Annotated in this window: 58 protein-coding genes, 1 rRNA gene, 2 pseudogenes and 2 other annotated features; all 61 genes and pseudogenes read right to left on the bottom strand. The window is 40.8% G+C overall.

The annotated features are described in order from the left end of the window. Positions 1-44: 44 nt before the first annotated feature. Positions 45-767: pseudogene (locus ACQKMH_RS26750) on the bottom strand (DNA-directed RNA polymerase subunit alpha); the annotation flags it as partial. 175 nt (positions 768-942) lie between these two features. After that, entirely contained in the window at positions 943-1,332 is a 390-nt protein-coding gene (gene rpsK, locus ACQKMH_RS26745) for a 30S ribosomal protein S11 (protein WP_028390438.1), read from the bottom strand. Between the two features lie 22 nt (positions 1,333-1,354). Continuing rightward, entirely contained in the window at positions 1,355-1,720 is a 366-nt protein-coding gene (gene rpsM / locus ACQKMH_RS26740; RefSeq protein WP_053349050.1) for a 30S ribosomal protein S13, read from the bottom strand. A 22-nt stretch (positions 1,721-1,742) separates the two neighbouring features. Next, positions 1,743-1,856 carry a 50S ribosomal protein L36 gene (gene rpmJ, locus ACQKMH_RS26735; protein WP_003156543.1) on the bottom strand — a complete coding sequence of 38 codons (114 nt, stop codon included), beginning with the start codon at positions 1,854-1,856 and terminating at the stop codon, positions 1,743-1,745. 40 nt (positions 1,857-1,896) lie between these two features. Beyond that, positions 1,897-2,115 (bottom strand): translation initiation factor IF-1, encoded by a 219-nt coding sequence (gene infA / locus ACQKMH_RS26730; protein ID WP_028390440.1) that lies wholly within the window; start codon positions 2,113-2,115, stop codon positions 1,897-1,899. 42 nt (positions 2,116-2,157) lie between these two features. Continuing rightward, positions 2,158-2,510 (bottom strand): annotated as a pseudogene (locus tag ACQKMH_RS26725) (M24 family metallopeptidase); the annotation flags it as partial. 170 nt (positions 2,511-2,680) lie between these two features. Continuing rightward, complete coding sequence (locus tag ACQKMH_RS26720; protein ID WP_427590315.1) at positions 2,681-3,334, bottom strand: adenylate kinase; 654 nt, start codon at positions 3,332-3,334, stop codon at positions 2,681-2,683. A gap of 58 nt (positions 3,335-3,392) precedes the next feature. Next, on the bottom strand, positions 3,393-4,688 hold the full coding sequence (secY, locus tag ACQKMH_RS26715; RefSeq protein ID WP_230161694.1) for a preprotein translocase subunit SecY: 1,296 nt from the start codon (positions 4,686-4,688) through the stop codon (positions 3,393-3,395). Beyond that, complete coding sequence (gene rplO, locus ACQKMH_RS26710) at positions 4,688-5,128, bottom strand: 50S ribosomal protein L15 (RefSeq protein WP_034304982.1); 441 nt, start codon at positions 5,126-5,128, stop codon at positions 4,688-4,690. The genes secY and rplO overlap by 1 nt, the downstream gene beginning before the upstream one ends. Positions 5,129-5,160: 32 nt before the next feature. Then, the gene (gene rpmD, locus ACQKMH_RS26705; RefSeq protein WP_076372857.1) at positions 5,161-5,343 is read right to left on the bottom strand and encodes a 50S ribosomal protein L30; all 183 of its coding nucleotides are present in this window, start codon (positions 5,341-5,343) and stop codon (positions 5,161-5,163) included. 16 nt (positions 5,344-5,359) lie between these two features. Then, positions 5,360-5,860, bottom strand: a complete 501-nt coding sequence (gene rpsE / locus ACQKMH_RS26700) for a 30S ribosomal protein S5 (protein ID WP_034304987.1) — start codon at positions 5,858-5,860, stop codon at positions 5,360-5,362. Positions 5,861-5,882: 22 nt separating this feature from the next. Further along, a complete protein-coding gene (gene rplR / locus ACQKMH_RS26695; RefSeq protein ID WP_053349055.1) occupies positions 5,883-6,245 on the bottom strand; it encodes a 50S ribosomal protein L18 in 363 nt (120 codons plus the stop codon). Between the two features lie 32 nt (positions 6,246-6,277). Beyond that, positions 6,278-6,814: a 50S ribosomal protein L6 gene (gene rplF / locus ACQKMH_RS26690; protein WP_427590314.1), complete on the bottom strand. Its 537-nt coding sequence runs from the start codon at positions 6,812-6,814 to the stop codon at positions 6,278-6,280. A 30-nt stretch (positions 6,815-6,844) separates the two neighbouring features. Then, a complete protein-coding gene (rpsH, locus tag ACQKMH_RS26685; RefSeq protein WP_061440388.1) occupies positions 6,845-7,243 on the bottom strand; it encodes a 30S ribosomal protein S8 in 399 nt (132 codons plus the stop codon). Between the two features lie 30 nt (positions 7,244-7,273). Beyond that, positions 7,274-7,459, bottom strand: coding sequence for a type Z 30S ribosomal protein S14 (locus ACQKMH_RS26680; protein WP_034304998.1), 186 nt, complete (start codon positions 7,457-7,459; stop codon positions 7,274-7,276). A 25-nt stretch (positions 7,460-7,484) separates the two neighbouring features. After that, complete coding sequence (gene rplE, locus ACQKMH_RS26675) at positions 7,485-8,024, bottom strand: 50S ribosomal protein L5 (protein WP_048677889.1); 540 nt, start codon at positions 8,022-8,024, stop codon at positions 7,485-7,487. A gap of 29 nt (positions 8,025-8,053) precedes the next feature. After that, positions 8,054-8,365 (bottom strand): 50S ribosomal protein L24, encoded by a 312-nt coding sequence (gene rplX / locus ACQKMH_RS26670; RefSeq protein ID WP_230161698.1) that lies wholly within the window; start codon positions 8,363-8,365, stop codon positions 8,054-8,056. A gap of 43 nt (positions 8,366-8,408) precedes the next feature. Beyond that, positions 8,409-8,777, bottom strand: a complete 369-nt coding sequence (gene rplN, locus ACQKMH_RS26665; protein WP_034305005.1) for a 50S ribosomal protein L14 — start codon at positions 8,775-8,777, stop codon at positions 8,409-8,411. A gap of 40 nt (positions 8,778-8,817) precedes the next feature. Next, a complete protein-coding gene (gene rpsQ, locus ACQKMH_RS26660; RefSeq protein ID WP_427590312.1) occupies positions 8,818-9,081 on the bottom strand; it encodes a 30S ribosomal protein S17 in 264 nt (87 codons plus the stop codon). 18 nt (positions 9,082-9,099) lie between these two features. Beyond that, entirely contained in the window at positions 9,100-9,303 is a 204-nt protein-coding gene (rpmC, locus tag ACQKMH_RS26655; RefSeq protein WP_034305010.1) for a 50S ribosomal protein L29, read from the bottom strand. Further along, positions 9,293-9,727 (bottom strand): 50S ribosomal protein L16, encoded by a 435-nt coding sequence (rplP, locus tag ACQKMH_RS26650; protein WP_053349061.1) that lies wholly within the window; start codon positions 9,725-9,727, stop codon positions 9,293-9,295. The genes rpmC and rplP overlap by 11 nt, the downstream gene beginning before the upstream one ends. Position 9,728: 1 nt before the next feature. After that, on the bottom strand, positions 9,729-10,385 hold the full coding sequence (rpsC, locus tag ACQKMH_RS26645) for a 30S ribosomal protein S3 (protein ID WP_034305014.1): 657 nt from the start codon (positions 10,383-10,385) through the stop codon (positions 9,729-9,731). Positions 10,386-10,388: 3 nt separating this feature from the next. Continuing rightward, positions 10,389-10,730: a 50S ribosomal protein L22 gene (gene rplV, locus ACQKMH_RS26640; protein WP_061440384.1), complete on the bottom strand. Its 342-nt coding sequence runs from the start codon at positions 10,728-10,730 to the stop codon at positions 10,389-10,391. A 17-nt stretch (positions 10,731-10,747) separates the two neighbouring features. Next, positions 10,748-11,026 (bottom strand): 30S ribosomal protein S19, encoded by a 279-nt coding sequence (gene rpsS, locus ACQKMH_RS26635; RefSeq protein ID WP_034305018.1) that lies wholly within the window; start codon positions 11,024-11,026, stop codon positions 10,748-10,750. 60 nt (positions 11,027-11,086) lie between these two features. Further along, entirely contained in the window at positions 11,087-11,917 is an 831-nt protein-coding gene (rplB, locus tag ACQKMH_RS26630; RefSeq protein ID WP_427590311.1) for a 50S ribosomal protein L2, read from the bottom strand. A 26-nt stretch (positions 11,918-11,943) separates the two neighbouring features. After that, complete coding sequence (rplW, locus tag ACQKMH_RS26625) at positions 11,944-12,228, bottom strand: 50S ribosomal protein L23 (protein ID WP_034305023.1); 285 nt, start codon at positions 12,226-12,228, stop codon at positions 11,944-11,946. Then, a complete protein-coding gene (gene rplD, locus ACQKMH_RS26620) occupies positions 12,228-12,851 on the bottom strand; it encodes a 50S ribosomal protein L4 (RefSeq protein ID WP_053349064.1) in 624 nt (207 codons plus the stop codon). Before rplD ends, rplW begins: the two co-directional genes overlap by 1 nt. 25 nt (positions 12,852-12,876) lie before the next feature. Continuing rightward, complete coding sequence (gene rplC, locus ACQKMH_RS26615) at positions 12,877-13,506, bottom strand: 50S ribosomal protein L3 (RefSeq protein WP_076372869.1); 630 nt, start codon at positions 13,504-13,506, stop codon at positions 12,877-12,879. Positions 13,507-13,546: 40 nt separating this feature from the next. Then, the gene (rpsJ, locus tag ACQKMH_RS26610) at positions 13,547-13,855 is read right to left on the bottom strand and encodes a 30S ribosomal protein S10 (RefSeq protein WP_019244375.1); all 309 of its coding nucleotides are present in this window, start codon (positions 13,853-13,855) and stop codon (positions 13,547-13,549) included. A gap of 421 nt (positions 13,856-14,276) precedes the next feature. Continuing rightward, the gene (gene tuf, locus ACQKMH_RS26605; RefSeq protein WP_427590310.1) at positions 14,277-15,464 is read right to left on the bottom strand and encodes an elongation factor Tu; all 1,188 of its coding nucleotides are present in this window, start codon (positions 15,462-15,464) and stop codon (positions 14,277-14,279) included. 120 nt (positions 15,465-15,584) lie between these two features. Continuing rightward, on the bottom strand, positions 15,585-17,663 hold the full coding sequence (gene fusA / locus ACQKMH_RS26600) for an elongation factor G (protein WP_427590309.1): 2,079 nt from the start codon (positions 17,661-17,663) through the stop codon (positions 15,585-15,587). Positions 17,664-17,707: 44 nt separating this feature from the next. Beyond that, entirely contained in the window at positions 17,708-18,178 is a 471-nt protein-coding gene (rpsG, locus tag ACQKMH_RS26595) for a 30S ribosomal protein S7 (protein WP_034305035.1), read from the bottom strand. A gap of 41 nt (positions 18,179-18,219) precedes the next feature. Beyond that, positions 18,220-18,642, bottom strand: a complete 423-nt coding sequence (gene rpsL, locus ACQKMH_RS26590; RefSeq protein ID WP_230161718.1) for a 30S ribosomal protein S12 — start codon at positions 18,640-18,642, stop codon at positions 18,220-18,222. A gap of 104 nt (positions 18,643-18,746) precedes the next feature. After that, on the bottom strand, positions 18,747-18,995 hold the full coding sequence (locus ACQKMH_RS26585) for a 50S ribosomal protein L7ae-like protein (protein WP_207439802.1): 249 nt from the start codon (positions 18,993-18,995) through the stop codon (positions 18,747-18,749). Between the two features lie 294 nt (positions 18,996-19,289). Next, positions 19,290-22,889, bottom strand: a complete 3,600-nt coding sequence (gene rpoC, locus ACQKMH_RS26580; RefSeq protein WP_427590308.1) for a DNA-directed RNA polymerase subunit beta' — start codon at positions 22,887-22,889, stop codon at positions 19,290-19,292. Positions 22,890-23,073: 184 nt separating this feature from the next. Further along, entirely contained in the window at positions 23,074-26,643 is a 3,570-nt protein-coding gene (rpoB, locus tag ACQKMH_RS26575) for a DNA-directed RNA polymerase subunit beta (RefSeq protein ID WP_427590307.1), read from the bottom strand. 238 nt (positions 26,644-26,881) lie between these two features. Continuing rightward, positions 26,882-27,487 (bottom strand): class I SAM-dependent methyltransferase, encoded by a 606-nt coding sequence (locus ACQKMH_RS26570; protein ID WP_427590330.1) that lies wholly within the window; start codon positions 27,485-27,487, stop codon positions 26,882-26,884. Positions 27,488-27,676: 189 nt separating this feature from the next. Then, on the bottom strand, positions 27,677-28,036 hold the full coding sequence (gene rplL / locus ACQKMH_RS26565) for a 50S ribosomal protein L7/L12 (protein ID WP_427590306.1): 360 nt from the start codon (positions 28,034-28,036) through the stop codon (positions 27,677-27,679). A 65-nt stretch (positions 28,037-28,101) separates the two neighbouring features. Next, positions 28,102-28,602, bottom strand: a complete 501-nt coding sequence (rplJ, locus tag ACQKMH_RS26560; RefSeq protein WP_427590305.1) for a 50S ribosomal protein L10 — start codon at positions 28,600-28,602, stop codon at positions 28,102-28,104. A gap of 39 nt (positions 28,603-28,641) precedes the next feature. After that, positions 28,642-28,792 (bottom strand) — a sequence feature (ribosomal protein L10 leader region). A 46-nt stretch (positions 28,793-28,838) separates the two neighbouring features. Further along, positions 28,839-29,534 (bottom strand): 50S ribosomal protein L1, encoded by a 696-nt coding sequence (rplA, locus tag ACQKMH_RS26555; RefSeq protein WP_061440375.1) that lies wholly within the window; start codon positions 29,532-29,534, stop codon positions 28,839-28,841. 107 nt (positions 29,535-29,641) lie between these two features. Beyond that, on the bottom strand, positions 29,642-30,067 hold the full coding sequence (gene rplK / locus ACQKMH_RS26550; protein ID WP_063235791.1) for a 50S ribosomal protein L11: 426 nt from the start codon (positions 30,065-30,067) through the stop codon (positions 29,642-29,644). A gap of 174 nt (positions 30,068-30,241) precedes the next feature. Beyond that, entirely contained in the window at positions 30,242-30,775 is a 534-nt protein-coding gene (gene nusG / locus ACQKMH_RS26545) for a transcription termination/antitermination protein NusG (RefSeq protein ID WP_230161730.1), read from the bottom strand. A gap of 258 nt (positions 30,776-31,033) precedes the next feature. Further along, on the bottom strand, positions 31,034-31,216 hold the full coding sequence (secE, locus tag ACQKMH_RS26540) for a preprotein translocase subunit SecE (RefSeq protein WP_214751063.1): 183 nt from the start codon (positions 31,214-31,216) through the stop codon (positions 31,034-31,036). A gap of 52 nt (positions 31,217-31,268) precedes the next feature. Further along, positions 31,269-31,418, bottom strand: a complete 150-nt coding sequence (rpmG, locus tag ACQKMH_RS26535; RefSeq protein WP_427590304.1) for a 50S ribosomal protein L33 — start codon at positions 31,416-31,418, stop codon at positions 31,269-31,271. Positions 31,419-31,625: 207 nt separating this feature from the next. Next, positions 31,626-32,258 (bottom strand): RNA polymerase sporulation sigma factor SigH, encoded by a 633-nt coding sequence (sigH, locus tag ACQKMH_RS26530; RefSeq protein WP_230161765.1) that lies wholly within the window; start codon positions 32,256-32,258, stop codon positions 31,626-31,628. 85 nt (positions 32,259-32,343) lie between these two features. Beyond that, positions 32,344-32,853, bottom strand: a complete 510-nt coding sequence (locus tag ACQKMH_RS26525; RefSeq protein WP_427590303.1) for an NYN domain-containing protein — start codon at positions 32,851-32,853, stop codon at positions 32,344-32,346. A 4-nt stretch (positions 32,854-32,857) separates the two neighbouring features. Continuing rightward, complete coding sequence (gene rlmB, locus ACQKMH_RS26520; protein WP_427590302.1) at positions 32,858-33,601, bottom strand: 23S rRNA (guanosine(2251)-2'-O)-methyltransferase RlmB; 744 nt, start codon at positions 33,599-33,601, stop codon at positions 32,858-32,860. Continuing rightward, positions 33,598-34,020, bottom strand: a complete 423-nt coding sequence (locus ACQKMH_RS26515; protein ID WP_427590301.1) for a Mini-ribonuclease 3 — start codon at positions 34,018-34,020, stop codon at positions 33,598-33,600. Before ACQKMH_RS26515 ends, rlmB begins: the two co-directional genes overlap by 4 nt. Before the next feature lie 3 nt (positions 34,021-34,023). Beyond that, positions 34,024-35,421, bottom strand: coding sequence for a cysteine--tRNA ligase (cysS, locus tag ACQKMH_RS26510; protein WP_427590300.1), 1,398 nt, complete (start codon positions 35,419-35,421; stop codon positions 34,024-34,026). A gap of 1 nt (position 35,422) precedes the next feature. Next, a complete protein-coding gene (cysE, locus tag ACQKMH_RS26505; protein ID WP_427590299.1) occupies positions 35,423-36,073 on the bottom strand; it encodes a serine O-acetyltransferase in 651 nt (216 codons plus the stop codon). 83 nt (positions 36,074-36,156) lie between these two features. Further along, positions 36,157-36,404, bottom strand: a binding site (T-box leader). A 42-nt stretch (positions 36,405-36,446) separates the two neighbouring features. Next, a complete protein-coding gene (gene gltX / locus ACQKMH_RS26500) occupies positions 36,447-37,904 on the bottom strand; it encodes a glutamate--tRNA ligase (RefSeq protein WP_427590298.1) in 1,458 nt (485 codons plus the stop codon). A gap of 90 nt (positions 37,905-37,994) precedes the next feature. Beyond that, the gene (gene ispF, locus ACQKMH_RS26495) at positions 37,995-38,474 is read right to left on the bottom strand and encodes a 2-C-methyl-D-erythritol 2,4-cyclodiphosphate synthase (protein ID WP_230161746.1); all 480 of its coding nucleotides are present in this window, start codon (positions 38,472-38,474) and stop codon (positions 37,995-37,997) included. Between the two features lie 14 nt (positions 38,475-38,488). Then, positions 38,489-39,175 (bottom strand): 2-C-methyl-D-erythritol 4-phosphate cytidylyltransferase, encoded by a 687-nt coding sequence (gene ispD, locus ACQKMH_RS26490; RefSeq protein ID WP_427590297.1) that lies wholly within the window; start codon positions 39,173-39,175, stop codon positions 38,489-38,491. Between the two features lie 36 nt (positions 39,176-39,211). Continuing rightward, positions 39,212-40,309, bottom strand: a complete 1,098-nt coding sequence (locus ACQKMH_RS26485) for a PIN/TRAM domain-containing protein (protein WP_427590296.1) — start codon at positions 40,307-40,309, stop codon at positions 39,212-39,214. 226 nt (positions 40,310-40,535) lie between these two features. Further along, positions 40,536-41,609 (bottom strand): DNA integrity scanning diadenylate cyclase DisA, encoded by a 1,074-nt coding sequence (gene disA / locus ACQKMH_RS26480; RefSeq protein ID WP_427590295.1) that lies wholly within the window; start codon positions 41,607-41,609, stop codon positions 40,536-40,538. A 2-nt stretch (positions 41,610-41,611) separates the two neighbouring features. Then, the gene (radA, locus tag ACQKMH_RS26475; RefSeq protein WP_230161754.1) at positions 41,612-43,000 is read right to left on the bottom strand and encodes a DNA repair protein RadA; all 1,389 of its coding nucleotides are present in this window, start codon (positions 42,998-43,000) and stop codon (positions 41,612-41,614) included. 198 nt (positions 43,001-43,198) lie between these two features. Continuing rightward, on the bottom strand, positions 43,199-45,640 hold the full coding sequence (gene clpC, locus ACQKMH_RS26470; RefSeq protein ID WP_057915190.1) for an ATP-dependent protease ATP-binding subunit ClpC: 2,442 nt from the start codon (positions 45,638-45,640) through the stop codon (positions 43,199-43,201). 121 nt (positions 45,641-45,761) lie between these two features. Beyond that, positions 45,762-46,838, bottom strand: coding sequence for a protein arginine kinase (locus ACQKMH_RS26465; RefSeq protein WP_427590294.1), 1,077 nt, complete (start codon positions 46,836-46,838; stop codon positions 45,762-45,764). Continuing rightward, complete coding sequence (locus ACQKMH_RS26460) at positions 46,835-47,386, bottom strand: UvrB/UvrC motif-containing protein (RefSeq protein ID WP_427590293.1); 552 nt, start codon at positions 47,384-47,386, stop codon at positions 46,835-46,837. The genes ACQKMH_RS26465 and ACQKMH_RS26460 overlap by 4 nt, the downstream gene beginning before the upstream one ends. Positions 47,387-47,407: 21 nt before the next feature. Then, positions 47,408-47,869: a CtsR family transcriptional regulator gene (locus ACQKMH_RS26455; RefSeq protein ID WP_427590292.1), complete on the bottom strand. Its 462-nt coding sequence runs from the start codon at positions 47,867-47,869 to the stop codon at positions 47,408-47,410. 373 nt (positions 47,870-48,242) lie between these two features. Next, positions 48,243-48,314, bottom strand: a 5S ribosomal RNA gene (rrf, locus tag ACQKMH_RS26450); the annotation flags it as partial.

The raw sequence follows: 48,314 nt of genomic DNA, 5'->3' as shown, positions 1-48,314 counted from the left end.
CGGCCCGTTCTAAAATTAGTTGTCTAGTCATTCGAATACTCCTCCTTTTTATGCACCATGATTTCAGCATTTTGAGCTTCATCGGTTAACCCAACAAAGATATTCAAATGCTCCGTCAAAATCTTAGCTCCAAGTGCTACCGCTTCTTGCGGACCCGTACTGCCATCAGTCCAAACATCGAACGTTAACTTGTCAAAGTTAGACAACTGTCCAACACGTGTATTTTCAACCTGGAAAGATACGCGTGAAACTGGAGTGTAAAGAGCATCGATTGGAATTACACCAATTGGCTGATCTTCTCTCTTGTTTTGAACAGCAGGAGTGTAGCCGCGGCCGCGACGTGCAGATAAACGCATACGCATATGACCGTTTTTACCAATTGTAGCAATATATAAATCCGGATTAAGAATTTCTACATCACTATCATGAGTGATATCAGCAGCCGTGATGACTCCGTCACCTTGAACGTCAATTTCCAGCGTCTTCTCTTCATCAGAGTAAATCTTAAGAGCTAGTTTTTTCACATTAAGAATGATAGATGTTACATCTTCCACGACGCCTTCAATTGTTGAGAACTCATGTAGCACTCCATCAATTTGTATAGCTGTGACAGCAGCACCTGGGAGTGAGGATAAAAGAATACGACGTAAGGAGTTACCCAATGTAGTACCATACCCACGCTCTAGTGGCTCTACGACGAATTTACCGAATTTGGTATCGTCGTTGATTTCAACCGTTTCGATTTTTGGTTTTTCTATTTCGATCATCAATAAACCCTCCTTCAAAACGTCAAAACCCCGGAAAGTAAACAAGTCACTTTACCGAAATTCCCCATGTATACGTTCCCGCTGTGCGCAACAACTGAAAATTAATCCTCTGTAAGAACGCAAACTCAGTATTATATCCCATTATTGACAGGAATACAAAATCTATACAGAAAAATTAAACACGGCGACGTTTTGGTGGACGGCATCCGTTATGTGGAACTGGAGTTACATCTTTAATTGCAGTTACTTCTAGGCCGGCAGCTTGAAGTGCACGAATAGCAGCTTCACGTCCAGCACCAGGTCCTTTAACTGTAACTTCAAGAGTTTTCATACCATGTTCAATTGATGTTTTAGCAGCTGTTTCAGCAGCCATTTGTGCAGCAAATGGAGTGGATTTACGAGATCCACGGAATCCTAGTGCTCCAGCACTTGACCATGAAATAGCATTACCATGAGAGTCAGTGATCGTAACGATAGTGTTATTGAATGTTGAACGAATATGTGCAATACCAGTTTCTATATTCTTTTTCACACGACGTTTACGTGTATTAGTTTTACGTGCCATGAAAAGTAACCTCCTTTACTAATTATTTTTTCTTGTTAGCTACAGTACGACGAGGTCCTTTACGCGTACGAGCATTGTTTTTTGTATTTTGACCGCGAACAGGAAGACCACGACGGTGACGTAAACCACGGTAAGAACCGATTTCCATTAAACGTTTGATGTTTAGGGAGATTTCACGACGAAGGTCGCCTTCTACTTTAAGCTTGTCAATGATATCACGAATTTTATTCAATTCGTCTTCCGTTAAGTCACGAACGCGAGTTTCTTCAGAAACACCTGCTTCTGCAAGAACTTTGATCGCTGTTTGTTTTCCAATACCATATATATATGTTAATGAGATAACAATACGTTTGTCACGGGGAATATCTACTCCAGCAATACGTGCCATGCTTGAGTGCACCTCCTTCTATTTAGCCTTGTTTTTGTTTATGTTTAGGGTTTTCGCAAATAACCATAACTTTACCTTTTCTGCGGATAACTTTACACTTTTCGCAGATTGGTTTGACTGATGGTCTGACTTTCATTGCTATCTAACCTCCTTATACAGATCGGAGCGTAACCGGATTATTTGAACCGGTATGTGATTCTGCCGCGAGTTAGATCATACGGGGAAAGCTCAACCGTAACTTTATCTCCAGGCAAAATGCGAATAAAGTGCATACGAATTTTACCGGATACATGAGCTAAAACAGTATGACCATTTTCTAATTCTACCTTAAACATTGCATTTGGCAAAGTCTCTTGTACTGTGCCTTCTACTTCAATTACATCATCTTTCGCCATTAAAGTGATTCTCCCTTCTCTATGCGTGAACCTATTAAAGGTACACATCTTTCCGTCAACATTACTACAGTCCAATTATCCTCATAAGTCTTACAATTCTGCATCAAGTATTCACCATTTTGTAGAACCAGGCTTTAACTGAGGACCTTTATCAGTTGGACCGAAATGAGGAATTTATGGGTCCTCATGTAAGTCTTGACCGATTCCGTGACCGACATACTCTCGAAATAGAGAAGCAATTAGTCTCGACATAGGTTTGAATAGCATGGGAGATGTTTGAAAGGCGCACGCCTGACATAGCTTCTTTCAACCCTCTATATCACGACTCTTTAGGAATCCCTATAGAGTCACTGCATTTCTTCATCAATTTTGCCGACCGGATATGTCCATGAAGATCACTTATAAAGTAATCGCCCAATTCAGGGAATACCAAGTACAAGAACCTGATTAATAAATGTGCGAATGCTCTCGCGAAATCCATTATACCCTTTGTATTAAAGGAATGCACCAAGTTTAACTGGTAAGGTGTAAAAATGGTATGAATTTCATAAATCAATACAGATGATTAATTTTGCAAAGCACCAAGTAACACATCAATATTTTCAAATACCTTGTTAATATCTTGCTGTCCGTTAATGTTGACCAAGTATCCTTTATCTCCGTAGAAATCAAGAAGTGGCTTGGTTTGTTTCAAATTCACATCTAAGCGATTTTGAACCGTTTCTGCATTATCGTCAGCACGTTGATATAATTCTCCGCCGCAGCGGTCGCATACATCATCTTTAGCAGGAGGATTGAATACAAGGTGATATGTCGCACCACATGATTTGCAAATACGACGACCTGTCAATCTTTCCATTAAGATGCTTTTATCAACATCGATATTAATGACAAAATTTATTTTGCGATCTAAATCAGTAAGGATGCTTTCAAGTGCATCTGCTTGTGCCACAGTACGTGGAAATCCATCAAGCAAAAATCCTTTTAGGCAGTCCTCCTTGCTTAAACGCTCACGGACGATGCCGATGGTAACTTCATCAGGTACCAATTCGCCTTTATCCATAAATGATTTAGCCTTTAGACCTAATTCTGTTCCATCTTTTATAGCTGTTCGGAACATATCTCCAGTAGAGATATGAGGGATATTATATTTTTCTACGATTTGTTCAGCTTGAGTGCCCTTACCAGCACCCGGCAGACCCATTAACACTAGATACAATTTTCTTCCCCCTCAAACTCTATAATGGGTAAAGGGAACAAGCCGTTCCCAAAACTCATTACTTTATAAAGCCTTTATAGTGTCTCTTCACAAGTTGTGATTCCAGCTGTTTCATCGTATCAAGGGCAACCCCTACTATGATTAGCAAACTAGTGCCGCCAATCTGTGCAGATTGAGGCAGATCAGCAAGCTTAATGAAAAATACCGGTAAAACGGCAATGATGGCTAAGAATATAGAGCCTACAAACGTTAAGCGGTATAAAACACGTGTTAAATATTCTTGTGTACTCTTACCAGGACGAATCCCGGGCACATAGCCACCTTGCTTTTTCAAATTCTCAGCCATTTGTTCAGGATTAACCTGGATAAATGCATAAAAATACGCAAAAGCAATAATAAGAGCAACATAAATGATCATGCCAATTGGCTTGGTATAATCAAGATTTGTTGAGATCCAACTAGTCACGCTGTTCTTTCCAAAGAAAGATGCGATTGTAGTAGGAGTGATGATAAATGCCATTGCAAAGATTACCGGAATAACCCCCGCAGCATTTACTTTCAATGGTAAATGTGTGGACTGACCACCCATTTGTGTACGACCTACCGCAGCACGTTTGGCATACTGAATAGGAATTTTACGCAATGCCTGCTGAATGAAGATAACAGCAACCACGATTGCTAATACTGCTAATACAATGAGGATAATCGTTATGATTCGTAAGAATAATTGATCTCCGGCATTTTCAAATTGTTGGGCGTAAATCTGGTTTGCCGTATTTGGCAAACTAGCTACGATACCCGCAAAGATGATGATGGAAATCCCATTACCCACACCCTTAGCAGTGATCAGCTCCCCTAACCACAAAAGAAAAGCTGTTCCTGCCGTTAAGACAGTCGCAATAAGCAAGTATGTTGCAATTCCAGGGTTTTCAATCAACTGGCCACCTGACATATTATTGAACCCATAGGACATACCCAAAGCTTGGATGAATCCTAGGATAATAGTGAAGTAACGAGTGAATTGAGCTAATTTACGGCGCCCTGCTTCTCCTTGTTTAGACCATTCAGTGAACTTAGGAACAACATCCATCTGTAATAGTTGAACGATGATAGATGCCGTAATGTATGGCATGATACCCATCGCTAAAATAGAAAAGTTTTGCAGTGCTCCGCCGCCAAAGGTATTTAAAAGACCGATGACGCTCAGCTGGTCCTGTTCAGCGAGAAAATCGGCATTCACATGCGGTACAGGTATAAATGTACCGATGCGATAGACGATTAACATTAGGAGGGTAAAAATAATCTTATTCCTTATTTCACCCACGCGCATAAAATTGGAGATCGTGCGAAACATTAGATCACCTCTGTGTTACCGCCAGCAGCTTCGATAGCTTCTTTAGCAGTAGACGAGAATTTGTGAGCTTTAACAGTAAGCTTTTTCTCAATGCTTCCTTTTGCAAGAATTTTGATTCCTGCTTTTTCTTTACTTACAACCCCAGTCTCAAGTAAAAGAGCTGGTGTTACTTCAGTACCGTCTTCGAAAAGATTTAACGTATCAAGATTCACGATAGCATAGTCTTTACGGTTAATGTTGGTAAATCCACGTTTAGGCAAACGTCTGAATAGAGGAGTTTGACCCCCTTCAAATCCAAGACGCACACCGCCGCCGGAGCGAGCGTTTTGTCCTTTATGTCCTTTACCTGCTGTTTTACCGTTACCAGATCCAATACCGCGACCTTTACGTTTACGTTCTTTACGAGAACCTTCTGCAGCTTTTAACTCATGAAGTTTCATGTTGGCACCTCCTTGTTAAGTTAAAAATTATTTTATTGTTCTTTTACAGTAACAAGATGAGCAACTTTGGTAATCATACCGCGAATTGCAGGGTTATCTTCTTGAATAACCGTTTGATGCATTTTGCGTAAACCCAAAGTGTTAACTGTAACACGTTGATCTTCAGGACGACCAATCAAGCTGCGAGTGAGGGTGATTTCTAATTTATTAGCCATAATTCGATTTCCCTCCTTATCCTAACAGTTCTTGTACTGATTTTCCACGTAACTTAGCTACGTCTTCAGCACGTTTCAATTGCTTCAATCCTTCGATTGTTGCGCGAACCATATTAATAGGTGTATTAGTACCTAGTGATTTAGACAAGATATCGCTAACTCCGCCTAATTCTAGTACCGCACGAACAGGACCACCAGCAATTACTCCTGTACCTTCAGAAGCTGGTTTCAATAGAATGTGACCTGCGCCATAGCGACCGTTCACAAGGTGAGGAATTGTAGTTCCAACCATTGGTACAGTAATTAGATTTTTCTTAGCATCCTCAATAGCTTTACGGATTGCATCCGGAACTTCTTGAGCTTTACCAGTACCAAATCCAACATGACCATTTTTATCACCAACAACAACTAGTGCAGTGAAACGGAAACGACGTCCGCCTTTTACAACTTTAGCTACACGATTTACTGTAACTACGCGTTCTTCAAGTTCTAATTTATTAGGATCAATGCTACGCATCTGTTATGTCCCTCCTTATCCGTTAAAATTCTAAGCCGTTTTCACGAGCAGCGTCAGCCAATGCTTTAACACGACCATGGAAGAGGTAACCACCGCGGTCAAATACCACAGCTTTGAAACCTTTTTCAACAGCACGTTTCGCAATAAGTTCGCCAACTTTTTGAGCTGCTTCAGCATTGCTACTAGCTTCGATACCGATCTCTTTATCAAGAGTTGAAGCACTTGCTAATGTTACGCCTTTTGCATCGTCAATTAATTGTGCGTAAATGTGTTTGTTTGAACGAAACACATTTAAACGAGGACGAGCTTCTGTTCCAGAAAGCTTAGCACGTACACGCGCATGTCTTTTCTGACGAGTAGCATTTTTATCAAGCTTCGTAATCATTTACGTCACTCCTTTCGTTTACTTATGCGGCATTACTTACCAGTTTTACCTTCTTTACGACGAACGAATTCGCCTTCGTAACGAATCCCTTTACCTTTATACGGCTCAGGTGGGCGAACATCACGGATATTAGCTGCTAGAGCTCCTACACGTTCTTTGCTTGCACCTTTGATGATTACTTTTGTATTAGAAGGAACTTCGACTTCAACACCAGTTTCTGGCTCTATTTCTACAGGGTGAGAATATCCTACGTTAAGGATAAGCTTAGTACCTTGCTTTTGTGCACGGTACCCAACCCCAATAAGTTCAAGTGATTTTTCAAATCCTTTTGATACACCTTCAACCATGTTAGAGATAAGTGCGCGAGTAGTACCGTGTAAAGAACGGTGAGTCTTCTCATCAGACGGACGTGTAACAGTTAACACGTTCTCTTCAACAACGATTGTAAGATCAGGACTGAATGATCTAGTTAATTCACCTTTAGGTCCTTTAACAGTTACTTCACTTCCGTTAATAGTAACTGTTACGCCTGCAGGGATTTCAATAGGTTTTTTACCTATACGAGACATATTGTGCACCTCCATTCTTGTGAAAATGTATTACCAAACGTATGCTAAAACTTCTCCGCCAGCTTGTTTAGAGCGAGCTTCCTTGTCTGTTAAAACTCCGTGAGAAGTAGAAACAATTGCAATACCTAAACCGTTTAGAACGCGTGGTACTTCACCAGTTTTTGCATATACACGCAAACCAGGTTTGCTGATACGTTTTAGACCAGTAATAACACGTTCGTTGTTTGCACCGTATTTTAAGAAGATACGGATGATACCTTGTTTGTTGTCTTCGATTAATTCAAAGTCACGTACGAAGCCTTCACGCTTTAAGATCTCAGCAATTTCTTTCTTGATCTTTGAAGCAGGAACTTCTAGTTTTTCGTGACGAACCATATTCGCATTACGGATGCGAGTAAGCATATCTGCAATAGGATCTGTCATGACCATTATATTTTACCTCCTTCCCAAACTCGGGTTTTACCAGCTAGCTTTTTTAACGCCAGGAATTTGTCCTTTATATGCAAGTTCGCGGAAACAAATACGACAAAGTTTAAATTTACGTAGTACTGAATGTGGACGTCCGCAACGTTCGCAACGTGTGTATTCTTGTACTTTAAACTTTTGTTCGCGTTTTTGCTTTACGATCATAGACTTTTTAGCCACGATTTCGCCTCCCTTTATTTAGAGATTACTTTTGGAACGGCATTCCAACTTGAGTAAGTAGTTCACGAGCTTCTTCGTCAGTGTTGGCAGTCGTTACGATAACGATATCCATACCACGAACTTTGCTCACTTTATCGTAATCAATCTCAGGGAAGATAAGTTGTTCTTTAACACCCAATGTATAGTTCCCACGTCCGTCAAAGGATTTCTTTGAAACGCCACGGAAATCACGTACACGTGGTAAAGATACAGATACTAGCTTATCAAGGAATTGATACATACGTTCTCCACGTAATGTAACTTTCGCTCCGATAGGCATACCTTCACGCAAACGGAAGCCTGCGATTGATTTTTTAGCTTTTGTTATAACTGGTTTTTGACCAGTGATCAATGTAAGTTCTTCAACAGCTGTATCTAAAGCTTTCGAGTTAGATACTGCGTCACCCACACCCATGTTAATAACGATTTTCTCAATGTTTGGTACTTGCATTACTGATTGATAGTTGAATTTACCCATCAATGATGGTGTAATTTCACTTTTGAATTTTTCTTTAAGGCGGCTCATTGCTTAGTGTACCTCCCTTCATTTATGACTTATTTATCTAAAGTTTCACCTGATATTTTAGCTACGCGTACTTTTTTACCATTTTCAATCTTATATCCAACACGAGTCGGTTTACCTGATTTAGGATCAAGTGGCATTACATTGGATACGTGAATAGCAGCTTCTCTGCTGATAATTCCACCTTGTGGATTAAGTTGAGATGGCTTGGAATGCTTTTTCACGATGTTAATTCCTTCAACAAGCACACGATTTTGTTTCGGATATGCAGAAAGAATGATTCCTTGTTTGCCTTTGTCCTTACCAGAGATGACTACGACTTTGTCACCTTTTTTAACATGCATTAGCTTGGCACCTCCTTGAAAGGCTTTATACAAATTTTACATATTATAGAACTTCTGGAGCTAGAGAAACGATCTTCATGAAACTGTTGTCACGTAATTCACGAGCAACAGGTCCAAAAATACGAGTTCCACGTGGGCTCTTATCGTCACGGATAATTACACATGCGTTTTCATCAAAACGAATGTAAGAACCGTCAGGACGACGCATACCACGTTTTGTACGGACAACAACAGCCTTAACGACTTCACCTTTTTTAACAACGCCTCCTGGTGTTGCCTGTTTAACTGTACAAACGATGATATCACCGATGTTTGCAGTTTTACGGCCAGAACCACCTAGGACTTTAATTGTTAGCACTTCACGAGCACCTGAATTGTCAGCGACTTTTAAACGAGATTCTTGTTGAATCATGTACGGTACCTCCCTTCGGAATTAGCTAATCCGAACTATATTAAATGATTACTGCTTTTTCTACAACTTCTACAAGACGGAAGCGCTTTGTAGCTGAAAGTGGACGAGTTTCCATGATACGTACTACGTCGCCTGCTTTAGCTTCGTTTAGCTCGTCATGAGCTTTTAACTTTTTAGAGTATTTCACGCGTTTACCGTATAAAGAATGCGTTTTATAGGTTTCTACAACAACTGTTACGGTTTTATCCATTTTGTCGGATACTACGCGGCCAGTGTAGATTTTGCGTTGGTTGCGTTCGCTCATTCTGCAAACCTCCATTCATTATCGATTAGTGACACCGATCTCTCTTTGACGAACAACTGTCTTCATACGAGCAATCGATTTGCGAACTTCACGGATGCGAGCTGTATTTTCAAGTTGTCCAGTAGCTAACTGGAAACGAAGATTAAATAGTTCTTCTTTAAGAGATTTTAGTTTTTGTTCAATTTCAGCAGTGGTTAGATCTTTGATTTCATTAGCTTTCATTTGTTTCACCACCAATTTCCTCTCTTTTTACAAACTTACATTTGATTGGAAGTTTGTGTGCTGCAAGGCGCAATGCTTCTCTTGCCACCTCTTCAGATACACCAGAGATTTCAAACAATACTTTGCCCGGTTTAACTACTGCTACCCAACCTTCAGGAGCACCTTTACCGGAACCCATCCGTACTTCAAGCGGCTTAGCTGTGTAAGGTTTGCTTGGGAAAATTTTGATCCAAACTTTTCCTCCACGTTTCATATAACGAGTCATCGCAATACGAGCAGCTTCGATTTGGCGGTTAGTGATCCAGGAAGCTTCTTGAGCTTGAAGTCCAAATTCTCCAAAATGAACTTCAGTGCCGCCCTTAGCCATCCCTCTCATCTTACCGCGGTGTTCACGACGGTATTTTACGCGTTTTGGCAATAACATATTATTTTCCTCCTTCCTCAGATTTCTTCTTAGTAGGAAGAACTTCTCCACGGTAGATCCAAACTTTCACGCCTAGCTTACCGTAAGTAGTATCTGCTTCAGCATGAGCATAATCTATGTCAGCACGAAGTGTGTGAAGTGGAACTGTTCCTTCGCTGTAATGTTCAGCACGAGCAATATCAGCACCGCCAAGACGACCAGAAACTTGTGTTTTGATTCCTTTTGCTCCAGAACGCATAGTACGTTGGATAGCTTGCTTTTGAGCGCGACGGAATGAAACACGGTTTTCTAATTGACGAGCGATGTTTTCAGCAACCAATTTTGCGTCAAGATCTGCTCTTTTAATTTCAATGATATTGATATGAACTCTTTTGCCAGTCAACTGGTTCAAAGCTTTACGAAGTGCTTCAACTTCAGTACCGCCTTTACCGATAACCATTCCTGGTTTAGCAGTGTGGACAGATACATTGATGCGGTTAGCTGCACGTTCGATTTCAACTTTGGATACAGAAGCATCATTTAAACGTTTCGCGATATATTCACGAACTTTGATGTCTTCATGCAAAAGAACTGCGTAGTCTTTATCAGCGTACCATTTGGATTCCCAGTCACGGATTATCCCGATACGCATACCGATTGGATTTACCTTTTGACCCACAGATTACCCCTCCTTCTTTTCTGATACAACGATTGTAATATGACTAGTACGTTTGTTAATTGCACTCGCACGACCTTGAGCGCGTGGACGGAAACGTTTTAATGTTGGTCCTTCGTTAACGTATGCCTCTGAAACGACTAGGTTATTAATATCCATTTCGTAGTTATGTTCTGCATTTGCGATAGCAGATTTCAGAATTTTTTCTACGACTGGAGAAGCAGATTTTGGTGTTAAGCGAAGAATCGCTACTGCTTCACCTACTTGTTTTCCTCGAATTAAATCTGCGACTAAACGCACTTTACGAGGAGCAATACGAACTGTTCTAGCGACAGCTTTTGCTTGCATGAGATGCCCTCCTCTCATTAACGTCTTGTTTTCTTGTCATCACTTGCGTGACCTTTATAAGTGCGTGTAGGCGCGAATTCGCCTAGTTTGTGACCTACCATATCTTCAGTTACATAAACCGGCACATGCTTACGACCGTCATAAACAGCGATTGTATGTCCGATGAATTGCGGGAAGATTGTTGAGCGACGAGACCAAGTTTTTACTACCTGTTTCTTGTCAGCTTCATTTAATTTTTCAACTTTTACCAATAAATGATCATCAACAAAAGGCCCTTTTTTTAAGCTACGACCCATGCGAGTACCTCCCTTCGTGACTGTTCTACGGTTCTATATATGAACCGTAGGTCAATCCCGTTATTTTTTACGACGACGTACGATAAATTTATCGGATTTATTTTTCTTCTTACGAGTTTTGAATCCAAGAGTTGGTTTACCCCATGGAGACATTGGTGATTTACGTCCGATTGGAGCTTTACCTTCACCACCACCGTGCGGGTGATCATTCGGGTTCATTACTGATCCACGAACTGTTGGGCGTTTACCTAACCAACGGTTACGTCCAGCTTTACCAATGTTGATAAGTTCATGTTGTTCATTACCAACTTGACCGATTGAAGCACGGCAAGTAGCAAGAATCATACGAACCTCACCTGAGTTTAAACGTACAAGTACATAACGTCCTTCTTTACCAAGTACTTGAGCAGAAGTTCCTGCTGAACGGACTAATTGTCCACCTTTTCCTGGTTTAAGTTCGATGTTATGAATTACTGTACCAACTGGGATGTTAATAAGAGGAAGAGCGTTACCCACTTTAATGTCAGCTTCTGGACCTGACATGATCTCCATACCTACTTCTAGGTTTTTTGGAGCTAGGATATAACGTTTTTCTCCATCAACGTAATTAATTAATGCAATGTTTGCAGAACGATTTGGATCGTACTCAATAGTAGCAACGCGTCCTGGTATACCATCTTTATTCCGTTTGAAATCGATGATACGGTATTGACGCTTGTGGCCGCCACCTTGATGACGAACTGTTAACTTACCTTGGTTATTACGGCCGCCTTTGCTGTGTAAAGGAGCAAGTAATGATTTTTCCGGTTTGTCTGTAGTAATCTCAGCAAAATCGGAAGTTGTCATATTACGTCGACCGTTAGAGGTAGGTTTATACTTCTTAATCGCCATTTGTATTTCCCTCCTTCTCTAATGAATTAAGCCTCGAATAGCTCGATTTCTTTGCTGTCAGCAGTTAATTTAACAATAGCTTTACGGCGCTTGTTAGTATAGCCTGCATGTTTGCCCATACGTTTAAATTTACCTTTGTAGTTCATGATGTTTACTTTCTCAACTTTAACGCCGAAAATTTCTTGAACAGCATCTTTAACTTGAGTTTTGTTAGCTCTAACATCAACTTCAAAAGTATATTTTTTTTCAGCCATTATGTCTGAAGAGCGTTCAGTGATTACGGGGCGCTTAATGATATCGCGTGCATCCATTATGCAAGCACCTCCTCTACTTTTTCGACAGCTGATTTAGTCAAGATCAATTTGTTGTGTGAAACAACATCAAGAACGTTAAGACCAACAGCTTCAACTACAGTAACACCAGGGATGTTACGTGCAGAAAGAGCAACTTTCTCATCTAAACCGTCAGTAACAACTAACGTTTTAGTATCAACAGAAAGATTTTTAAGTACTGCTACAAATTCTTTTGTTTTTGGAGCTTCGAAAGACAAGCTTTCAAGTACCAAAATGTTCTCTTCCAATGCCTTTGCAGACAATGCAGATTTAATAGCTAAACGACGTACCTTTTTAGGTAGCTTGTAAGCGTAAGATCTTGGAGTTGGTCCAAAAACAACGCCACCGCCACGCCATTGTGGAGAACGGATAGAACCTTGACGCGCACGTCCAGTTCCTTTTTGTTTCCAAGGTTTACGTCCACCGCCTGCAACTTCAGAACGGTTTTTAACTTTATGAGTTCCTTGACGTAAGGAAGCTCTTTGCATAATGATCGCTTCAAATAATACATGATTATTAGGTTCGATACCAAAGATGGATTCATTTAGTTCGATGTCGCCAACTTGTGAACCTGTTTGGTTGAACAATGTAACTTTTGGCATTCTATTGCTCCTCCTTTCTTAGAAATTACTTCGCTTTAACAGCAGATTTAACTTTGATCAATGCTTTTCTAGCACCAGGTACATTACCTTTGATCAATAGTAGGTTACGTTCAACATCAACTTTAACGATAGCTAAGTTTTGAACAGTGATTTGCTCTCCACCCATACGTCCTGGTAATAGTTTACCTTTGAATACGCGGTTTGGAGCTACAGGACCCATTGAACCTGGGCGACGGTGGTAACGAGAACCATGAGACATCGGTCCGCGGGATTGTCCATGACGCTTGATAGAGCCTTGGAACCCTTTACCTTTTGAAATTCCTGATACATCTACTAAATCGCCTTCAGCGAAAATACTAACATTGACTTCTTGACCGATCTCATATTCAGTAAGATCCGTTCCGCGGAATTCGCGAATGAAGCGCTTAGGAGTAGTATTTGCTTTTTCAACATGGCCCTTTTCAGGTTTGTTAGAAAGCTTTTCACGTTTGTTTTCAAAACCAACTTGAACTGCTTCATAGCCATCAGTTTCAACAGTTTTCTTTTGAAGTACCACGTTGTTAGCAGCTTCGATAACTGTTACCGGGATAAGTTCACCGTTTTCAGCAAAAACTTGAGTCATACCGATTTTTCTTCCTAAGATTCCTTTGGTCATAAGTCACACCTCCTAGAGTAATTGTTCATATTTATATGAATTATAATTTGATTTCAATGTCAACGCCTGATGGTAAATCTAAACGCATCAATGAATCAACTGTTTGTGGAGTTGGATTAACGATATCGATTAGACGTTTATGCGTACGCATTTCGAATTGTTCACGAGAATCTTTGTATTTATGAACCGCACGTAGGATCGTGTATACCGATCTTTCAGTAGGTAATGGAATTGGACCAGATACAGCCGCACCAGAACGTTTTGCAGTTTCAACAATTTTCTCAGCAGATTGATCAAGAATTCTGTGATCATATGCTTTTAAACGGATACGAATTTTTTGTTTTGCCATAATTTTCCCTCCTTTTCGCCTATTTTAGAATAGACCTTCTCAACGGAAATTTCCCACACACTCGCCATGGCAAAGCGGCCGGGTGTGTCAGCAACCTTCCATATCATCGCAGTCAAAGACCAACATTGTCTATTATACATAAAACACAAGTAGAATGCAAGTTAAACTTAAACATTTCTTGTGCAACACACTTTTATTATTATACATACTATCACAAGTATTTACAAGTACATTCTACACGGTCTTTCATATCCATTTTCTTCAATTCGAAAATCCTCATGAAACATAATAAATTCACTAATGTTTTTATCAATATTATAGAAGAAAAGAATGAAAAACCTTTAGAAAATAAAAAGAAGCAGATGGCGTCCCATCTGCTTCTCCCGGAAGGCGTCCCTTCCAATATTGTTTTATGAATCAATTACTCTGTGATTGTAGCAACTACACCAGCGCCTACAGTACGTCCACCCTCACGGATAGAGAATTTAGTACCTTCTTCGATAGCGATAGGAGCGATAAGTTCTACAGTCATTTCGATGTTGTCTCCAGGCATAACCATTTCTACGCCTTCAGGAAGGTTACAAATACCAGTTACGTCAGTTGTACGGAAGTAGAACTGAGGACGGTAGTTTGTAAAGAATGGAGTGTGACGTCCACCTTCTTCTTTAGAAAGAACATAAACTTCAGCTTTGAACTTTGTGTGTGGAGTGATTGTACCTGGTTTAGCAAGTACTTGTCCACGTTGGATATCTTCACGGGATACACCACGAAGTAGTGCACCGATGTTGTCACCAGCTTCAGCATAGTCAAGAAGTTTACGGAACATTTCAACACCAGTTACTGTTGTTGGTTTAGACTCTTCGTTGAAACCGATGATGTCAACAACGTCACCGACTTTAACTTGTCCACGCTCAACACGGCCAGTTGCAACTGTTCCACGACCAGTGATTGAGAATACATCCTCAACTGGCATCATGAATGGTTTATCAGTGTCACGAGTTGGTTCTGGAATATACTCGTCAACAGCTGCCATTAATTCATGAATTTTTTCTTCCCAAGCAGCATCTCCTTGAAGAGCTTTTAGTGCAGATCCTTTGATAACTGGAATGTCATCGCCAGGGAATTCGTATTCAGATAGAAGATCACGGATTTCCATTTCTACTAATTCAAGAAGTTCTTCGTCATCAACCATGTCGCATTTGTTCATGAATACTACAAGGAATGGTACACCTACTTGACGAGAAAGAAGGATGTGCTCACGAGTTTGTGGCATTGGGCCATCAGCAGCAGATACTACTAGGATACCGCCGTCCATTTGTGCAGCACCTGTGATCATGTTTTTAACATAGTCAGCATGTCCTGGGCAGTCAACGTGTGCATAGTGACGAGTAGCTGTTTCATACTCAACGTGTGCAGTAGAGATTGTGATACCACGTTCTCTTTCTTCTGGAGCACCATCGATTTGGTCATAAGCGCGAGCTTCTGCGCCACCAGATTTAGCAAGTACAGTTGTGATTGCAGCTGTTAGAGTTGTTTTACCATGGTCAACGTGACCAATTGTTCCAACGTTAACGTGCGGTTTTGAACGATCAAATTTAGCTTTTCCCATTAGGAATTCCTCCTTAAAATTATAAATAAAAGATTAAGTATATAGCGCTGTGAAAGAAGACTAATTCTTCCATCACAGCTTACATAAGATAGTTATACTTTAATAAGAGATGAAAATCAATTATTCACCTTTATTTTTTTTGATGATTTCTTCAGAAATGCTCTTAGGTACTTCTTCATAATGATCGAAGTGCATAGAGAATGTTCCGCGTCCTTGTGTGTTAGAACGTAAAGAAGTAGCATATCCGAACATTTCAGATAGTGGAACCATGGATTTAACCATTTGCGTGTTACCGCGAGCTTCCATACCTTCTACGCGACCACGACGAGATGTGATATCTCCCATGATGTCGCCTAGGTAATCTTCAGGAATTACAACTTCCACTTTCATGATTGGTTCAAGGATAACTGGTTTACATTTAGAAGCAGCATTTTTAAGTGCCATTGATGCAGCAATTTTAAATGCCATTTCGTTGGAGTCAACGTCATGGTAAGAACCGTCAAATAATTTTGCTTTAATGTCGACTAGCGGGTAACCAGCAAGTACACCACGGTCAAGTGAATCAACTAATCCAGCTTGTACAGCAGGGATATATTCACGTGGTACTACACCACCGACGATAGCATTTTCAAATTCGAATCCTTTACCTTCTTCGTTTGGACCAAATTCAATCCATACGTGTCCGAATTGTCCACGACCACCTGATTGGCGAACGAATTTACCTTCAACTTTAGCTGAACCACGGAAAGTTTCACGGTATGCTACTTGAGGAGCACCAACGTTTGCTTCCACTTTGAATTCACGACGCATACGGTCAACAAGGATGTCCAAGTGAAGCTCACCCATACCAGCGATGATCGTTTGACCAGTTTCTTGGTCAGTATGCGCACGGAATGTTGGATCTTCATCTTGTAGCTTTTGTAAAGCTTGAGACATTTTGTCTTGGTCTGCTTTTGATTTCGGTTCAACAGAAAGTGAGATAACTGGCTCTGGGAATACCATGGATTCAAGAATAACTTGGTTCTTGTCGTCACATAGAGTATCACCGGTAGTAGTATCTTTCAAACCAACAGCAGCAGCGATATCACCTGCATATACAGTTGAGATTTCTTCACGGCTGTTTGCGTGCATTTGAAGGATACGTCCAATACGCTCACGTTTACCTTTTGTTGAGTTGATTACATAAGAACCTGATTCTAATGTACCTGAGTACACGCGGAAGAATGTAAGTTTACCAACGTAAGGGTCAGTCATAACTTTGAACGCTAAAGCCGAGAACGGTTCAGAATCATCTGAGTGGCGTTCTACTTCATCTTCTGTATCCGGTAGAGTACCTTTGATAGCCGGTACATCTAATGGAGATGGAAGGAAGTCGATAACGTTATCAAGCATTAATTGAACACCTTTGTTTTTGAAAGCTGATCCACAGATAACTGGGAAGAATTCAACGTTAACAGTTGCTGTACGAATAGCTGCTTTTAATTCAGCAATGCTGATTTCTTCGCCGCCAAGGTATTTTTCCATTAAGTCTTCATTAACTTCTGCTACTGCTTCGATTAACTTTTCACGGTACTCTTCAGCTAGCTCGCGATGCTCTTCAGGAATTTCACCAACAGTGATATCAGTTCCTAGATCATTGGCATAGAAATGAGCTTTCATTTCAATAAGGTCAATGATTGCAGAGAATTGATCCTCAGCGCCGATTGGCAACTGAACTGGGTGAGCATTAGCTTGCAGGCGGTCATGGATTGTTCCAACTGAGTAAAGGAAATCCGCACCGATTTTGTCCATTTTATTTACGAATACGACACGTGGTACTCCGTAAGTTGTAGCTTGGCGCCAAACTGTTTCAGTTTGAGGCTCAACACCTGATTGGGCATCAAGTACAGCTACAGCTCCATCAAGTACACGCAAAGAACGTTCAACTTCAACTGTGAAGTCTACGTGTCCTGGTGTATCGATGATGTTTACACGGTGACCTTTCCACTGTGCAGTTGTTGCAGCGGATGTGATCGTGATTCCGCGTTCTTGTTCCTGTTCCATCCAGTCCATTTGTGAAGCACCTTCGTGTGTTTCACCAATTTTATGAATTTTACCAGTGTAATATAGAACACGTTCTGTTGTTGTCGTTTTACCAGCATCGATGTGAGCCATGATACCGATATTACGAGTGTTTGCTAAGGAGAACTCTCTTGCCATTTGTCTTTCTCCTTCCTTTTATAAGGATTTTATAGTGATATATTTTACCAGCGATAATGAGCGAATGCTTTATTAGCTTCAGCCATTTTGTGTGTATCTTCACGTTTCTTAACTGCTGCTCCAGTATTGTTAGCAGCGTCCATGATTTCATAAGCTAAACGCTCTTCCATCGTTTTTTCTCCACGAAGACGAGAGTATTTCACTAACCAACGAAGTCCTAGAGTTGATTTGCGGTCTGGACGCACCTCAACTGGTACTTGGTAGTTAGCTCCACCTACACGGCGTGCTTTTACTTCTAATACCGGCATGATGTTTTTAAGTGCTTGATCGAAAACTTCGATTGATTCATTGCCAGTACGTTCTTTGATTAAATCAAATGCAGAGTAAAGAATTTTTTGTGATTTACCTCTTTGTCCATCAACCATTAATTTGTTGATTAAGCGAGTCACAAGTTTAGAATTATAAATCGGATCTGGTAATACGTCTCTTTTCGTTACAGGTCCTTTACGAGGCATTATATTTCCTCCTTTCAAGAAAGTTTAATTTTTGTTTGAAATTATTTTTTTGCTGCTTTCGGACGCTTAGTACCGTATTTAGAACGGCTTTGCATACGATTGTTAACTCCAGCAGTATCAAGAGCACCACGAACGATATGATAACGTACCCCTGGTAAATCCTTTACACGACCGCCACGGATAAGAACCACGCTGTGTTCTTGTAGGTTGTGACCGATACCTGGGATATAAGCTGTTACCTCGATACCGTTTGTTAAACGTACACGCGCATATTTACGTAACGCGGAGTTTGGTTTTTTCGGTGTCATAGTTCCCACACGAGTGCAAACACCACGTTTTTGCGGAGATGATACGTTAGTTTGTGCTTTTTTAAAGCTGTTGTAGCCTTTGTTAAGTGCTGGAGATTTTGATTTAACCTCTTTAGACTCGCGTCCTTTACGCACTAATTGATTAATAGTAGGCATTACATTTTTCCTCCCTTCACGTTTTCATTTCTAGTACCACACATCCAGGTGGTTCATAAATGGGTAAAAACAAAGTCTTTGCAAATAATATTGCAAAAACATTTTTACTTTTTAATGGCAACAGTTGCTGCTCCGACATCAATACCACATGCTTTGCCAAGCATTCTCATCGAATCAACATATGTGATAGGAACATCCAATTCTTTAGCGGTCTCAATGACACGCCCAGTCAAGTATATATCTGCATCATCAGCGATGATAACTTCTTGAATTAAATTGTTTTTAAGAGCTCTAACTGCTTGTTTCGTCCCTATAATCACTGACTTTGCCTGTATTACTTTTTCATAAGACATGGTCCATATCCTCCAAAGTTACAGGGTAACATAGGAGCACCTTTGCTATAGTATCATTATTAGTCTGATACTGTCAACTTCTTTCAAAAAATTAATTTTAGCAAAAGGTTTTCCTTACACAATTCTATTAAGATTTACATCTTGCCTTCAGGAAATAATAACTGTTCCTCAACCTGAATTAGTCATTTGTGAATAATAAGAAGAGAGACCAGCTCAATAAATTCTGATCCATCACTCCAATGGAATATAGGAGTGATGGTTTCAGTTTCAATTATTGAGCTGGTCCTTTTTCCTTTAGTCCACTGTTACTGTATCGGCACTTTCGTCACCAACAACAACAGGGTTTGCTTTTCTGTATCGAAGCATTCCTGTTCCTGCAGGGACAAGTTTACCAATGATGACATTTTCTTTAAGTCCAAGCAGCTCATCACGTTTTCCTTTTATTGCTGCATCAGTCAAGACTCTAGTTGTTTCTTGGAATGACGCGGCAGACAAGAACGAATCCGTTTCTAGAGATGCTTTTGTAATACCAAGTAATACAGGGCGTCCTGTAGCTGGCAATTTGTTAGTCAGCAATGCATCTGTGTTTGCAGTAGTGAACTGGTTAACATCCAATAATGTACCTGGAAGAACTTCCGTTTCACCCGCATCAAGTACACGGACTTTACGCATCATTTGTCTAACCATTACCTCGATGTGTTTATCACCGATTTCAACCCCTTGCATCCGGTATACTTTTTGCACTTCATGCAACAGGTATTCCTGAACAGTAAGTACATCCGTAACTTTCAACAATTCTTTCGGGTCGATGGAACCCTCTGTTAACTCTTCACCACGACGGACAGGAGTGTCAACAGTAACTCTTAGGCGCGCTGTGTACGGTGCAGTATATGTGCGTGACTCAACTGCTCCTTGAACAACGATTTCCTGTTGTTTATCACGAATTTCATTAATCGACACAACCGTACCTTCGATTTCTGATATGACGGCTTGACCTTTAGGGTTCCTTGCTTCAAATATTTCTTGGATACGAGGAAGACCTTGAGTGATATCATCCCCAGCAACCCCACCAGTATGGAATGTACGCATCGTTAACTGTGTACCAGGTTCTCCGATTGATTGAGCGGCAATAATACCGACTGCTTCGCCCACTTCAACTTCTTGACCTGTAGCCAAGTTGCGTCCATAACATTTTTTACATACACCATGGCTGGTGTTACATGTAAAGGCAGAACGGATCCATGCTGTTTCAATTCCAAGTGAATCAATATAATTAGCAAGATCTTCAGTAATAAGATCATTTTCAGCCACAATTACTTCATTTGTTTCCGGATGTCTGATCGCTTTTCTTGCATAACGGCCTACTAGGCGTTCTTCAAGATGCTCGATTATTTCAGTACCCTCTCTCAAGGCTGAAATTTTCAAGCCGCGGTCCGTTCCACAATCGTCATCACGGATGATGACATCTTGGGCAACGTCAACAAGTCGACGAGTAAGGTAACCGGAATCGGCTGTTTTAAGCGCTGTATCGGCAAGACCTTTACGCGCACCATGTGTGGAGATAAAGTACTCCAACACTGTTAAACCTTCACGGAAACTTGATTTGATCGGTAATTCAATGATACGTCCAGCCGGGTTGGCCATCAATCCACGCATACCCGCAAGCTGCGTAAAGTTAGATGCATTACCACGGGCACCGGAATCACTCATCATGAAGATCGGGTTGCGTCTGTCCAGTGAATCCATAAGTTTAGATTGAATGGTATCCTTGGCAGCACTCCAAATGGAGATAACGCGGTCATAACGCTCATCCTCAGTAATTAGACCACGTCTGAATTGTTTCAAGACGTTATCCACTTTAGTTTGAGCCTCAGTAATGATTTCTTGTTTTTCTTTTAAAACGACAATGTCAGCCACACCAACGGTAATACCAGCTTTTGTCGAATATTTGAATCCAAGATCTTTCATCCGGTCAAGCATTTTGGATGTTTCGGTAATTTTAAAGCGTTTAAAGACTTCCGCAATGATATTTCCAAGAATTTTTTTCTTGAAAGGATCAATTGCTGGTTGAGCCTTAATCAATTCAGGAATATTAGCGCCCTTTTCCACAAAATATTTCTCTGGAGTTTTGGTTTCCAAATTATATCGTGTCGGTTCGTTAATATACGGGAATGATTTAGGTAAAATTTCATTGAAGATCAATTTACCAACAGTCGTAATAAGAAGTTGGCCGTTTTGTTCTTCAGTGAATGTTTCATTATTTAGTGACGATGCATGTACGGCACAACGGGAATGTAAGTGTACATATCCGTTTTGGTATGCAAGTAATGCTTCACTTGTATCTTTAAAGATCATACCCTCACCGATAGCGCCTTCTCTTTCCAACGTTAAGTAATAGTTACCTAATACCATATCTTGAGAAGGTGTAACGACAGGTTTACCATCTTTCGGATTCAAAATGTTCTGTGCTGCAAGCATAAGCATGCGTGCTTCGGCTTGAGCTTCAGAAGATAGAGGAACATGGACCGCCATTTGGTCACCATCAAAGTCAGCGTTATAAGCTGTACATACGAGTGGGTGCAAACGGATTGCGCGACCTTCAACCAACGTTGGTTCAAATGCTTGGATACCAAGTCTATGAAGAGTCGGTGCACGGTTCAATAGTACTGGATGTTCTCTAATTACTTCTTCCAGGACATCCCATATTTCAGGAGATAAACGTTCAATTTTACGCTTAGCAGATTTGATGTTATGCGCTAGACCTCTTTGAACGAGTTCCTTCATAACGAATGGTTTGAATAATTCAATCGCCATTTCTTTCGGAAGACCACATTGGTACATCTTTAAGTTTGGTCCAACTACGATAACGGAACGGCCAGAATAATCAACACGTTTACCAAGAAGGTTTTGACGGAAACGACCTTGTTTACCTTTTAGCATATGAGATAAAGATTTTAACGGACGGTTACCTGGTCCAGTTACAGGACGGCCACGACGACCATTATCGATAAGAGCATCGACAGCTTCCTGAAGCATACGTTTCTCATTTTGAACGATAATGCTTGGTGCTCCAAGGTCCAGTAATCTTTTCAACCGATTATTACGGTTAATAACACGGCGATATAAATCATTTAAATCAGATGTGGCAAAACGGCCGCCATCAAGTTGTACCATTGGACGAAGTTCCGGTGGAATGACCGGAAGCACGTCAAGGATCATCCATGAAGGCTCATTACCTGAGTTACGGAATGCTTCAAGAACTTCCAAGCGTTTGATTGCACGGGTTCTGCGTTGTCCTTGAGCTGTTTTAAGCTCCTCTTTCAACGACTCTACTTCTTTTTCCGTATCAATGTCTTGTAAAAGTTTTTTAATAGCTTCCGCACCCATCGCAGCTTGGAACTTCTTACCGTATTTTTCACGGTATGTACGATATTCCTTTTCAGAAAGAAGCTGTTTCTTTTCTAAAGTTGTATCGCCCGTTTCAGTTACTACGTAAGATGCAAAGTAAATAACTTCTTCCAATGCACGTGGAGACATATCAAGAACAAGTCCCATACGGCTAGGGATTCCTTTGAAATACCAAATGTGTGAAACTGGGGCTGCCAGTTCAATATGACCCATACGTTCACGACGTACCTTAGCCCGAGTGACTTCAACGCCACAACGGTCACATACTACGCCTTTATAACGAACACGTTTATATTTTCCACAATGACATTCCCAGTCCTTTTGAGGTCCAAAAATTCTCTCACAGAATAAACCGTCTTTTTCTGGCTTTAGCGTACGATAGTTGATTGTTTCTGGTTTTTTAACTTCTCCATGTGACCAAGAACGAATCTTGTCTGGTGAAGCAAGACCAATTTTCATATACTCAAAATTATTAACGTCTAACAAGGGGCCTACCTCCCTTTTAATCTCCAGGTTTAACCCTTGATTGCCGTCTTAGTATCAGGCAATCTACACCGGATGATGGTTGATTGAATCAATAAGGCTCTAACAAGGCAGCAGGATATTCAAAGAAACATCTTGCTGCCAGTCAGAGCGGATAATTTATAACTCGATATGTTTATATTTAATTTTATTCTTTGACAGGTGCCCCTACTTCGGAAGCAACCATATCTTTTGTTTCTGCATCAAGGTTTAATTTGTCACTTTGGTTGCCTTCTTCTTCATCTTCCAAATCACGCATTTCGATTTCACGATCTTCGGCATTAAGAATTTTAACATCCAACCCTAAACTTTGAAGTTCCTTAATCAATACTTTGAAGGACTCTGGAACACCAGGTTCAGGAACATTTTCACCTTTGACAATCGCTTCGTATGTTTTAACACGACCCACGACATCATCTGATTTAACGGTTAAGATTTCTTGTAATGTATAAGCAGCACCATAAGCTTCAAGTGCCCATACTTCCATCTCACCGAAACGCTGTCCGCCAAATTGCGCTTTACCACCAAGTGGTTGTTGCGTAACAAGGGAGTAAGGTCCAGTTGAACGTGCATGAAGTTTATCATCGACCATATGTGCCAGTTTGATCATATACATGACACCAACGGATACACGGTTATCGAATGCTTCACCTGAACGGCCATCGTAAAGGACAGTTTTTGCATCACGGGACATCCCGGCTTCTTCAATCGTGCCCCAAACGTCTTCCTCAGTAGCACCATCAAATACAGGTGATGCTACATGAATGCCAAGTGCGCGTGCAGCCATACCTAAGTGAAGCTCCAACACCTGACCGATGTTCATACGTGAAGGTACACCCAATGGGTTTAACATGATGTCGACTGGAGTGCCGTCTGGTAAATAAGGCATATCTTCTTCAGGAAGAATCCTGGAGATTACCCCTTTGTTACCATGTCGTCCAGCCATTTTATCGCCTTCATGGATTTTACGTTTTTGAACAATATATACACGTGCAAGTTGGTTTACACCAGGAGGAAGTTCATCGCCATCTTCTCTGTTAAATACTTTAACATCAAGAACGATTCCGCCGCCGCCGTGAGGTACACGAAGTGATGTATCTCTTACTTCACGTGCTTTTTCACCGAAGATTGCATGTAATAAACGTTCCTCAGCAGTCAATTCCGTTACACCTTTAGGCGTGACTTTACCAACTAGAAGGTCTCCGTCTTTTACTTCTGCACCAACACGGATAATTCCGCGCTCATCAAGATTACGAAGCGCATCTTCCCCTACATTAGGGATATCACGAGTGATTTCTTCAGGCCCTAATTTTGTATCGCGTGATTCAGATTCATATTCTTCAATATGAATAGAAGTGTACACATCATCTTTAACCAATCGTTCGCTCATGATGATGGCATCTTCATAGTTATATCCATCCCATGTCATGAAGGCAACTAATACGTTACGTCCAAGTGCTAACTCACCTTTTTCCATTGAAGGACCATCAGCAAGAATCTCACCTTTGACAACGTTGTCGCCAACACTGACGATAGGGCGTTGATTATAGCACGTTCCTTGGTTAGAACGAATGAATTTTAATAGACGGTATTTATCAAGATTTCCTTTTACTTGCTGTCCGTCAACTTCACTTACCCTGCGTACCCATACTTCACGTGATTCCACGTGTTCTACAATACCTGGGTGTTTACAGATGACAGCAGCACCGGAGTCTTTCGCTGAAACATATTCCATGCCCGTTCCGACACGAGGTGCTTCCGGTTGTAGCAAAGGTACTGCTTGACGTTGCATGTTCGCTCCCATAAGTGCACGGTTGGAGTCATCATTTTCCAAGAAAGGAATACATGCTGTCGCAGCAGATACAACTTGTTTAGGGGATACATCCATGTAGTCTACGCGGTCACGCGGAACAACGGTATTTTCACCGCGGAAACGTGCAACAACATCATTGTCAAGGAATGATCCGTCATCTGATAGACGTACATTCGCTTGGGCAACTACATAGTTATCTTCCTCATCAGCTGTTAAGTAATCGATTTGGCTTGTAATACGACCAGTTTCAGGGTCCACACGACGATATGGTGTTTCAATGAAGCCATATGGGTTCACCTTTGCAAAACTGGATAATGAGTTAATCAAACCAATATTTGGTCCCTCTGGCGTTTCAATCGGACACATACGGCCATAGTGGGAATAATGAACGTCACGTACTTCAAATCCAGCACGCTCACGTGTCAAACCACCAGGTCCCAATGCTGATAGACGACGTTTATGCGTCAATTCAGCCAATGGGTTCGTTTGATCCATGAATTGAGAAAGCTGTGAGCTTCCAAAGAACTCTTTAATGGATGCAATAACTGGGCGAATGTTAATTAGTTGCTGCGGAGTGATTGTATTCGTATCCTGAATTGACATTCTTTCACGAACGACACGCTCCATACGAGATAAACCAATTCTAAATTGGTTTTGCAGCAATTCACCAACAGAACGCAGACGACGGTTACCTAAATGGTCAATGTCATCCGTGATTCCCACACCATGCAGTAAATTAAAGAAATAACTAATAGAAGAAATGATATCAGCCGGTGTAATGTTTTTGACCTGGTCGGTCACATAGGCATTACCGATGATATTGATCACTTTTTCACCTTCAGCATCGTTTGGTGCAAACACTTTAATAGGTTGAAGAAGAGTTTCCTCTTCCACTACACCACCGGATGGATGGAATGTCTTGAATCCGATTCCAGCTTCAATATGAGGCAGTATCCTATCAAGAGTACGACGGTCAAGCATTGTACCTTTTTCTACGATGATTTCCCCTGTTTCCGGATCAATCAAAGTCTCTGCAATACGTTGTCCGAATAAACGGTTCTTGATATGCAGTTTTTTGTTTATTTTATAACGTCCTACGTTAGCTAAATCATAACGTTTTGGATCAAAAAAGCGGGATACTAAAAGACTTTTCGCGTTATCGACAGTAGGTGGTTCACCCGGGCGCAGACGCTCATAGATTTCTAGTAAAGCTTTTTCTACACTCTCTGTGTTATCCTTTTCAAGAGTGTTGCGAAGGTATTCGTTGTCACCGATCAAATCAATGATTTCTTGATCCGTTCCGAATCCAAGAGCACGCATCAATACCGTAATTGGTAATTTCCGTGTGCGATCGATTCGAACATACACAACATCCTTGGCGTCAGTTTCATATTCGAGCCATGCACCACGGTTAGGAATAACCGTCGCAGAGAACCCAAGTTTACCGTTTTTATCCATTTTCCCATTGTAGTAAACGCTCGGTGAGCGCACTAATTGGGATACGATTACCCGTTCAGCACCATTGATGACAAATGTACCTGTTTCAGTCATCAGCGGGAAGTCGCCCATAAATACATCCTGGTCTTTAACTTCCCCTGTTTCCTTATTAACAAGGCGCACTTTCACACGGAGTGGTGCAGAATAAGTAACGTCGCGTTCTTTTGTTTCTTCTACAGAATACTTCGGCTCAGCTAAGCTGTAATCGATGAATTCTAACGATAAATTACCTGTAAAATCCTCAATAGGAGAAATATCCTGGAACATTTCCTTTAAACCTACATCTAGAAACCATTGATAAGAAGCTGTTTGAATTTCAATCAGATTTGGAAGATCCAAAACCTCACTGATTCTTGCATAACTTCTACGTTGGCGGTGTCGTCCATACTGAACAAGTTGACCTGTCAACTGATTCACCCCTTAAATCAAGCGTTATAAGGATCCATTTGCCTCGGAAAAAGAAATTATTTCCTAGACAAAAAGAAAATGGTTTTTATTTTAAAAACCACTATTTCTCATAAAACGAACTATTATTTATATATTTTTCCCATATTATCCATTGGTTATACACCAATGGTATAAAAATTGCATAGTTACGGAATTATATATATGCATTTTATAATACTAACATAGCGAAAATTTAGAGTCAAACCTTTTTGGATAATAGTATATAGTAGCCTTTTTTCTTAACAGGCACTTCAACATTTCCAAATAATTGCTCCATTTTATCCATGGCGGAAGGAGCCCCTTGTTTTTTTTGAATGACAACCCATAATTCTCCACCAGCTACCAAACCGTGATAACTTTCTTCTAAAATTTCGTGGACTACACTTTTGCCTGCGCGAATGGGAGGGTTCGTAAGTATTGCAGCGAATTGATTGGAACCAACTTTTTCAAAACGATCACTTTCGAAAATCTTTACATTTGCAATCGCATTAGAAGCGGCATTTTCCTTTGACAATTCAACTGCCCGGCTATTTATATCAATCATTTCTATCGTTCTATCGGGATAAGCTGCCGCAATCGATATTCCAATCGGTCCATAACCGCAACCAACATCGAGAATATCGCCTTCCACAGCTTCATTAAGGTTAAAACTTTCAACCAAAAGACGCGACCCGAAATCAACTTCTTTTTTCGAGAAAACACCATTATCACTTTTAAAGCGAAAGGTACGTCCTTTTAATGTAAAATCCCAAAATTTCGGATTGCTTACGACATCCGGTTTATGTGAGTAGTAATGCTCTGTCAGAGTCATCTCCCCCTATCAGAAAGGAATATTGAAGATTTAATGAGAGAAGAGATTTGAAGAATGGATTCTTGCATGCCGGAAAGTTTGAATAATGACTTAACCAAACTATTATCAGCAAATTTCCGTCATTTCTTAAAAATGAAGAGAAAAAAGCCCGCCAGTGATAGCGAGCTTTTTGTTTATGCAAGATTACTTAACTTCAACGCCAGCTCCAACTTCTTCAAGTTTAGCTTTAACTTCTTCAGCTTCTTCTTTAGAAGCGCCTTCTTTGATTGCTTTTGGAGTGTTGTCAACAAGTTCTTTTGCTTCTTTAAGTCCAAGACCTGTAACTTCACGTACAGCTTTGATAACTTTGATTTTTTGATCTCCAGCAGATGTAAGGATAACATCAAACTCAGTTTTTTCTTCAGCAGCAGCGCCACCAGCAGCAGCTACAGCTACAGGTGCAGCAGCAGTTACGCCAAATTCTTCTTCGATTGCTTTTACAAGGTCGTTTAATTCTAAAACAGTCATGTTTTTAACTGCTTCAATGATTTGATCTTTAGTCATTGTTATTTCCTCCTCGAAATGGTTGGTTTTTTTTTTTGAATCAATAGGCTAAATAAGCGGTTAGCTTACGCGCCTTGTTCTTCTTTTTGTTCTGCCACAGCTTTTGTAGCAAGAGCAAGTCCGCGCATAGGTGCTTGTAGCACGCTGAGTAGCATTGAAAGTAGGCCTTCGCGTGAAGGTAGTTCTGCAAGAGCTTTAATTTCTTCAGCAGTTGCAACATTTCCTTCGATAACTCCAGCTTTGATTTCTAACGCTTCATGTTTTTTCGCAAAATCGTTAAGGATTTTTGCTGGCGCAATAACATCTTCAGTTGAGAATGCAATTGCGTTTGGACCTGTTAATGATTCGTTCAAAGTGCTAAGTTCAGCAATTTCAGCAGCACGACGAGTCATAGAGTTTTTGTAAACTTTAAACTCAACGCCAGCTTCACGAAGTTGCTTACGAAGTTCTGTTAATTCAGCAACAGTCAATCCACGGTAGTCAACAACAACAGTTGATTGGCTTGCAGTTAATTTCTCAGAAATCTCAGCAACGATTTTTTGCTTTTGTTCAATAATTGCGTTCATCCTTACACCTCCTGTAGATTTGCTTGAAAACATTTATACCGTTTCAAAGAAAAAGCCTTCATCTCTGTTGCAGACATGAAGGCAGTAATTTCAAAGGTCATAGTCACTGACTATTATTATCGAATTACCTCGGCAGGGAATTAAGCTCTGATCGAGCACCTACTGTCTACGGTACAAATGATATTCATTTATTCACAACAAAACTTATTATAACAATAATAGTTTTGGAATGTCAATTATTTATTGAAAGTAGAAGGATCAACTTTCACACCAGGGCCCATTGTAGTTGTTACAGAAACGTTTTTCATGTAAGTTCCTTTAGCAGCCGCAGGTTTAACTTTCATTAATGTATCATAGATAGTAGTGAAGTTTTCCACTAGTTTAGCATCTTCGAAAGATACTTTACCGATTGGAGCATGGATGTTTCCAGCTTTATCTACGCGGTATTCAACTTTACCAGCTTTGATTTCATTAACAGCTTTTGTTACGTCGAATGTTACTGTACCAGTTTTAGGGTTAGGCATTAAACCTTTAGGTCCTAATACACGGCCAAGTTTACCAACTTCACCCATCATGTCTGGAGTCGCAACGATTACATCGAATTCGAACCATCCTTGTTGGATTTTGTTGATGAAGTCAGATTCGCCAACGTAGTCAGCACCAGCAGCTTCCGCTTCTTTTGCTTTTTCGCCTTTAGCGAATACTAATACGCGTTGAGTTTTACCAGTACCATTCGGTAGAACAACTGCTCCACGAATTTGTTGGTCAGCTTTCTTAGGGTCTACTCCTAAACGGAAAGCCACTTCAACAGTCGCATCGAATTTTGCGAAGTTTGCTTTTTTAGCAACTTCAATTGCTTCAGTTACAGCATAAGCCTTAGAAACTTCTACAAGCTTAGCCGCTTCAAGATACTTTTTACCTTTTTTAGCCATGATATAAATCCTCCTAAATTGTGGTTTTAACGGAATGACCTCCCACGAATAAAGGTTGCGAGTATCAATCGCAACCCCGTAGAAACAAATAGCAACAATTACATGGATTAGTCTTCGATGACAATACCCATGCTGCGAGCAGTACCTTCAACCATACGCATTGCAGCTTCAACACTTGCAGCGTTTAGGTCAGGCATTTTAGTTTCAGCAATCTCGCGCACTTGATCACGCTTGACTGTAGCAACTTTTTTACGGTTAGGTTCACCAGAACCAGACTCGATACCAGCTACTTTCTTAAGCAATACTGCAGCCGGTGGAGTTTTTGTAATGAATGTAAATGAACGGTCTTCAAATACCGTGATTTCAACAGGAATAATTAGACCAGCTTGATCTGCTGTACGAGCGTTAAACTCCTTACAGAATCCCATGATGTTTACACCAGCTTGACCTAATGCAGGACCGACTGGCGGTGCCGGATTCGCTTTACCAGCAGGAATTTGCAATTTAACCATTTTAATTACTTTTTTAGCCACGAGACACACCTCCTTATAAGTCCGTGATGTGGTAATAGGGATATACCCTCCCACTCATCTTGAATTCTTTATATATTAATAAAGAATGCTTGTATCGTTGAGGCCTAAAAATTGAAACATACTGACCTTTGAAATTTTACCACTTTCAAATGGCAATTTCAAGTTTTTTTCCGTTTATAATTTTTCCACTTGATTAAAATCAAGTTCAACCGGTGTATCACGACCGAACATATTGACTAGAACCCTTACTTTTCCTTTATCTTTATCAAGTTCTTCAATCGGTCCTGCAAAGGTTGCAAACGGCCCTTCTTTAACCTGAACGGTATCTCCGATTTCAAAATCAACTTCGATTTTGCTTTCATCGACGCCCATTCGTTTAAGAACGACTTCAATTTCTTCCGGCAGCAATGCAGTCGGTTTAGACCCAGCCCCAGATGAACCTACGAAACCTGTTACGCCAGGTGTGTTCCGGACAACATACCAAGAATCATCCGTCATGATGATCTCAACCAATACATAACCAGGAAACACTTTCTTTTTTGTTACTTTCTTTTTGCCGTCTTTCATTTCTGTTTCTTCTTCTTCTGGAACTACGACTCGAAAGATCTTGTCTTCCATCCCCATTGTTTCAACACGTTTTTCCAAGTTAGCCTTAACCTTGTTCTCATAACCTGAATAGGTGTGAACTACATACCAATTCTTTTCCATGTGTTAGGACTTTAACGTCCTTCCCTCCCTGCAATCAATCATTTTCTTTATTAATCTTTATCTTTGAACGTTTTAGCCAAAAAACCAATTCCGCGTCATCTCGACTTAACTAGAATATATAGTGATGATTCATATTACAGCAGTGGAACAATTTTGAACTTCTTTACTTCTTAAAAAAGACAAATTAAAAAACCCGTTTCCGGGCTTTTCTGCTGACACATATTATTCTATCACTATTATACCTTATTTTCGAATCTCTTATTCAATAACTAAGCGAATTAATTCGGAAATGCCCAAATCGACCACTGTAAAGAATAAAGCCATAAACAATACAGTCGTTACTACCACGATTGTATATTTGGTAAGCTCCTTGCGTTTCGGCCAGCTTACTTTTTGCATTTCGCGAGCGACTCCGCTGAAAAATTCGGTAAAACGTTTCATGAATGTATCCTCCAAGCATTAGACAGCTTCTGTCAATCTATTTATAAAACGGTTATTTCGTTTCTTTATGAATCGCGTGTGCGTTGCATGTACTGCAAAACTTCTTGATTTCCAGGCGTTCGCCGCTTGTTGATTGTTTGCTTTCGTAACTATAATTTCTTGAACCGCAATCTGTGCAGGCAAGAACGATTTTTTTTCGCATTAGATACACCTATCCTATCTACTATATCCATAAAACCTTATCACGGCTGTCTTTTATTGTCAATATCAAAGCAGGCTTTGCCCCTTTATGGATATTGGAAATAAGAAATTCCGGTTTCTTAACATCCATTTAAAAAATCTTAGTGAATAATAATAAACTTCCAAGTGGAGAAGGGACAGATGAAATTAAGCGGAAAAAGCGGAGGGATTATAAACTGATTTCCCTTACTTCCAGATAGCGCTCGAGCTTTCTTTTCACCCGCTGAAGGGCGTTATCGATTGACTTAACATGCCGGTTCAACTCTTCCGAAATTTCTTGGTAGGTTTGGCCATCCAAGTAAAGAGCTAACACTTTTCTCTCAAGATCACTCAGGAGCTCGGCCATTTTTAATTCGATATCGTCAAACTCTTCTTTGTTGATAATCAGTTCTTCCGGGTCCAAAACTTTCGTACCCGATATAATATCCATAAGAGTTCGGTCCGATTCCTCATCATAAATGGGCTTGTCCAGGGAAACATAGGAATTGAGCGGAATATGCTTTTGACGTGTTGCAGTTTTAATAGCTGTAATGATCTGCCTCGTAATGCATAGTTCTGCAAATGCTTTAAAAGAAGATAACTTATCTCCTTTAAAATCACGGACGGCTTTATATAAACCAATCATACCTTCTTGCACGATGTCTTCTTTATCTGCACCAATTAAGAAATAAGTCCTTGCCTTTGCCCTAACGAAATTACGATACTTTTGGATCAGAAAATCCAGCGCTTCGCTGTCTCCAGTGTGTACCAACCCTATCAATTCATCATCATCAAACTGCAGATACTTTTCGTTCAGTTTCATTCCGAATTTGAGACCCACATTAAATCCCCCTGACCTGACTCAGATAGAAATATTATACAGCAGGTAAAATTTACCCGTCAATGGTTCAAATTTTCCCCCGACGCCATTTTTCGAAAATTTCTGCCACTTCTTCACTTAACGGAATTTTTGCTGCGGGTTTTATCGTCGTTGTTTTTCTTACATCCTTCTTGATTTCCCCTTGAATTTCTACCATTTCTATAAGCAGTTCGCGAGCAGATTTCCTTAGAGCCCCTTGACCAAAGATCACCCACTGTTCCGTGAAGTCAGAGGTTGCCACTTGAATCTGCGTTTTGACGTTATTCAGTTCAATGGCCATCTTTTCTATTCTCTCATCCGCCGTTTCATTTTCTTTTGTAAAAATTACATCAACTTTGTGATTTTTGAATATACGGGCAATTCCCTGAACATATTGAGCGTCAAATACGACAATTACACGGTATCCGGTAAATGCTTGATATTCCGCCATCATTTCAATCAACCGATCTCTTGCAGCAGCAAGGTCCCGTTCTTTTAATTCTCTCAGTTCCGGCCAGGCTCCAATAATGTTATAACCGTCCACCAACAGAATATTCATCCCATCATTGTCCTAAAGGATTTCTTTTTCTATAAACCTCATACATCAATAAACTGGCTGCTACCGATGCATTTAACGAAGTGACTTGTCCTGCCATAGGGAGACGGATGAGAAAATCGCATTTATCCTTCATTAACCGGGCCATTCCTTTTCCTTCACTACCGATAACAAGTCCAATCGGCATCTTACCGTCCATGTTACGGTAATCATCACTGCCTTTCGCATCTGTACCGACTATCCATACACCGCGCTCTTTCAGCTCTTCCACCGCTCTTGCCAAGTTTGTAACACGAGCAACCGGAATATACTCTATTGCACCTGTTGAGGCTTTCGCCACAGTTGCCGTTAAGCCCACCGCTCTTCTTTTCGGAATGATGATCCCATGGGCCCCTACAGCATCCGCCGTTCTCATGATCGAGCCTAAATTATGAGGATCTTCAATTTCATCAAGGATCATGAAAAAAGGTGCTTCATCTCGTTCCGCAGCTTTTGCAAATAAATCATCCAATTCGACATATTCATAAGCAGCTACTTGTGCAACAACGCCTTGATGGATACCTTCTGCCATTTGGTCAATTTTTTTCTTCGGTACGATCTGAACGAATACCTTCTTTTCCTTCGCCAGACCGATTAGTGGTTGCATCGAGCCTTTTTGAGAGCCCTCCGCTATCCAAATTTTGTTAACTTCCCGTTCGGAGCGGAGGGCTTCCAATACGGGGTTTCTGCCAATGATATATTCTTCGCTCATGGGTTACTCCCCTTTTCTTCTTCAATGTATTCAATAGATTTTTTAATGAGTTCTTCCATTCTTTCTATTCGACCGGATAAATACAAAAAGCCCATAAGTGCCTCGAAGGCTGTACTATAGCGATACGTTTGCACATCTGTATTCTTCGGTACCGTACCGGATTTGGCATTTCGGCCCCGCCGAACGACAGCGGTTTCCTCTTCCGATAACCATTCTGATTCCAGAAAAAAATGGATGACTTTATTTTGTGCTTTAGCCGCTACAAATGATGTAGCTTTTTTGTGGAGAAGATTGGGCTTGACCGCTCCTTTTTGAATGAGGTGATGCCGGATATACGTTTCGTATACGGCATCACCTATATAAGCTAAAGCAAGACTGTTCAGCATTTTTGCATCTACCTTACTATCGTAATGAAGCATTAATTACCCTCTTTTCCATCTTGTACCTTGAGGGGTATCCTCTAATATGATATTCATGTTTTTCAAGCGATCACGAATTTCATCAGATAACCCAAAATTGCGGTCTTTCCGCGCTTGAATTCTCTGCTGGATCAAGTCTTCAATTTCTTCATCCAATAGACCCTCTTCTTCCAGGGACAAACCGAGGACAGTAAATAAGGTATTGAATTTCTCAAGGAAAGCTTCGATGACTTCCTTGTCTGTATTTTTCTCCATTAAGTAATAATTTGCTTGCTTGGACAGTTCAAAGAGTATGGATATCGCATTAGCTGTGTTGAAATCATCGTCCATTTCCTGAATGAACTGTTCCTGTAAATCATTAACCTTCGCAAGCCAAACATCATTATTCTCAGTCAAACCGTCGCTTAATTGAAGGCGATGCTTTAAGTTTTGATAAGATGTCTTTAACCGATCAAGTGCCGCTTTTATATTTTCAAGCACTTCTTCACTATAATTGATGGGATGACGGTAATGTACGGATAACATAAAGAAGCGTAACACTTGCGGATCATGCTTCTTTATGATGTCATGCACAAGTACGAAATTCCCTAAAGACTTAGACATTTTTTCATTGTCAATATTTATATACCCATTATGCATCCAATAATTCGCAAAGGTCTTACCTGTCAATGCTTCAGATTGTGCAATTTCATTTTCATGATGCGGGAAAGCTAGATCTTGACCCCCTGCATGAATATCGATAGTATCTCCCAAATACTTTTTGACCATTGCGGAGCATTCAATATGCCAGCCAGGACGTCCCTTACCCCATGGGCTCTCCCATGATATTTCATCATCCTTTGCCGCTTTCCAAAGAGCAAAATCAAGGGCATCTTGTTTCTTCTCCCCAATTTCAATCCTGGCCCCTACTCTTAACTCATCGATGGACTGATGTGACAGTTTGCCATACCCCTCAAACTTACGAGTACGATAGTACACATCCCCTTCAGATTCATAAGCGAATCCTTTTTCAATCAATGTCGAGATGAATTCAATGATAGCATCCATGTTCTCCATTACGGTTGGGTGAGCATCAGCTTTTTTGCAGCCCAAGGCAGACACGTCTTCAAAATAAGCCTTGATGAAACGTTCTGATATTGTTGGGACATCTTCCCCCAATTCTTTTGCCGCACGAATCAGTTTATCATCTACATCTGTAAAATTCGAAACGAATTGAACTTCATATCCACGGTAATCCAGATACCTGCGAACGGTATCAAATACGATTGCCGGTCTGGCATTACCAATATGAATGTAATTATAGACAGTGGGACCACATACGTACATCTTCACCTTTCCCTCTTCCATCGGGACGAAGGTTTCCTTTTTTCTTGTTGCTGTGTTATATATTTTAATTGCCATATTATAAACTCCTTTCTTCCTGCTTCTGCTCAGCCAACTTCGTTCTTAAGGCCCTGATTTCACTATCCATTTCCTTTAAACGATCAGCGATTGGATCAGGAAGATCTGAATGATTTAGGTCTTTTTTGATTTTGATGCCATCTTGAATGACCACTTTTCCTGGAATGCCCACCACTGTGGAATTAGGCGGCACTTCCTTTAAAACGACCGAGCCTGCACCGATTTTTGAGTTCTCACCCACGGTAATGGAACCCAGAACTTTCGCTCCTGTTGCAATCAACACATTATCCTTTATCGTAGGATGACGTTTTCCCTTTTCCTTTCCTGTCCCTCCAAGGGTTACACCTTGAAAGACAGAGACATTGTCACCAATCTCGCACGTTTCGCCAATGACGATCCCCATTCCATGGTCAATGAAGAAACGGCGGCCAATCGTAGCTCCTGGATGTATTTCAATCCCGGTAAAAAAACGACTGACTTGAGATATACTTCTCGCTAAGAAAAAAAACTTCTTCTTAAATAGTGCGTGAGCCATCCTATGACTCCAAATCGCATGCAATCCCGCATACGTCAAAATGACTTCCAAATAACTGCGCGCTGCAGGGTCTTGATCAAAAACCACTTCGATATCCTCTTTAAACATCTTTAACAAGATGATTCCCCCCTATGCTCTGTCTTTTTCTAACACCCCTTTTGAAGCTTTAAAGCATATAAAAAAGCGTCTCTGTCCAAATAGACAGAGACGCTTTAAGCGCGGTTCCACTCTGTTTGGAATGTATGAAGCAGGTAAAGCTTTCCCTGTTTTTCCATCCCCAACTTTAATCCCTGTAACGGAGGACATTCCGCCTGTGCCTACTATCGGTTAGTTCAGCAAAGGACTCAAGGGTGCATTTCAGAAAACGAGAGGCTTGAACCACTTTCAGCAGGTTATGGTTCTCTCTAAAAAGCTTCGTTTACTTACTTCTCCCCATCTACGCGTTCTTTTGTAAGATTATTAAATACTATATTACATTTTCGACAAATTGTTAATATAAAATACTCTGAATACGCTGTTTAATTTTTTCCTTGCCCAGTAATGAGATCGCTTTAGGCAAATCAGGACCATGTGTTTGACCCGTGACGGCTGCCCGAATCGGCATGAATAATTTTTTCCCTTTATGGCCTGTGCTTTTTTGTACCGCTTTAATCGACTTCTTGATTTCATCCGCTTTAAATTCTTCAAGCCCTTCGATTTCCTGTAGGAAAGCTTTCATGACTTCCGGCACTTGTTCCTCAGCCAGGACTTCCTTCGCTTCTGGTTCGAATTCGACCTCATCCTTGAAAAACAGTTCAGACAGCTCAACAATTTCCGCTCCATAGCTCATCTGCTCTTGATAAAGGGAAACAAGGCCATGTACCCACTCTGCTTCTCCAGCAGTTAGTGTCTCAGAAACCTTTCCAGCCTTAATTAAGTGAGGCATTGACAATTCGACTGCGCGATCCACATCCAATTGCTTCATGTATTGGTTATTCATCCATGTAAGCTTTTGCTTATCGAAAAGTGCAGGCGATTTAGACAATCGATCAGCATCGAAAAGATTTATGAACTCTTCTTTTGTGAAAATCTCTTCCTCTCCGACCGGAGACCAACCTAGTAATGTAATGAAATTGAATAAAGCTTCAGGTAAATAACCAAGCTCTTCATATTGCTCAATGAATTGAATGATTGATTCATCACGTTTACTCAGTTTCTTCCTGCTTTCGTTTACGATCAGCGTCATATGACCGAAAACCGGCGGCTCCCAGCCGAATGCTTCATAAATCATCATTTGCTTTGGAGTATTGGAAATATGGTCGTCCCCACGAAGGACATGGGAAATCTTCATCAGATGGTCATCAACAGCAACTGCAAAGTTATAAGTTGGGATGCCATCCTTTTTAACAATAACAAAATCACCAAAGCCATCTGTATCAAACGAAACGTCATCCTTAACCATATCTTTGAAAGTAAGGACTTTTCCAACTGGAACGGCAAAACGAATGCTAGGCTTTCTTCCTTCAGCCACTAGTTTCGCTTGCTCTTCTTCAGTTAAATGCTTGCACTTCCCTGAATATTTTGGTGTTTCATTGCGCTCGACCTGTCCTTCACGTTCAGCTTCAAGCTCTTCTTCCGTACAATAGCATTTATAAGCCAAGCCCTTATTTAAAAGCTCTTGATGCAATCCCTGATATAGGTCGTTTCTTTCAGACTGACGATATGGCCCATATTCACCGCCAACATCAACACCTTCATCCCAATCCATACCAAGCCATTTTAAATATTTCAGCTGACTTTCTTCGCCGCCTTCAATATTTCTCTTTTGGTCGGTATCTTCAATACGGATGATGAATTTACCGCCTTTGTTTCGTGCGTATAAATAATTAAATAAAGCCGTCCGTGCATTTCCTATATGTAAATGTCCAGTCGGACTCGGTGCATAGCGAACTCGAATATCGCTGCTCATGATATATATAGACCTCCCAGTCGTTCTTTTCTATTGTTCATTTTATCATTTATATACATGGGATTAAAGGCATCCACTCTAAAAACGAATTTAGTTTGATTTAACCAATAAGACTACAGCCTGTGCCGCGATTCCTTCGCTTCGGCCTGTAAATCCAAGTTTCTCCGTAGTGGTTGCCTTTACATTGATTCTATCTACCGAGGCATCTAAAAGTTCTGCAATCCTGACTCGCATGTCCTCAATATACGGTGCCATTTTCGGGCTTTGTGCAATGATTGTACAATCTGCATTTCCTAGGGTATATCCTTCTTTTTTTACAATCGCCCAAATATACTGAAGCAGCTTTGCCGAATCGGCATCTTTAAATTCCGGATCCGTATCCGGAAAATGTTTGCCGATATCCCCCGCACCAATTGCCCCCAAGCAAGCATCGGCAACAGTATGTAAAAGCACATCCGCATCCGAATGGCCTAGCAAACCTTTCTCGTACGGAATTGTAATTCCGCCAATGATCAATGGTCTTCCCTCTACAAGCTGATGAACGTCATATCCTTGTCCAATTCGAAACATATCATTCTCCCCAATCATCGTTTTCCATGTTGCTTATGTAAAATCGCTTCTGCAAAATAAAGATCTTCCTGAGTCGTAATTTTAATATTATCATAATTGCCCTCAATAATAACTACCTGTTCATTGATCCGTTCTAGCAAACTTGCATCATCCGTCCCCAAAAATGCTTCTGCCTCAGCCATTTCATACGCCCTTTTTAGTATGGATAGACGAAAAGCTTGTGGAGTTTGTATCGCCCACAAGCTTGATCGTTCCACCGTTTCCACTACCTTTTTGTTGGTCGCTTTTTTAATCGTATCCTTAACTGGCACTGCGATGACGGCTCCTCCATGTATGGAAGCAGCGGCAGTCAATTCACTGATTTGCCCTTGATCGATAAAAGGGCGAGCTCCGTCGTGGACCAAGATGATTTTTTCTCGTGCACATTGCAAGCCATTATAAACGCTTTGTTGACGCTCCTTGCCGCCAACAACGAGTTCCTTGACCTTCTTTAACTCATACATTGCTATCAATTGTTTGAAATAATCCTTTTCTGCCGGGTTAATCGAAAGGATAATCCCCCGACAGTCAGGATCTTCTTCAAAGACACGAAGTGTATAAACAATAATCGGGGTGCCCGAAAGTTCAATAAAAAGTTTATTCTTGCCTGCCTTCATTCTTTTCCCTTGTCCAGCTGCAGGTATCACGACTTCATAAAACATAACGGTTTCTCCTACTCTTTATAATGCTTTTTCTATTTATAATGCTTTTTCTAATAGTTTCGGTTTAGCGAATATCATTCTGCCTGCAGAAGTTTGCAGTACACTTGTGACAAGTACATCGATGCGTTTTCCAATATGGTCACGGCCACCCTCGACAACGATCATTGTACCATCGTCTAAATAAGCGATGCCTTGGTTCTGCTCTTTCCCGTCCTTAATGACTTGAACATTCATCTCTTCCCCAGGAAGTACAACAGGTTTAACGGCATTGGCAAGATCATTGATATTAAGGACCGCCACATTTTGAAACTCGCATACTTTGTTTAAATTGAAATCATTTGTAACGACCATTCCGCCCGATATTTTGGCCAGCTTCACTAGTTTACTGTCCACTTCCTGAATGTCGTCAAAATCTCCCTCGTACATCTCCACTTTAATCGGCAGGTCTTTTTGAATTCGATTCAAGATATCCAAACCGCGTCTTCCACGATTCCTTTTTAAAGCATCTGAAGAATCGGCAATATGCTGCAGTTCATTTAAAACGAATTGAGGGATAACTATGGTGCCTTCTAGAAAGCCTGTCTGACAAATATCCGCGATTCGTCCGTCAATGATGACGCTTGTATCGAGAATCTTCAACCGCTTGCTATAACCTTCTTCATCCTCTTCACTTGCTTCACCATCAGAATTTTTTTTCTTATTATTTTTTGTGAATAAATTCAATAGCTCATCACGTTTTTTAAAGCCAACTTGGAAACCAAGATAACCGAATAAAAGCGTAAGGATGATCGGAACCACTGTATTTAAAATAGGAACCTTGATGGCACTGAATGCGGAGCCAACCAAGAACGCCGCAAGCAATCCCACTAAAAGACCCACGCTTCCAAAGATTATGTCCGTAATTGGTATCTTAACAAGCTGTTCCTCCAGCCACTTCATAAAATAGATCACATGATCTACTGCCCAAAAAGTAATAAGATAAAAGATAATGGCACCCAACAGTACACTTACATAAGGATTGTTTATTAAAGCAATATCATCTGCATGTAAAACAATTAATAATTCTGGAATGAGTAACATACCAAGTGTTCCACCGACTATTAAGAAGCATGCTTGTATAATGCGTTTTAACATCCCTTTCACCTCCCTCTACTCATTATTGACCAATAAAAAAAAATGAAACCTTCGAAAATTCGTTTTCATTATATACGTGTAATTCACTTAAGGAATTAGTGGATTTACAAATATGACTCCTTCTCTTTTTCGTAATATTAGCCTAGCACCCTGAGTTTTGAGTGTCAAAAATAAACACTATTCAATTTCACTCTGAATTAGGATAATTTTGAAGGACCTTTACACATTACATCCTTCTATTTGTGACCAGCTGATTTTTTAAAATGCGGAGTCCTTCTTTAATTTTATTGGCACGAACTTCACCGATTCCCTCTACATCGTCAAGATTTTCCACCGTAGCTTTATTGACTTCACTAAAGCTTCCGAACTGTTTCACTAAATTTTCGATGATCAAACCCGGCAAGCGAGGGATTTTATGAAGAATACGGTAACCACGGGGATGTATTGACTCATCAAGGTGGATGTATCCGTGATAGCCCAGCACCTTTAAAAGTATGCTTTCATCCAGTTTTTCCTGCATGGCCAACTCTTGAAGCCGAAAAATGATTTCCTCGGGTTTTTCATCATTACTGGAGGTATAATCCTTGATAAGCCATTTTCCCTCCGTTTCAATATCTGCCAGGATTTCATTCATTTGCAAACGGATCAGCCTTCCTTCCGTACCAAGCTCATTAAGGTAGGTCAGTAGCTCCGCCTTGATCCTAAGCACCATTACATATCGGTGAAATACCTGCAAAAGGTCTGCATATGTCACGATTTCCTCAAACTCCAGTGCTCCTAATACTGATATGCTCTGCTGTAGAACCACCTTATATTTTTCCAAGGTCTGAATGGCCAGATTAGCCTTAGCAAGTATGACTCCTATATCTTTGAGGGCATAACGGAAATTGCCTTGATATAAAGTGATGACATTCCGTCGTTGTGAGATTGCAATGACCAACGATTTGGTCTCCCTTGCTACACGTTCCGCGGTCCGATGGCGCATTCCCGTTTCAGTGGAAGGTGTACTATTATCCGGCACCAATTGGGCATTGGCGAAAATGATTGTATCGGCTGTTTCATTTAAAATGATCGCTCCGTCCATCTTCGCCAGCTCATACAATGTACTTGGGGTACAGTTACAGTTGATTTGGAAGCCGCCATCCACAATCGTTCGAACTTTCTCGTTATATCCGACCACTATCAAACCGCCCGTATTGGCCCTCAGAACATTTTCAATCCCCTCCCGAAGCGGGGTACCCGGAGCAACAATTTGCAATATCTCCAATTTTGTTTTCTCATACCCTTTTTTATCTGTCATACTTAACCCCCTAATGAATGTTGAAGAGCCTCCGAAACCGATGATACACCGACAATCTTAATCCCTTTTGGCGCGGTCCATCCCCCTATATTATTTGCAGGTATTATAACCCGCTCAAACCCTAGTTTTGCTGCTTCCTGCACTCTTTGTTCAATTCGAGACACCCTTCTTACCTCACCAGTCAGCCCCACTTCACCAATGATGCAATCGGTAGGGTTTGTGGGCTTATCACGGAAGCTCGAAGCAATGCTGATTGCGACAGCCAGGTCAATGGCCGGCTCATCCAGCTTGACACCACCAGCAACCTTTAAATATGCATCTTGGTTTTGGAGCAGCAAGCCCACTCTTTTTTCCAAAACTGCCATTAAGAGCGAAACCCGATTATGGTCAATCCCTGTGGCCATTCGCCTTGGATTGCCAAAACTCGTAGGTGAAATCAATGCTTGAATTTCGACTAGCACCGGTCTTGTTCCTTCCATGGATGCAACAACGGTTGAACCTGAAGCTCCTTGCGACCGTTCTTCAAGGAAAATTTCCGATGGATTCGCAACTTCCTCCAAACCATGTTCTTTCATTTCAAAAATACCCATCTCATTCGTCGAACCAAAGCGATTTTTGACCGCACGTATAATTCGATATGTATGGTGTCTTTCTCCTTCAAAATATAAAACGGTATCAACCATATGCTCAAGCAGCCGTGGCCCAGCAATCGCTCCTTCCTTTGTAACGTGGCCGACGATAAAGATTGCAACCCCATTCGTTTTAGCAATGCGCATGAGCGAGGCTGTGCATTCCCGAACTTGTGAAACGCTTCCTGGCGCAGATGTAACCTCCGAATGGTACACCGTTTGAATGGAATCAATAATGACCAAATCTGGTTTTACCTCTGTGATCGCCTGTTGGATATAGTCCATATCCGTTTCCGCATACACGAATAAGTTTTCTGACATGGTCCCCAGCCGATCCGCTCTCAATTTAGTTTGCTTAACTGATTCTTCCCCTGATATATAAAGCACTTTTTTCTGTTTATGTGCCAATTGGGAAGATACCTGCAAAAGCAGGGTGGATTTACCGATACCCGGATCGCCTCCAATCAATACAAGTGATCCTTGCACAATCCCGCCCCCAAGAGCACGATTCAATTCCATTAAATCCGTTTTGATCCGGGGTTCCTTTTCAGATTGAATGGTAGTTATAGGTGCAGCCTTCTCTCGTTCTCCGGAACCTCTAACCTCTGAATGTGTAAAAGCACCTTTTCTAGCAGGTTTAACGATTTCAGTTTCCTCGACCATCTTGTTCCATTCGCCGCACCCTGGGCATTTCCCCATCCATTTAGCGGACTCATATCCACAAGACTGACACATAAATTTGGTTTTCTTCTTTACAGCCATAATTACTCCTCTTTCTTTGAAAAAAATACCTATATTAAGGATATTAGATCTTTGTTTTATTTAAACCTTCTTAAGGCTAAGTTTTTTTAAAAAAATAATCACTATACCATTTCTCTTATATACTCAATTCTACCTACGGATAAAAAACAGAGGTACACTGCAAAAAGATCTGCGTGTACCTCGAAGTTTAGAAACAGCTTATTCACTTACGTTAACAGGCTCGCCTTGGCGGATTGCAAACTCATTATTCACGACATCCATCACGACCGTTTGCCCTTTTTTCACGTTACCCTTAAGCAATTCTTCGGAGAGATAATCTTCCACATGCTTTTGAAGCGCCCTGCGGATTGGTCGTGCCCCATATTCAGGATCAAAACCTTCCGTAGCAATTTTTTCTCTAGCCGCATCTGTCAACTCCAAGTATATTTCCTGCTCTTTCAGGCGGGTAGTCAGTTGATTGGACATTAATGTAACGATTTGTTTTAAATGATCCTTCTCTAATGAGTGGAACACGATCGTTTCATCAATACGGTTGAGGAATTCCGGACGGAATGCACGTTTAAGCTCTTCCATCACTTTCCCTTTCATATTTTTGTAGTCCTGACCAGTGTCCTGGATATTAAAGCCAACATATTTATCAATTTTTAAGGCTGATGCCCCTACATTCGATGTCATAATCAAAATGGTATTCCTGAAATCCACAGTACGCCCCTTGGAATCTGTAAGTCTTCCGTCTTCCAATACTTGCAGAAGAATATTGAAGACATCTGGATGTGCCTTTTCAATTTCATCAAGCAGAACGACGGAATATGGTTTCCTCCGCACTTTTTCCGTTAACTGTCCGCCTTCTTCGTATCCAACATATCCTGGAGGAGAACCAACAAGACGTGAAGTCGAATGCTTCTCCATATATTCGGACATATCAATACGGATCATAGCATCTTCATCACCAAAGATGGATTCAGCCAAAGCACGGGCAAGCTCGGTTTTACCAACCCCTGTAGGCCCCAAGAAGATGAAAGAACCAATTGGACGTTTAGGATCCTTCAAGCCTGCTCTTGCACGTCGTACTGCTTTAGAAACCGCAATGACGGCCTCTTCCTGCCCAATTACTCGATCGTGGAGAATGGATTCCATATTAAGCAGCTTATCGGACTCCGTTTGCGCCAGTTTAGTGACTGGAACTCCCGTCCAGCTGGACACGACATGTGCAATATCATCCACAGTCACTTCACTGTTCTCTTGCCCTTGCTTTTCTTTCCAAGTCTTTTTCGTTTCTTCCAATTGTTCTCTTAAGCGTTGTTCAGTATCGCGAAGCGAAGCAGCCTTTTCAAATTCCTGGCTCTGAACGGAGGCATCCTTTTCCTTACGAACATCATCCAGCTTCACTTCAAGTTCCTTTAAGTTTGGTGGCGTTGTGTAAGAGCGTAACCGGACCTTTGATCCAGCTTCATCGATTAAATCAATGGCTTTATCCGGTAAAAACCGATCGGAAATGTAACGATCAGATAACTTGACTGCTGCATCAATCGCTTCATCCGTAATTGATACTCGGTGATGGGCTTCATAACGGTCGCGTAAACCCTTCAAAATTTGAATCGATTCTTCCATTGTTGGTTCATCAACTTGGATTGGCTGGAAACGGCGTTCAAGCGCGGCATCTTTTTCTATATACTTACGATACTCATCCAAAGTCGTTGCACCGATACATTGTAATTCACCACGTGCCAATGATGGTTTAAGGATATTGGAGGCATCGATGGCACCCTCTGCACCACCCGCACCAATCAATGTGTGCAATTCATCGATGAATAAGATGATGTTGCCTGCCTGACGAATTTCGTCCATCACTTTCTTCAATCGGTCCTCAAATTCACCCCGGTATTTCGTACCAGCCACAACAGTACCCATATCAAGTGTCATTACGCGTTTATCACGCAGGATTTCAGGTACCTCATTATTGATGATCTGTTGGGCAAGACCTTCAGCGATGGCTGTTTTACCTACACCAGGTTCACCAATTAATACTGGGTTATTTTTTGTACGACGGCTTAATACCTCTATGACACGCTGTATTTCCTTACTTCTTCCGATTACAGGATCCAGGCTTCCTTCCCGGGCTATCGCCGTTAAATCACGGGCAAGGCCATCGAGTGTTGGCGTGCTTGCATTTGAGGCTGCTGAACCTTGATGTCCACCTGATTCATTGCTGCCCAAAAGCTGTAATACTTGTTGACGAGCCTTATTCAAGCTTACTCCCAGATTATTCAATACGCGGGCGGCTACACCTTCCCCTTCTCGTATCAAGCCTAGTAGTACATGCTCTGTCCCAACATATGAATGACCTAATTTTCTAGCCTCATCCATGGAAAGCTCAATCACTTTCTTGGCTCTTGGAGTATAATGTATCGTTTGAGCTGTATCCTGTCCACGGCCGATTAAATTTTCTACTTCTTTCTGTATTTTATCCGGCCCCAACCCAAGAGCAAATAACGCTTTGGCTGCAATGCCGTCACCTTCCCGGACCAAGCCTAGTAAAATATGTTCTGTGCCGATATTATTATGTCCTAAACGGATTGCCTCTTCTTGGGCTAATGCTAATACTTTCTGGGCTCTTTCAGTAAAACGACCAAACATCATAGGGAATTCCTCCTTAAGAATTTTCGTTTTGAATACGGTTTCTAACAATTCTATAAGTAATGGCAGTGTCTTGCTTCACATCTATTACTTGAATATAGGTACTCCTCCGAGGTAATGACCTCTATGAGGAGGAAGATTCCGTGAAATTCAAGCGTTCTCGAATGAGTGCTGCTCTACGGATATCTCTTTCGTGGGATTTTAAAGGACCACCTGCGTACTTTTGTAAAAATCCCGATTGTGTCAAAATCATCAACTCATTAAGAATGCTTTTGGAAATATTTTTTATATACCCAAGATCAATACCTAACCTAACATCGGAAATACAGGTAGCAGCTTCCTTTGTCTCAATGACTCGAGCATTGGACAATATCCCATATGAACGAAAAATTCTATCTTCTAATTGTATGTGAGAGGTCCTCACTAATGCATCCCTTGCAGACCGTTCCTGGGCAATGATTTGTTGCACTACACTTGTTAGATCTTCAACGATATCCCTTTCCGACTTTCCAAGAGTAATTTGATTCGAGATTTGAAAGATATTCCCTAACGCCTGACTGCCCTCTCCATAAATCCCTCGTACCACCAGCCCCAATTGATTGATGGCCGGTATGATATTATTCATCTGCTGTGTAAGGACCAGGCCCGGCAGATGCATCATGACGGAAGCCCTTAATCCTGTTCCCACATTAGTTGGACAGCTAGTTAGGTATCCTCTTTCTTCATCATATGCATAGTCTATGGATTCTTCAATCCAATCGTCAAGAACATTTGCAATCTTTAAGGTTTCCTTTAACTGCAGCCCCGACATTAAACACTGAATACGGAGATGATCCTCCTCGTTAATCATGATACTAATTTCTTCATTTTCCGAAAGAAGACAAGCACTCTTTGCTGTTTCCTCAACTAAGTGAGGACTGATTAAATGTTTTTCAACGAGAACACGTTTTTCCAGTGGCTGTAATTGGTCAATCTCTAGCAGTTCCAGTTTACCAATCTCCGGAGTTACTTCCTCTTCAATTCTTTTTTTTACCAATTCAATGATTTTTTTAGCTTCATCATTAGAAAAGGAGGTTGGAAAGGTAAAGTCTTCGAAGTTCCTGGCCAACCGAATCCTAGAACTCAATACAATATCGATCTCCGGACCTTCGGCACTCATCCAGGAACTCAAGGCGTTTTCTACAAACTTTTCCAAGCTCATAATTCCTCGCCTCCCTCTAGTGCTTCATATCTTTTTTCAAGGGAACGAATCTTATCCCTTACCTCTGCCGCTTTCTCGAACTCTTCTTGATTAATGTGACTCTTTAAAACCTCTTTTAAATCCAATATTTGTTTCCTAAGATATATTGTGCCTCCAATCCTTTTTGGAATTTTCCCTATATGTGCCGTATTGCCGCTATGCACCCTCTTTAAAATCGGGTTTAACTGTTCATTGAACGTTTTATAACATTCGGCACAACCAAACTTTCCAATGTGGACAAATTCTTTATAGGATCGATGACAATGCGGGCAACGCCTCTCTTCTGTTTTAGGAAATGCATTTGCCTTTGTCTGTTGAATATTCGACTCCATATTCAACAATCCTGCTAATAAATTATTTATTGAAAAACCATGCCCTCCTGCATCCATGAAAATCTCACCTTTTTCCTGAGCACATTTCTCACAAATCATGACTTCAGTCTTTTTTCCATTAATGATTTTGGTGTAGTGTAGGGTAGCAGGCCTTTGATGACATTCTTGGCAAATCATCGTTCATCACCTCTGCCAGTTTCATTTATATTTTAAAGTCGTAAGCATCGCAGTTAAAATTCTTGCTCTAAGCTCATCGCGGTCAGGCAGGTCGATATAAATCACCGATCTATCAATTACGCTCATCATAATTTTTGCTTCTCTCTCATTAATGACTTCCTCTTTCATCAGCCGGGAAATCACCCCTTCAGCCATGGATTGAGTTACCCTAGTACCAATAAGCGATAATAATTGGTTAATAAGATGCACGTAATCCTGCGACTCCACTTTCATGATGCGTATATACCCGCCGCCGCCGCGCTTACTCTCTACAACGTAACCTCTCTCGATTGTAAACCTTGTATTGATTACGTAATTGATTTGAGAAGGAACACACTGAAATTTATCTGCTATTTCACTTCTTTTAATCTCTAAGATATCTTTTTGACTTATTTCCAGTACTTGCTTCAAATAAGTTTCGATAACATCAGATATGTTTCTCACTCAGCCTCCTCCAATCTGACTTTGACTATATTTGACTATTATTATACAAGGAAAAATGCATTTTGCAACTTAAACGCACTTTCTTTCTGTATTATCCATTTTCTCCAAATTATATGTAGTTACATACCCCAATGAACATGAAAGTTAAAATATCTTACATAAAATACCCTAAACAAATCATTATAAAACCTGAATTTTTCGCTACTTAAGCTTTCTCTTCTTAAAAAATTTGTTTATTTCATCACTTCGTGCTTATTCATTTCTCATATTATTTCAACCAAAACAAAAAAGACCAGCTCCTATGCTGACCTTTGAAACAAACTATTTATTTTCAAAACAAAAAAGACCAACCGGATGGCTGATCTTTAAAATGGCTTGGCGGCGTCCTACTCTCACAGGGGGAAACCCCCAACTACCATCGGCGCTGAAGAGCTTAACTGCCGTG

Source organism: Peribacillus sp. NPDC097895, assembly GCF_050277555.1.
Classification (GTDB): Bacteria; Bacillota; Bacilli; order Bacillales; family DSM-1321; genus Peribacillus.
This window is presented reverse-complemented; position numbering and strand designations above follow the sequence as displayed.

Coding starts and splice junctions, on each gene's coding strand:
- rpsK (WP_028390438.1), bottom strand. CDS start 1,332: ATGGCACGTAAAACTAATACACGTAAACGTCGTGTGAAAAAGAATATA.
- rpsM (WP_053349050.1), bottom strand. CDS start 1,720: ATGGCACGTATTGCTGGAGTAGATATTCCCCGTGACAAACGTATTGTT.
- rpmJ (WP_003156543.1), bottom strand. CDS start 1,856: ATGAAAGTCAGACCATCAGTCAAACCAATCTGCGAAAAGTGTAAAGTT.
- infA (WP_028390440.1), bottom strand. CDS start 2,115: ATGGCGAAAGATGATGTAATTGAAGTAGAAGGCACAGTACAAGAGACT.
- secY (WP_230161694.1), bottom strand. CDS start 4,688: ATGTTTCGCACGATCTCCAATTTTATGCGCGTGGGTGAAATAAGGAAT.
- rplO (WP_034304982.1), bottom strand. CDS start 5,128: ATGAAACTTCATGAGTTAAAAGCTGCAGAAGGTTCTCGTAAAGAACGT.
- rpmD (WP_076372857.1), bottom strand. CDS start 5,343: ATGGCTAATAAATTAGAAATCACCCTCACTCGCAGCTTGATTGGTCGT.
- rpsE (WP_034304987.1), bottom strand. CDS start 5,860: ATGCGTAGCATTGATCCTAATAAATTAGAACTTGAAGAACGCGTAGTT.
- rplR (WP_053349055.1), bottom strand. CDS start 6,245: ATGATTACGAAGCTTGATAAAAATGCTACTCGTCAGAAAAGACATGCG.
- rplF (WP_427590314.1), bottom strand. CDS start 6,814: ATGTCTCGTATAGGTAAAAAACCTATTGAAATCCCTGCAGGCGTAACA.
- rpsH (WP_061440388.1), bottom strand. CDS start 7,243: ATGGTCATGACAGATCCTATTGCAGATATGCTTACTCGCATCCGTAAT.
- rplE (WP_048677889.1), bottom strand. CDS start 8,024: ATGAGCCGCCTTAAAGAAAAATTCAAAAGTGAAATTACACCATCATTG.
- rplX (WP_230161698.1), bottom strand. CDS start 8,365: ATGCATGTTAAAAAAGGTGACAAAGTCGTAGTCATCTCTGGTAAGGAC.
- rplN (WP_034305005.1), bottom strand. CDS start 8,777: ATGATTCAACAAGAATCTCGTTTAAAAGTCGCTGACAATTCAGGTGCT.
- rpsQ (WP_427590312.1), bottom strand. CDS start 9,081: ATGAGCGAACGCAACCAACGCAAAATCTACACTGGCCGCGTAGTATCC.
- rpmC (WP_034305010.1), bottom strand. CDS start 9,303: ATGAAAGCTAATGAAATCAAAGATCTAACCACTGCTGAAATTGAACAA.
- rplP (WP_053349061.1), bottom strand. CDS start 9,727: ATGTTATTGCCAAAACGCGTAAAATACCGTCGTGAACACCGCGGTAAG.
- rplV (WP_061440384.1), bottom strand. CDS start 10,730: ATGCAAGCAAAAGCTGTCGCTAGAACAGTTCGTATTGCTCCTCGTAAA.
- rpsS (WP_034305018.1), bottom strand. CDS start 11,026: ATGGGTCGTAGCTTAAAAAAAGGGCCTTTTGTTGATGATCATTTATTG.
- rplB (WP_427590311.1), bottom strand. CDS start 11,917: ATGGCGATTAAGAAGTATAAACCTACCTCTAACGGTCGACGTAATATG.
- rplW (WP_034305023.1), bottom strand. CDS start 12,228: ATGGATGCACGCGATATCATTAAGCGCCCCGTAATCACTGAACGCTCT.
- rplD (WP_053349064.1), bottom strand. CDS start 12,851: ATGCCAAAAGTTACATTGTTCAACCAAACAGGTTCACAAGTTGGCGAC.
- rplC (WP_076372869.1), bottom strand. CDS start 13,506: ATGACCAAAGGAATCTTAGGAAGAAAAATCGGTATGACTCAAGTTTTT.
- rpsJ (WP_019244375.1), bottom strand. CDS start 13,855: ATGGCAAAACAAAAAATTCGTATCCGTTTAAAAGCATATGATCACAGA.
- tuf (WP_427590310.1), bottom strand. CDS start 15,464: ATGGGAAAAGCTAAATTTGATCGTTCAAAACCGCACGTTAACGTTGGA.
- fusA (WP_427590309.1), bottom strand. CDS start 17,663: ATGGCAAGAGAGTTCTCCTTAGCAAACACTCGTAATATCGGTATCATG.
- rpsG (WP_034305035.1), bottom strand. CDS start 18,178: ATGCCTCGTAAAGGACCTGTAACGAAAAGAGACGTATTACCAGATCCG.
- rpsL (WP_230161718.1), bottom strand. CDS start 18,642: ATGCCTACTATTAATCAATTAGTGCGTAAAGGACGCGAGTCTAAAGAG.
- ACQKMH_RS26585 (WP_207439802.1), bottom strand. CDS start 18,995: ATGTCTTATGAAAAAGTAATACAGGCAAAGTCAGTGATTATAGGGACG.
- rplL (WP_427590306.1), bottom strand. CDS start 28,036: ATGACTAAAGATCAAATCATTGAAGCAGTTAAAAACATGACTGTTTTA.
- rplJ (WP_427590305.1), bottom strand. CDS start 28,602: ATGAACGCAATTATTGAACAAAAGCAAAAAATCGTTGCTGAGATTTCT.
- rplA (WP_061440375.1), bottom strand. CDS start 29,534: ATGGCTAAAAAAGGTAAAAAGTATCTTGAAGCGGCTAAGCTTGTAGAA.
- nusG (WP_230161730.1), bottom strand. CDS start 30,775: ATGGAAAAGAATTGGTATGTAGTTCACACCTATTCAGGTTATGAGAAC.
- secE (WP_214751063.1), bottom strand. CDS start 31,216: ATGAAACGTTTTACCGAATTTTTCAGCGGAGTCGCTCGCGAAATGCAA.
- rpmG (WP_427590304.1), bottom strand. CDS start 31,418: ATGCGAAAAAAAATCGTTCTTGCCTGCACAGATTGCGGTTCAAGAAAT.
- sigH (WP_230161765.1), bottom strand. CDS start 32,258: ATGAAACTGAACGAAAAGTATCTGCAGTTTGATGATGATGAATTGATA.
- ACQKMH_RS26525 (WP_427590303.1), bottom strand. CDS start 32,853: ATGAATATTCTGTTGGTGGACGGTTATAACATTATTGGAGCCTGGCCG.
- rlmB (WP_427590302.1), bottom strand. CDS start 33,601: ATGAGCGAAGAATATATCATTGGCAGAAACCCCGTATTGGAAGCCCTC.
- ACQKMH_RS26515 (WP_427590301.1), bottom strand. CDS start 34,020: ATGCTTCATTACGATAGTAAGGTAGATGCAAAAATGCTGAACAGTCTT.
- cysS (WP_427590300.1), bottom strand. CDS start 35,421: ATGGCAATTAAAATATATAACACAGCAACAAGAAAAAAGGAAACCTTC.
- gltX (WP_427590298.1), bottom strand. CDS start 37,904: ATGAGCAGCGATATTCGAGTTCGCTATGCACCGAGTCCGACTGGACAT.
- ispF (WP_230161746.1), bottom strand. CDS start 38,474: ATGTTTCGAATTGGACAAGGATATGACGTTCATCAGCTTGTAGAGGGA.
- ispD (WP_427590297.1), bottom strand. CDS start 39,175: ATGTTTTATGAAGTCGTGATACCTGCAGCTGGACAAGGGAAAAGAATG.
- ACQKMH_RS26485 (WP_427590296.1), bottom strand. CDS start 40,309: ATGTTAAAACGCATTATACAAGCATGCTTCTTAATAGTCGGTGGAACA.
- disA (WP_427590295.1), bottom strand. CDS start 41,609: ATGACAGATAAAAAAGGGTATGAGAAAACAAAATTGGAGATATTGCAA.
- radA (WP_230161754.1), bottom strand. CDS start 43,000: ATGGCTGTAAAGAAGAAAACCAAATTTATGTGTCAGTCTTGTGGATAT.
- clpC (WP_057915190.1), bottom strand. CDS start 45,640: ATGATGTTTGGTCGTTTTACTGAAAGAGCCCAGAAAGTATTAGCATTA.
- ACQKMH_RS26465 (WP_427590294.1), bottom strand. CDS start 46,838: ATGAGCTTGGAAAAGTTTGTAGAAAACGCCTTGAGTTCCTGGATGAGT.
- ACQKMH_RS26460 (WP_427590293.1), bottom strand. CDS start 47,386: ATGATTTGCCAAGAATGTCATCAAAGGCCTGCTACCCTACACTACACC.